General features: G+C 68.8%; 50 protein-coding genes and 2 tRNA genes (1 of these 52 only partly in view). 23 read left to right on the plus strand and 29 right to left on the minus strand.

The genetic code is table 11. From position 1 onward, the window contains the following. A protein-coding gene (locus RB614_RS29730) for an NAD(P)/FAD-dependent oxidoreductase (protein ID WP_308715988.1) crosses the window boundary here: on the plus strand, positions 1-683 show its 3' portion. The gene continues 658 nt to the left of window position 1, outside the view; only the last 683 of its 1,341 coding nucleotides appear in the window; its start codon lies off the left edge, out of view; its stop codon occupies positions 681-683. Between the two features lie 76 nt (positions 684-759). On the opposite strand, the gene RB614_RS29735 is transcribed toward RB614_RS29730, so the two are convergent. Beyond that, a complete protein-coding gene (locus RB614_RS29735; protein WP_308715989.1) occupies positions 760-2,610 on the minus strand; it encodes a hypothetical protein in 1,851 nt (616 codons plus the stop codon). Positions 2,611-2,705: 95 nt separating this feature from the next. Between RB614_RS29735 and RB614_RS29740 the strand changes: the two genes are divergently transcribed. From RB614_RS29740 to RB614_RS29750, 3 genes are all read left to right on the plus strand, one after another. After that, positions 2,706-2,789: transfer RNA gene (locus tag RB614_RS29740), tRNA-Leu, on the plus strand. Positions 2,790-2,901: 112 nt separating this feature from the next. Next, positions 2,902-3,714, plus strand: coding sequence for a Bax inhibitor-1/YccA family protein (locus RB614_RS29745; protein ID WP_308715990.1), 813 nt, complete (start codon positions 2,902-2,904; stop codon positions 3,712-3,714). 57 nt (positions 3,715-3,771) lie between these two features. Next, complete coding sequence (locus RB614_RS29750) at positions 3,772-4,083, plus strand: hypothetical protein (protein WP_308715991.1); 312 nt, start codon at positions 3,772-3,774, stop codon at positions 4,081-4,083. 671 nt (positions 4,084-4,754) lie between these two features. Here RB614_RS29750 and RB614_RS29755 read toward each other — a convergent pair. From RB614_RS29755 to RB614_RS29765, 3 genes are read right to left on the minus strand one after another with little or no spacing between them, the layout of a single operon-like run. Continuing rightward, a complete protein-coding gene (locus RB614_RS29755; RefSeq protein WP_308715992.1) occupies positions 4,755-6,002 on the minus strand; it encodes an acetyl-CoA C-acetyltransferase in 1,248 nt (415 codons plus the stop codon). Positions 6,003-6,027: 25 nt separating this feature from the next. After that, positions 6,028-6,816 (minus strand): SGNH/GDSL hydrolase family protein, encoded by a 789-nt coding sequence (locus RB614_RS29760; RefSeq protein WP_308715993.1) that lies wholly within the window; start codon positions 6,814-6,816, stop codon positions 6,028-6,030. A gap of 50 nt (positions 6,817-6,866) precedes the next feature. Then, on the minus strand, positions 6,867-7,931 hold the full coding sequence (locus tag RB614_RS29765; RefSeq protein WP_308715994.1) for an SGNH/GDSL hydrolase family protein: 1,065 nt from the start codon (positions 7,929-7,931) through the stop codon (positions 6,867-6,869). A 115-nt stretch (positions 7,932-8,046) separates the two neighbouring features. Between RB614_RS29765 and RB614_RS29770 the strand changes: the two genes are divergently transcribed. Both RB614_RS29770 and RB614_RS29775 read left to right on the plus strand, forming a co-directional pair. Then, positions 8,047-8,400: a YkvA family protein gene (locus tag RB614_RS29770; protein WP_308715995.1), complete on the plus strand. Its 354-nt coding sequence runs from the start codon at positions 8,047-8,049 to the stop codon at positions 8,398-8,400. Between the two features lie 4 nt (positions 8,401-8,404). After that, the gene (locus RB614_RS29775; RefSeq protein ID WP_308715996.1) at positions 8,405-9,781 is read left to right on the plus strand and encodes a cystathionine beta-synthase; all 1,377 of its coding nucleotides are present in this window, start codon (positions 8,405-8,407) and stop codon (positions 9,779-9,781) included. 4 nt (positions 9,782-9,785) lie between these two features. On the opposite strand, the gene RB614_RS29780 is transcribed toward RB614_RS29775, so the two are convergent. Beyond that, on the minus strand, positions 9,786-10,730 hold the full coding sequence (locus tag RB614_RS29780) for a S1C family serine protease (RefSeq protein WP_308715997.1): 945 nt from the start codon (positions 10,728-10,730) through the stop codon (positions 9,786-9,788). A gap of 742 nt (positions 10,731-11,472) precedes the next feature. Between RB614_RS29780 and RB614_RS29785 the strand changes: the two genes are divergently transcribed. Next, positions 11,473-12,090 carry a gamma carbonic anhydrase family protein gene (locus tag RB614_RS29785; RefSeq protein ID WP_308715998.1) on the plus strand — a complete coding sequence of 206 codons (618 nt, stop codon included), beginning with the start codon at positions 11,473-11,475 and terminating at the stop codon, positions 12,088-12,090. On the opposite strand, the gene RB614_RS29790 is transcribed toward RB614_RS29785, so the two are convergent. From RB614_RS29790 to RB614_RS29815, 6 genes are all read right to left on the minus strand, one after another. Beyond that, positions 12,087-12,593 (minus strand): GNAT family N-acetyltransferase, encoded by a 507-nt coding sequence (locus RB614_RS29790; protein ID WP_308715999.1) that lies wholly within the window; start codon positions 12,591-12,593, stop codon positions 12,087-12,089. The genes RB614_RS29785 and RB614_RS29790 overlap by 4 nt on opposite strands. After that, positions 12,554-13,531 carry a ribonuclease Z gene (locus tag RB614_RS29795; RefSeq protein ID WP_308716000.1) on the minus strand — a complete coding sequence of 326 codons (978 nt, stop codon included), beginning with the start codon at positions 13,529-13,531 and terminating at the stop codon, positions 12,554-12,556. Before RB614_RS29795 ends, RB614_RS29790 begins: the two co-directional genes overlap by 40 nt. A 382-nt stretch (positions 13,532-13,913) precedes the next feature. Then, the gene (locus RB614_RS29800) at positions 13,914-14,225 is read right to left on the minus strand and encodes a type II toxin-antitoxin system PemK/MazF family toxin (protein WP_308716001.1); all 312 of its coding nucleotides are present in this window, start codon (positions 14,223-14,225) and stop codon (positions 13,914-13,916) included. Further along, on the minus strand, positions 14,215-14,445 hold the full coding sequence (locus RB614_RS29805; RefSeq protein ID WP_308716002.1) for a hypothetical protein: 231 nt from the start codon (positions 14,443-14,445) through the stop codon (positions 14,215-14,217). The genes RB614_RS29800 and RB614_RS29805 overlap by 11 nt, the downstream gene beginning before the upstream one ends. A 191-nt stretch (positions 14,446-14,636) precedes the next feature. Then, a complete protein-coding gene (gene msrA / locus RB614_RS29810; protein ID WP_308716003.1) occupies positions 14,637-15,299 on the minus strand; it encodes a peptide-methionine (S)-S-oxide reductase MsrA in 663 nt (220 codons plus the stop codon). A gap of 198 nt (positions 15,300-15,497) precedes the next feature. Beyond that, on the minus strand, positions 15,498-15,911 hold the full coding sequence (locus tag RB614_RS29815) for an HIT family protein (RefSeq protein WP_308716004.1): 414 nt from the start codon (positions 15,909-15,911) through the stop codon (positions 15,498-15,500). 40 nt (positions 15,912-15,951) lie between these two features. Between RB614_RS29815 and RB614_RS29820 the strand changes: the two genes are divergently transcribed. Next, entirely contained in the window at positions 15,952-16,548 is a 597-nt protein-coding gene (locus RB614_RS29820) for a hypothetical protein (protein WP_308716005.1), read from the plus strand. A 228-nt stretch (positions 16,549-16,776) separates the two neighbouring features. Here RB614_RS29820 and RB614_RS29825 read toward each other — a convergent pair whose 3' ends face one another. Next, positions 16,777-17,988 (minus strand): zinc-dependent metalloprotease, encoded by a 1,212-nt coding sequence (locus tag RB614_RS29825; protein ID WP_308716006.1) that lies wholly within the window; start codon positions 17,986-17,988, stop codon positions 16,777-16,779. 85 nt (positions 17,989-18,073) lie between these two features. Here RB614_RS29825 and RB614_RS29830 point away from each other — a divergent pair, with 85 nt between their 5' ends. The 5 genes from RB614_RS29830 (at position 18,074) to RB614_RS29850 (ending at position 24,542) form a co-directional block, all read left to right on the plus strand. Next, positions 18,074-19,090, plus strand: coding sequence for a YlbL family protein (locus RB614_RS29830; protein WP_308716007.1), 1,017 nt, complete (start codon positions 18,074-18,076; stop codon positions 19,088-19,090). A gap of 156 nt (positions 19,091-19,246) precedes the next feature. Beyond that, positions 19,247-22,258 (plus strand): UPF0182 family membrane protein, encoded by a 3,012-nt coding sequence (locus RB614_RS29835; RefSeq protein ID WP_308716008.1) that lies wholly within the window; start codon positions 19,247-19,249, stop codon positions 22,256-22,258. 82 nt (positions 22,259-22,340) lie between these two features. Then, positions 22,341-22,414 (plus strand) — tRNA-Met (locus tag RB614_RS29840). 201 nt (positions 22,415-22,615) lie between these two features. Next, positions 22,616-23,578, plus strand: a complete 963-nt coding sequence (locus tag RB614_RS29845; RefSeq protein ID WP_308716009.1) for a hypothetical protein — start codon at positions 22,616-22,618, stop codon at positions 23,576-23,578. A gap of 7 nt (positions 23,579-23,585) precedes the next feature. Then, entirely contained in the window at positions 23,586-24,542 is a 957-nt protein-coding gene (locus RB614_RS29850; RefSeq protein ID WP_308716010.1) for a hypothetical protein, read from the plus strand. A gap of 8 nt (positions 24,543-24,550) precedes the next feature. Here RB614_RS29850 and RB614_RS29855 read toward each other — a convergent pair whose 3' ends face one another. From RB614_RS29855 to RB614_RS29930, 16 genes are all read right to left on the minus strand, one after another. Next, positions 24,551-25,843 carry a caspase family protein gene (locus RB614_RS29855; protein WP_428983136.1) on the minus strand — a complete coding sequence of 431 codons (1,293 nt, stop codon included), beginning with the start codon at positions 25,841-25,843 and terminating at the stop codon, positions 24,551-24,553. A gap of 8 nt (positions 25,844-25,851) precedes the next feature. After that, positions 25,852-26,196, minus strand: coding sequence for an effector-associated constant component EACC1 (locus RB614_RS29860; RefSeq protein WP_308716012.1), 345 nt, complete (start codon positions 26,194-26,196; stop codon positions 25,852-25,854). A gap of 473 nt (positions 26,197-26,669) precedes the next feature. Beyond that, positions 26,670-26,867 (minus strand): hypothetical protein, encoded by a 198-nt coding sequence (locus RB614_RS29865; protein ID WP_308716013.1) that lies wholly within the window; start codon positions 26,865-26,867, stop codon positions 26,670-26,672. Positions 26,868-27,175: 308 nt separating this feature from the next. After that, entirely contained in the window at positions 27,176-27,613 is a 438-nt protein-coding gene (locus tag RB614_RS29870; protein WP_308716014.1) for a RidA family protein, read from the minus strand. Between the two features lie 93 nt (positions 27,614-27,706). Beyond that, positions 27,707-28,711, minus strand: a complete 1,005-nt coding sequence (locus RB614_RS29875) for a dipeptidase (protein WP_308716015.1) — start codon at positions 28,709-28,711, stop codon at positions 27,707-27,709. Beyond that, positions 28,689-29,723 carry a threonine ammonia-lyase gene (locus tag RB614_RS29880; RefSeq protein WP_308716016.1) on the minus strand — a complete coding sequence of 345 codons (1,035 nt, stop codon included), beginning with the start codon at positions 29,721-29,723 and terminating at the stop codon, positions 28,689-28,691. The genes RB614_RS29875 and RB614_RS29880 overlap by 23 nt, the downstream gene beginning before the upstream one ends. 5 nt (positions 29,724-29,728) lie before the next feature. Beyond that, a complete protein-coding gene (locus RB614_RS29885; protein WP_308716017.1) occupies positions 29,729-30,874 on the minus strand; it encodes a trans-sulfuration enzyme family protein in 1,146 nt (381 codons plus the stop codon). Positions 30,875-30,900: 26 nt separating this feature from the next. After that, positions 30,901-31,926 carry a phosphotriesterase family protein gene (locus RB614_RS29890; RefSeq protein WP_308716018.1) on the minus strand — a complete coding sequence of 342 codons (1,026 nt, stop codon included), beginning with the start codon at positions 31,924-31,926 and terminating at the stop codon, positions 30,901-30,903. Positions 31,927-31,937: 11 nt separating this feature from the next. Then, entirely contained in the window at positions 31,938-33,065 is a 1,128-nt protein-coding gene (locus RB614_RS29895) for an ABC transporter ATP-binding protein (RefSeq protein ID WP_308716019.1), read from the minus strand. Further along, on the minus strand, positions 33,062-34,381 hold the full coding sequence (locus RB614_RS29900; protein WP_308716020.1) for an extracellular solute-binding protein: 1,320 nt from the start codon (positions 34,379-34,381) through the stop codon (positions 33,062-33,064). Before RB614_RS29900 ends, RB614_RS29895 begins: the two co-directional genes overlap by 4 nt. Before the next feature lie 28 nt (positions 34,382-34,409). Next, positions 34,410-35,144: a carbohydrate ABC transporter permease gene (locus tag RB614_RS29905; RefSeq protein ID WP_308716021.1), complete on the minus strand. Its 735-nt coding sequence runs from the start codon at positions 35,142-35,144 to the stop codon at positions 34,410-34,412. Between the two features lie 85 nt (positions 35,145-35,229). Beyond that, positions 35,230-36,123, minus strand: coding sequence for a carbohydrate ABC transporter permease (locus RB614_RS29910; protein ID WP_308716022.1), 894 nt, complete (start codon positions 36,121-36,123; stop codon positions 35,230-35,232). After that, a complete protein-coding gene (locus RB614_RS29915; RefSeq protein WP_308716023.1) occupies positions 36,120-37,259 on the minus strand; it encodes a pyridoxal phosphate-dependent aminotransferase in 1,140 nt (379 codons plus the stop codon). The genes RB614_RS29910 and RB614_RS29915 overlap by 4 nt, the downstream gene beginning before the upstream one ends. 14 nt (positions 37,260-37,273) lie before the next feature. Continuing rightward, positions 37,274-37,933: an HAD family hydrolase gene (locus RB614_RS29920; RefSeq protein ID WP_308716024.1), complete on the minus strand. Its 660-nt coding sequence runs from the start codon at positions 37,931-37,933 to the stop codon at positions 37,274-37,276. A gap of 100 nt (positions 37,934-38,033) precedes the next feature. Then, positions 38,034-38,906: a MurR/RpiR family transcriptional regulator gene (locus RB614_RS29925; RefSeq protein ID WP_308716025.1), complete on the minus strand. Its 873-nt coding sequence runs from the start codon at positions 38,904-38,906 to the stop codon at positions 38,034-38,036. Between the two features lie 305 nt (positions 38,907-39,211). Then, the gene (locus tag RB614_RS29930; RefSeq protein ID WP_308716026.1) at positions 39,212-39,694 is read right to left on the minus strand and encodes an Lrp/AsnC family transcriptional regulator; all 483 of its coding nucleotides are present in this window, start codon (positions 39,692-39,694) and stop codon (positions 39,212-39,214) included. A 130-nt stretch (positions 39,695-39,824) separates the two neighbouring features. On the opposite strand from RB614_RS29930, the gene RB614_RS29935 reads away from it, so the two are divergent. From RB614_RS29935 to RB614_RS29950, 4 genes are all read left to right on the plus strand, one after another. Beyond that, the gene (locus RB614_RS29935) at positions 39,825-42,170 is read left to right on the plus strand and encodes a transketolase-like TK C-terminal-containing protein (RefSeq protein ID WP_308716027.1); all 2,346 of its coding nucleotides are present in this window, start codon (positions 39,825-39,827) and stop codon (positions 42,168-42,170) included. Positions 42,171-42,174: 4 nt separating this feature from the next. Continuing rightward, entirely contained in the window at positions 42,175-42,864 is a 690-nt protein-coding gene (locus tag RB614_RS29940) for an MgtC/SapB family protein (protein WP_308716028.1), read from the plus strand. 432 nt (positions 42,865-43,296) lie between these two features. Then, positions 43,297-44,079 (plus strand): hypothetical protein, encoded by a 783-nt coding sequence (locus RB614_RS29945; protein ID WP_308716029.1) that lies wholly within the window; start codon positions 43,297-43,299, stop codon positions 44,077-44,079. Further along, positions 44,076-45,830: a glycosyl hydrolase gene (locus RB614_RS29950; RefSeq protein WP_308716030.1), complete on the plus strand. Its 1,755-nt coding sequence runs from the start codon at positions 44,076-44,078 to the stop codon at positions 45,828-45,830. The genes RB614_RS29945 and RB614_RS29950 overlap by 4 nt, the downstream gene beginning before the upstream one ends. 48 nt (positions 45,831-45,878) lie before the next feature. Here RB614_RS29950 and RB614_RS29955 read toward each other — a convergent pair whose 3' ends face one another. Continuing rightward, the gene (locus tag RB614_RS29955) at positions 45,879-46,904 is read right to left on the minus strand and encodes a LacI family DNA-binding transcriptional regulator (RefSeq protein ID WP_308716031.1); all 1,026 of its coding nucleotides are present in this window, start codon (positions 46,902-46,904) and stop codon (positions 45,879-45,881) included. A 331-nt stretch (positions 46,905-47,235) separates the two neighbouring features. On the opposite strand from RB614_RS29955, the gene RB614_RS29960 reads away from it, so the two are divergent. From RB614_RS29960 to RB614_RS29985, 6 genes are all read left to right on the plus strand, one after another. Next, on the plus strand, positions 47,236-48,759 hold the full coding sequence (locus tag RB614_RS29960) for a sugar ABC transporter ATP-binding protein (protein ID WP_308716032.1): 1,524 nt from the start codon (positions 47,236-47,238) through the stop codon (positions 48,757-48,759). Between the two features lie 74 nt (positions 48,760-48,833). Further along, complete coding sequence (locus RB614_RS29965) at positions 48,834-49,799, plus strand: ABC transporter permease (RefSeq protein WP_308716033.1); 966 nt, start codon at positions 48,834-48,836, stop codon at positions 49,797-49,799. Beyond that, entirely contained in the window at positions 49,792-50,778 is a 987-nt protein-coding gene (locus RB614_RS29970; protein WP_308716034.1) for an ABC transporter permease, read from the plus strand. The genes RB614_RS29965 and RB614_RS29970 overlap by 8 nt, the downstream gene beginning before the upstream one ends. A gap of 93 nt (positions 50,779-50,871) precedes the next feature. After that, entirely contained in the window at positions 50,872-51,942 is a 1,071-nt protein-coding gene (gene rhaS / locus RB614_RS29975; RefSeq protein ID WP_308716035.1) for a rhamnose ABC transporter substrate-binding protein, read from the plus strand. A gap of 62 nt (positions 51,943-52,004) precedes the next feature. Beyond that, positions 52,005-53,165 carry an L-rhamnose isomerase gene (rhaI, locus tag RB614_RS29980; protein WP_308716037.1) on the plus strand — a complete coding sequence of 387 codons (1,161 nt, stop codon included), beginning with the start codon at positions 52,005-52,007 and terminating at the stop codon, positions 53,163-53,165. Between the two features lie 3 nt (positions 53,166-53,168). Then, the coding region (locus RB614_RS29985; RefSeq protein WP_308716038.1) for a bifunctional aldolase/short-chain dehydrogenase at positions 53,169-55,168 on the plus strand (2,000 nt) is incomplete at its 3' end.

Consider the following 55,168-nt stretch of genomic DNA (forward strand, 5'->3'; position numbering starts at 1 on the left):
CGTACACGGTGCAGCAGCTGCGGGGGCGCGGCCTGGACATCCGCCTCGACACCCGGCTGGAGTCCTGTGTGGACGGCGTGGCCAAGCTGTCCGATGGAGACAGTTTCCCCTCCGACACCATCGTCTGGACGGCCGGCGTCAAGCCCTCGCCGATGCTCGACGACACCGACCTGCCCCGCGACAACCGGGGCCGGGTCACCTGCCTGCCGACGCTCCAGGTGGTCGACGGCGAAAAGGCTGTCGATGGCGAAAAGGTGGTCGAGGGGGCGTGGAGCGCGGGCGACTGCGCGGCGGTGCCCGACCTCACCGGCCCGCCCGGCACGTTCTGCTCGCCGAGCGCCCAGCACGCGGTGCGCCAGGCGGCCCGGATGGCCGACAACATCCGCGCGGTGATCCGGGGCAAGGAGCCCGTGCCGTACAAGCACAAGCACGCCGGCAGCGTCGCCAGTCTCGGCCTGCACAAGGGCGTGGCCCAGGTGTACGGCATCAAGGTCAAGGGCCCGCTCGCCTGGTTCATGCACCGGACGTACCACGTGAGCCGGATCCCGTCGTTCAACCGCAAGGTGCGCGTGGTGATCGACTGGACGCTGGCCCTCTTCCTGAAGCGCGAGGTGGTCGCGCTCGGCCAGCTGCACGACCCGCGGGAGGAGTTCACCGAGGTCACCCCGAAGGTGAACGCCTAGCCGCGCTTCCGGTGTCAGGGTGATCGAAGCTCCTCTCAAGTCGTTAGAACGACTTCAGAGGAGCTTCGATCACCGGTCAGGCGACCTTCCAGGTCCAGGCGTCGGTGATTTTGGTGCTCGGGCCGAAGAGGGCCTCCAGCGTGGCCACCAGGTCCTCGCGGTGCGGCTGGTCGGAGGCCACCGCCACGCAGGAGGCGCCCCAGAACGCGACGTCCTCGCGGGCCGCCCGGCGCTGCGGCTCGCCGATCTCGGGGCGCCCGCCCTGCTTGGCGACCAGCGCCAGCAGTTGCGAGGTGGGGCGCTTGTAGGTGCCCATCGACGCCCGGCCGCGCTTGCCGTACGGCCCGATGAAGAAGCCCTCGGGAAGGCCGAACTCCGCGTCGGCCGCCGCCGCCCACCGCATCGCCCACGGCTCCGCCGGCGTCGGCAGGGGTACCGGTACGAGCACGCCGCCCGGCTTCACACACTCGCGCCAGTGCCCGCCGGCGATGAACTGGGGCAGCGGCGGGCGGTCGGCCGTGGGCAGCGGCTTGGGGAAGATGGCGAGCAGCGACACGACGACGGCGGCCGGCACGAGCAGCCGTACCGGCCGGGACCGGTGCGCCCGCGCCTTGTCGAACGAGATCACCAGCAGCGTCGCCACCAGCGGCAGCAGCGTCAGCGCGAAGCGCATCGGGAGCGCGCCCTCGACCACCGGCAGACCCACCAGCGCCAGGTACGGCCCCGGGATGCTCGTACGGTCGCCGTCGATCACCATCTTGGGGCCGAGCGACAGCCACGCCATCAGCACGCCGGTCGCGCTGACCGCGCGGACCAGCGGCTCGCGGACCAGCCAGATCACGCAGCCGGTGGCGACGAGGATCAGCGGCCAGCCGAGGAACGTGTTGTACTCCGCCGACCCGGTGGAGAGCCGGGCCGCCTCGGACGAGCCGAGCACCGACAGCGGCGAGATGGCGGTGAAGCTGAGCAGGTCGGCGGAGAAGAAGTACGCGCTGAAGACGCCGTTGGGCACGCTCCCCGGCCCCTTGAACTGGAACCACAGCGGGTAGAGCAGCACGGCGCCGGCCACGCAGACCGCGATGCCCATGCCGGCCGCGAACTTGGGCAGTACGCGGCGGAAGTGGTCGCGCCGCGCCAGCCCGTACCCGATCGCGAGGATCACCATGGTGACCGCGGTGAGGAAGAGGACCTCCTCGCCGATGAAGACCTGGACCGTGACCACGGCGGCCAGCCACAGCGCGGAGGTCACCACCCGCCGGCGGTCGACCCCCTCCGGCCGGGCGGCGGGGTCGGCGGCCCGGGCCAGCCGGATCACCAGCCACACCATCACCGGCACCAGCCACTGGGCGGTCATGTGGAGGTGACTGTTGTTTTGGGAGACGATGCCGGGCCCGAAGCCGCACAGCCCCGCGCCGAGCGCCGACGCCGCCCGGCTGCCGCGCAGCACACGGGAGAAGAAGAGGTACCAGGCGATCGCGGTGCCGGCGAGGTTGGTGCCGGCGATGAGCGCGAACGTCACCGGTACCCCGAAGGCCAGCGTGACCGGTGTGAACAGCGTGCCCAGCGCGATCACGGTGGTGTTGTTGAGCAGGTTGACCCCGTCCGGCGCGTTGAGCCGGTCGGTCAGCAGCCCCCAGTCGCCAAACACGAACTTCGTGTCGGCGGCCAGAAACCACTCGTAGAGCGTCTGGTCCTCGGGGTTGAGCGCGAGCACCCGCCCGTTGGGGTTGGGCCAGAGCCCGTGCGTGATCCACCACGCCAGCGCCGCGAACGCGAGGCACACCGCCACGTCCCGCCCGTGTGACCTGGCCAGCGTGGCCAGCCTGCTCCGCGACGAGGCGCTCGTCTCGGTGGTGGGGGAAGTGGCCGGAGTGCTGGAATCTGCCTGGCCGTTGGCGGACTGCGCGGCGCGGGCTGTGCTGGTCACGGCCTCGACCCTAGTGCCCGTCGGGCCGTACGGGTGCGCCCCGGTGGGCGTGGACCGGCTACCGTGGCATTCTGCGCGACATTTCTCCTACGCCGGCCCGGGTGGTGGAACGGCAGACACGGCCGCCTTAAAAGCGGCTGCCGCGAGGCATGCGGGTTCGAGTCCCGCCCCGGGCACCATCGGCGCGCGGCGTGGCTGGATCGCTACGAGGGATCTCACTGTTTGTCGCGATTGGCGTTTACCCTTGGTGGGGCACGGAGTTGTGCACCAACCCTGTCAGGGAGGCTTGACGTGAAGACTTCCAACCCGGTGCTGGCGCGGCTCGGCCAGGCGGCCGAGCGCGAGCGGGCTGCCGGGTACGCGCCGGTCGGCCAGTATGGGCAGCCCGGTTACGGCGGACCGTACCCGACGACTGACTACCCGGCCGCTCCCCCCACTGTGCGGCCGATGACCGTCGACGACGTTGTCGTCAAGACCGTCGCTCTGCTCGGCATCCTCGGCATCTCGGCGGCGGGCGCGTGGGCTCTGGTGCCCGACTCGCTGACCAGCCTGGCCTGGATCGGCGGCGCGGTGGTCGGTCTCGTTCTCGGCCTGATCATCTCCTTCTCCCGGATGGCCAACCCCGCGCTCGTCGTGGTCTACGCCATCGCCGAGGGCGTCTTCGTCGGCATGGTGAGCAAGGCGTACGAGTCGTTCTACGACGGCATCGTGCTCCAAGCGGTCACCGCGACGTTCGGCGTCTTCTTCCTCATGGCGCTCCTCTACAAGATCCGCGCCATCCGGGCGACCCCCCGGTTCGTCCGCGGCGTCGTGGCGGCGATGGCCGGCCTCTTCGCCGTGATGCTGATCAACCTGGTGCTCGCGCTGTTCGACATCAACACGGGCCTCCGCGACGGCAGCCCGCTGGCGATCGGCTTCAGCCTGGTCTGCATCGTGGTGGCCTCGCTCAGCTTCGTCCTCAGCTTCCACGAGGTCGAAGAGGGCGTGCGGATGGGCCTGCCGCAGCGCTACTCCTGGATCGCCTCGTTCGGCATCCTGGTCAGCCTGGTCTGGCTCTACCTGGAGATGCTGCGTCTCATCAGCTACTTCCAGGGCGACGACTGACGACGTGGAGGGCGTCCCCGATCCGGGGACGCCCTCCACGTCCAGGGAGGAGCGGGCATGGACCTGCGGCGCGCGGTAGACCTCTTCGTCGGCCAGACCAACCACTGGACGGCGGCACGCTGGGCGCAGCCCGCCGGGCCGGCCGGCACCCGCGGCGACCTGACCCACGGGCTGGTCCAGCGCATCGCCGACCGCGCCGCCGACGCCGAGGGCCAGCCCCGCCGGCCCGTGCCGCGGCTGGTCGCCGACACCGCCCTGACCGACCAGCTCCGCGTGGTGGCCGCCGACCTGCTCGCCGCCGCCCCGCCCGCCGCGATCACCGCCGCGGCCGCCACCGACGTCGAGGCCGTCCGGGCCGCACTCGGCTAGAAGACCATTCGGGCTCGTTCTCACTTTTGATCAAAGGGCTTTGATCACACTGCCCCAGGAAGATTCAAAGACAGACATGAGCTACCGCGACGCCCGTCGTGGTCCGGACCGTTGCTCCCGCGGCCTCACCCTCCGCGTCCCGCGATCTCACCCCGGCCCCTGCGGGGAGCCGGCGGCCGTCTGGGTTTTGCGCGTCCACGACACTTCACCACCGCGCCGCCGCCGGGCGGACACGGACGTGTGCGTGCGGGAAGCTCTCGAGCTGCCCCGTCTGTGCTCCCCCTGGGTTGGGCTTGTGGCGCGGAGCCGGCAGCGGAGGTCGGGGATCTCGGCGAGCGCCAGCTCGCCGCCGGCCGCAGCGGTGCCCGTGGGAACAACGCTCCGCTGCGCTCCACGTCTCCCGGGGACCCCGCGCATGCGGTCCACAGCTGAGACGGACCGGGGCAAATCCCGTCGGTAGAACCGCCGGGACGCGCCCGACCTCGCCCTCCGCTGTGGATGTCGACATCGCGTCGCTGAATGAGATCGTGGTACTCGGGTGCCCCAGGAGGGGCACCCGAGTACCACGATCACCAGGCCGGCCCGGTTTGTGTGTCCCGAGCGCTGCGAGATCAGCCCAAGCCCCGACGGCGATCAAGGGGCGCGCGGACCTCGACCCTGGAGGCTGCGCGCTAGCTGAGGCGTTCGAGCACCATGGCCATGCCTTGGCCGCCGCCGACGCACATCGTCTCCAGGCCGATCGTCTTGTCGTGCCAGTCCAGGGCGTTGAGCAGCGTGCCGGTGATCCGGGCACCGGTCATGCCGAACGGGTGGCCGACCGCGATCGCGCCGCCCATCACGTTCAGCTTGTCCAGCGGGATCTCCAGGTCGCGGTACGAGGGGATCACCTGCGCCGCGAACGCCTCGTTGATCTCGACCAGGTCGACGTCGTCGACGGTCATGCCGGCCCGCTTGAGCGCCTGCCTCGACGCCTCCACCGGGCCCAGCCCCATGATCTCGGGGGAGAGTGCGGTGACCCCGGTCGAGACGATCCGGGCCAGCGGCGTGATCCCCAGCTCGCGGGCGCGCGTCTCGCTCATTACGACCACGGCCGCCGCGCCGTCGTTGAGCGGGCAGCAGTTGCCGGCGGTGACGCGGCCGTCCGGGCGGAAGACCGGCTTCAGCCCGGCGACGCCCTCCATGGTCACGCCGGGGCGCGGCCCGTCGTCGGTGCTGACCAGGTCGCCCGAGGGGGTGGTGACCGGCGTGATCTCGCGGGCCCAGAAGCCGTCCGCGATCGCCTTCTCCGCGAGGTTCTGGCTGCGTACCCCGAACTCGTCCATCTCCTCGCGGGTGACGCCCTTGATCTGGGCCAGGTTTTCCGCGGTCTGCCCCATCGCCAGGTAGATGTCGGGCAGGTCGCCGCCGTCTCGCGGGTCCTCCCACTCCGGCGCGCCGCCCTGGGTCCGCTCCGCCGAGCGGGTCCGCGCCCCGTCGAAGCGGGGGTTTTCCCAGCCGCCGCCGACCAGCGCCTGTGCCTCCGGCGGCAGCCCGTCGGAGTTGCCCCGCGCGTACCGGGAGACGCACTCCACGCCCGCCGAAACGAAGACGTCGCCCTCACCGGCCGCGATCGCGTGGAACGCCATCCGCGTGGTCTGCAGCGACGACGCGCAGTACCGGGTCAGCGTGGCGCCGGGCAGCCGGTCGTAGCCGAGCAGGGTGGCCACCACGCGGGCCATGTTGAAGCCCTGCTCGCCGCCGGGCAGGCCGCAGCCGAGGTACAGGTCGTCGATCTCGGCGGGGTCGAGCTGGGGCACCTTGTCGAGCGCGGCGCGCACGATCGTGGCGGCCAGGTCGTCGGGGCGTACCTCGCGCAACGAGCCCTTGTGTGCCCGGCCGATGGGGGAGCGGGCGGTGGCGACGATGACGGCGTTCGGCATGCCGCAACTTTACCCGTGGGTAACTTCAGCGGGAAGTAGGGACCGCGGCCCGGATCACCGCAGGCAGCAGCGCGTGCGCCCAGACCCGGTAGCCGTCGGCGGAGGGGTGGAAGCCGTCGTAGCAGAGCGTGCCGGCGTCGGCCCGAAACACCGCCCCGGTCTCCTCGGCCAGGTCGACGACAGTGCCGCCGGCGGCCCGTACCGCCTTGGCCTGCGCCCGGGCCATCCGCCGCCCCAACCACCCGGTGACCTGGCGCAGGGGCGGCGCGATCGCGCGGACCGCGCCGAGGTCGGGGCAGGTGCCGACGACCACCTGCACACCCGCGTCGCGCAGCCGCCGCACCGCCGCGCCGAGGTAGGCGGCCGACTCGCTGGGGCGGCGCAGCGTGGTCGCGTCGTTGGCGCCGATCAGGATCACCGCCACGTCCGGGCGGTCGCCGAGCAGCGCCCGCGCGACCTGGGTGGCCAGATCCGTGGAACGGGAGCCCGACACGCCCACCGACGAGAGCTGGACGTGCCGCGCGGGCAGGGTCGGCGTGCCCTCGGCGAGCATCGTGGCGAGCTGGCCCCCCACGGTGTCGGCGAGCTGCTCGACGCCCACACCGAGCGAAGACGAGTCGCCCATCAGCACAAGCCGCAGCGGCGGGGCGCCCTCCGGGCCCATCGTGGTGCGCAGCGCCAGACCCATCTCCGGCTGGGCGTACCGCCGGTTGCGGGCCATGACCGCCTCGCCGGTCAGCAGCGCGGCGCCGCCGACCGTACCGGCGATCAGCGTGATCACCGTCGCGCGGCCCAGCTGTCGCGCCGTGGGCATGCCGTCGTCCTTTCGTGTCGCTCAGTGGGTGGTACCCGCTAGCCCGCCGCTCAGTCGCGCTCGAGGCTGCCGGTGACGGACCTTTCCAAGGGTACGGCGGCATCGATCGAGGTCTCGGGCTCGTCCGGCCGAGGGTGACCGAACCACGCCGAGCGCCGCCGCAGCCGGGCCCACCGCCCCTCCGGGCCACGGTCGCGGCCGGCCACCTGCGCGCCGCTGACCTCGGTGCCGGGCTGGCGGGCGGCCTCCTGCGCGGCCTGCGGCAGCGACCGTACGCCCTCGTCGGGCGCGAGCACCAGGCGGCGCTCCTCGGCCGCGCCCAGGGCGGCCAGCACCGTGGGCAGCATCGCGGCGGCGGCCACCGCGTACCCGTCGGCGGACGGGTGGAAGTGGTCCCACGAGAAGAACCGCATCGGCTCGGCCGTGAAGCGCGGGCCGAGCAGGTCGCCCAGGGACACCGTCCAGCCGCCCGCCTCGACCACGGCCATCGTCTGCGCGGCCGCGAGCTGGCGGCTCCAGTGCCGGGTCAGCCAGCGCAGCGGCGGCTTGATCGGCCGGATCGTGCCCAGGTCGGGGCAGGTGCCGACGACCACCTCGGCGCCGGCGGCGCGCAGGTCCCGTACCGCGTTGACCAGATGGCGCACCGCGGTGCTGGTGGGGACGCGGTGGGTGACGTCGTTGCCGCCTACCAGGATGATCGCGAGATCCGGACTGACCTCCAGCGCCGCCTCGACCTGGGGGACGAGCCCGACGGACATCGCGCCCACCACGGCGAACCGGTACAGCCGCACCGGCCGGCGCAGCCGCCGGGAGACACCGGTGGCCAGCACCGCACCGGGCGTCTCGCGCGGGCGGTGCACCCCGTAGCCGGCGGCGGAGGAGTCGCCGAGCACGACCAGCGTGATCGGTTTGCCGGGCAGGCGCGGGCCGTAGACGCCGTCGCCGCGCGGCGGTGGCGCCTCGGCCTGCGGGATCACCCGCCGGGCCGCCCGGGCCTGACCGACGATCACGCCGGCGCCCACCACGAACCCGGCGCCGGCCACGCCCGCACCGACTCCCGCCACCTTCGCCGCCCGCCGCGCGAGCAGCCACGGATCGCCCCGCCTAGGACTCATTCAGCGCCCCCCGCCGCCGTACACCCCTGAGGTTTACGAGGTTATCGCGACGGCGCTGCACGCCCGGGGCTTGCGGGCACGCTTGGGGTTTGTCCCGGGCGGGCACTATGGGCCAATGGGTAGGACCTTGAACCGCACGGCGGCGTTCACCGCGCTGGGCCGGGCGCTGACCGCGGGGGCGCGGGGCGGGCCGTCGCTGGGCGCGCGCCTGGCCGCCCTGCCGCGCATGGTGTGGGCCACGATCACCGGCCGTTACGACGGCGGGGTGCGGCTGGCGATGATGGTGGCCGCGACGGCGTACGTGGCGTCCCCGATCGATCTCGTGCCCGAGGCGTTCCTGCTCCTGGTCGGCCTGATCGACGACGCCGTGGTGATCGCCTGGCTGGCCGGCGCGATCCTGGCCGAGACCGAGCGCTTCATCGAGTGGGACGCCAGGCAACGGAGCGTCATCCCGGGGCACGTAGTCTGACCTGGTGCGCTACTACGACAACGTCGTCGAGTTGATCGGCAACACCCCGCTGGTCAAGCTACGAAACGTCACCGCCGGCATCCAGGCGCTGGTCCTTGCCAAGATCGAGTATCTGAACCCCGGCGGCTCCGTGAAGGACCGCATCGCGCTCAAGATGGTCGAGGAGGCGGAGAAGGCCGGCCTGCTCCAGGCGGGCGGCACGATCGTCGAGCCGACCAGCGGCAACACCGGCGTGGGGCTCGCGCTCGTCGCCCAGCTGCGCGGATACCGCTGCGTGTTCGTCTGCCCCGACAAGGTCAGCCAGGACAAGCAGGACGTGCTCCGGGCGTATGGCGCGGAGGTGGTGGTCTGCCCCACCGCGGTCGCCCCGGAGGACCCCCGGTCGTACTACAACGTCTCCGACCGGCTGGCCCGCGAGATCCCCGGCGCGTGGAAGCCCAACCAGTACGCCAACCTGGCCAACCCCCGCTCGCACTACGAAACCACCGGGCCCGAGCTGTGGGAGCAGACCGAGGGGCGGATCACGCACTTCGTCGCGGGCGTGGGCACCGGCGGCACGATCTCGGGCGCGGGGCGCTACCTCAAGGAGGTCTCCGGCGGCGCGGTGCGGGTCATCGGCGCCGACCCGGAGGGCTCGGTGTACTCCGGCGGCACCGGCCGGCCGTACCTGGTGGAGGGTGTCGGCGAGGACTTCTGGCCGGAGACGTACGACCGCACGATCTGCGACGAGATCGTCAAGGTGTCGGACAAGGCGTCGTTCGACCTCACCCGCCGGCTGGCCCGCGAGGAGGGGCTGCTGGTCGGCGGTTCCTGCGGGATGGCGGCCCAGGCGGCGCTGGAGGTGGCGAGCCGGGCCAAGCCGGACGACGTGGTGGTCGTGCTGCTGCCCGACGGCGGCCGCGGTTACCTCTCCAAGATCTTCAACGACGAGTGGATGGCCCGGTACGGCTTCCTCGACACCGGCAACGAGGAGCCGACCGTGCTGGACGCCCTCACCGCCAAGCCCGGCGGGATGCCGTCGCTGGTGCACGTGCACCCGACCGAGACGGTCCGCGACGCGATCGACTACATGCGCGAGTACGCCGTCTCCCAGCTCCCCGTGCTCAAGGCCGAGCCGCCCGTGGTGACCGGCGAGGTGGCCGGCTCGATCGCGGAAAAGGACCTGCTCGACGCGCTCTTCACCGGCCAGGCCCACCTGCACGACACGATCGAGCGGCACATGGGCCCGGCGCTGCCGATGGTCGGCGGTGGCCAGCCGGTGAGCGAGGCGGTACGCCTGCTGGAGAAGGCGGACGCCGCCCTGGTGCTGGTGGACGGCAAGCCCCAGGGGGTGCTCACCCGCCAGGACCTGCTCGCCCACCTCGGCGCCCGGCACCCGTGACGGCTTAGCGTCCGAGCTCGGCGGGGATCGCCACCACGTCGACCAGCGCGCCCCGCCGGAGCACGGTCATCGGCAGGCGGGTGCCGATCGCCGGGCCGAGCATCAGCTTCAGCAGCGCCTGGACGTTCGACACCGGTCGGCCGCCCGCGGTGAGGATCACGTCACCGAGGTAGATGCCCGCGACCCCGGCGGGGCTGCCCGGCACGACCTCGACCACGCGCAGGCCCATCTTCTGGCCGAGCCGCTCGGCCAGCGCGGGCGGGAGCGGCATCGGCGCACCGGCCACGCCCAGCCAGGCCCGGCGTACCCGGCGGTTGGAGACGAGCTCGCCGATGATCTGGCGGGTGGTCGTGTTGATCGGCACGGCGAGCCCCAGGCCGTACCCGGCGACCGCCGTGTTGACGCCCACCACCCGGCCGGCCGAGTCGGCGAGCGCGCCGCCCGAGTTGCCGGGGTTGAGTGCGGCGTCGGTCTGGATCACGTCGTCGATCAGCCGCACGTTGCGGCCGTCACGGGCCGGGATCGACCGGCCGAGGCCGGAGACCACGCCCGCGGTGACCGAGCCGGCCAGGCCCATCGGGTTGCCCACGGCGACGACGAGCTGCCCGATCCGCAGCCCGTCGGCGTCGCCGAGCTCGGCCGGGGGCGCGCCGGTCGCGTGCGCCCGGAGGACGGCGAGGTCGGAGAGGGGGTCGGCGCCCACCACGTCGAACCGCGTCTCCAGGCCGTCGCCGAAGGTCGCGGTGCCGCCGGTCGCGCCGGCGACCACGTGTGCGCTGGTGAGAAGGAATCCGTCATCGGTGAAGGTGACCGCCGATCCGGCGCCACCACCGCGTGCGGTGCGCACGGCCAGGGCGGCCACGCTCGGCAGCACTCGCTCCGCCACACCGGTGACGACCTGCGAGTACGCGTCGAGCGCCGCCCGCTCGGCTTCACGTTCGGTACTCATGAGTCTGGAAACGCCGGCGGCGGGCGAGCCATGCCTGGACGGCATCCGCTCTCAGCGAACGCCCCCAAAGGGTGCAAGCTGGCCGTGTCGCACAAGCTGTCCGATCAGGACCCTTGCCGACCACGTTGACTAAGCGTGGCTCCCGAAAGGGGGGACGGACGGAAATGGTCAGCACTGACCACACGGAGCCGACCGACGTGGTTGATCGCCTGCTCTGGCGGGACGCGCAAACCATAATCGGGCGGCACGCACAACCCGACCACGACAGCAAGTGCGTCTGGTGCGGCTCGCAGTGGCCGTGTCCACCCAGGCGACTCGCCCAACGCGCCGAGGCGGCATCCCGCCGGCCATGGCGTGAGGCGTGGACGGCACGGCACGACCTGAACGGGCTGCGCGCACTGCCGAGCTGGCGCGACGACCTGGGCGGGCCGGGCCGGTGGGGTCCCACCAACCGCGGCCCCTTCGACTGAACGGCGACATCGCACAGACCTCATAACCCGCGGTCGACGCCGACGGTGCCCCGCCAGCACCCCGGCGCCCCGCAAAGACCCACCCAAGCTTGGAGACCGGCAAGCCTCCGTCGGTCCAGCGCCTCCGGCCAGGCGTTTCCCCCGGTTTGGGTTGGGTACGGCGGGCGAGGGTACGTGATCACCGGTTCCCCCGCATACATCGGTTACGTACCCTCGCCCAGCCGATTGCCCTCGGCTCTTTGCCCGGCCCTCTCCCTGGGCACAGTGTGGGCATGCTGATCAGACATCGCGGCGCCCAGCCCACCGTCGACCCCACCGCCTACGTCGCGCCGAACGCGACTCTCGTGGGCGACGTCCGCGTCGGACCGCGGGCACGCATCATGTACGGCGCCACGCTCGACGCCGAGGGTGCGCACATCGAGATCGGCGAGGCCTGCGTGATCGCCGAGAACGCGGTGCTCCGCGCCACCGCCGTCGCCGACCCACCCCATCCGGTGATCCTCGGCGACCACGTCTTCGTCTCACCCCACGCGACGCTGTTGGGCTGCCAGGTCGGCCGCTGCGCGTACCTGGCCACCGGCATCACCGTCCTCCAGGCCGCCCGGCTGGAGCCCGGCGCCGTGGTCGCGGTCGGCGCGCTGGTGCACGCCCGCACGGTGCTGCCGGCCGAATACTTCGTGCCCCCGATGACGGTCGCCGTGGGCGATCCCGTCCGGGTGATCGGCTCCGACCGCCCGGAGGAACTGACCGCCGCGGTACGCGACGTCAACTTCGCGGCGGCCGCGTTCGGCGTGCAGGCGGAGTGGACCGACCGGATCGCCCGCTACGAGCGGATCACCGAGGTACGGGTGGCGGAGTTCGGCGCGCACGCCGCGGACGAGATGCTCTAGAGCGGCCGGGCGTACCGCACCTGGTGGACCAGCGCGCGGCCGATGAAGTCGTCGCGCCGTACGCCGTCCGGCGCCCAGCCGCCACGCTCGTAGAAGCCGCGGGCGTGGGCGTTGTCGGCGAGCACCCAGAGCACCGCATGGCGCCACCCGGCCGCGGCCAGCTTTTCGAGCGCGTCGGCCATCAGGGCGGCGCCCACGCCTCGCCCCAGCAGGTCCGGGGAGACGTGGATCGCGTGCAGGATGCCGGTGTGCGGCTCCTCGTCCGGCCCCAGGTAGGTGAAGCCGACGACCTCGCCGCCCTCCTCGGTGGCCACGGTCAGCTGGTGGGTGTCGCGCTCGTAGCGCCAGCGCTCGGTCCAGTAGTCGACCATGCTGGACGCGGGCACCGCCTCGAGCGCGTCGGTGGGGACGAAGCCGGAGTACGTGGCGGCCCGTGAACGGTAGTGCAAGGCCCCGACGGCGGTCAGGTCCCCCTCACCCGCGGGCCGGATCGTGAAGGCCATTGCTTCGAGGCTATCGCTTGCGGCTGGCTTCGCGGCGGCACCGGCACCCTCATGAGGTCCTCCGCGATCACCAGGTCGCCGTCGAAGTGCTCGCGCGCCTCGGCCGCGAACCGCCCCGGGTCGTCGTAGCGCTGCGAGAAGTGGGTGAGCACGAGCCGCCGTACCCGGGAGTCGGTGGCCACGCGCGCGGCCTGAGCCGCGGTGAGGTGGCCGACCTGCGCGGCCATCGCCGCGTCCTCGGACAGGAAGGTGGCCTCGATGACGAGCAGGTCGACCCCCTCGGCCAGCGCGAACACGTTGTCGCAGAGCCCGGTGTCCATGACGAAGGCGAACTTCTGCCCCGGCCGCGCCGCGCTCACCTCGTCGAGGCGCACGCGCCGCCCGTTTCGGTCGAGGTGACCGTCCCGGATCAGCGCTGCGACGTCCGGGCCCGCGATGCCGAACGCCGCCAGCCGCTCCGGCAGCATCCGCCGCCCGTCGGGCTCGGTGAGCCGGTACCCGTAGGTCTCGACGGAGTGGTGGAGGCGGCGGGCTTCGAGACTCGCCCCACTCGGGGCGCTCCGCGCGATCGGGCCGTCGCCGGTGATCGGCGCCTCGCGGATGTCGGCGACGTCGTAGAAGCTGGTCGCGTGCCGCAGCCGGGCGAAGAAGTGCGCGCCGCCCGCGGGGAAGTGCGCGGTCACCGGATGCGGCACCCGGTCGAGTGAGATGCGCTGGACGACGCCGGGCAGGCCGAGGCTGTGGTCGCCGTGGAAGTGGGTCACGCAGATCCGCGTGACGTCCGAGGCCGCGACGCCGGCCCGGAGCATCTGGCGCTGGGTCCCCTCGCCGGGGTCGAAGAGGATGCCTTCGCCGTCCCAGCGCAGGAGGTATCCGTTGTGGTTGCGGTGGCGGGTGGGCACCTGGCTGGCGGTGCCGAGGACGACAAGCTCGCGCACGCGTCCTCCGTCCTCCGGCCGTCTTTGCCATGAGACCTTTGCCACGAGATACAGCGACCCCCGGGGCTTCCGAGCGCGCTCGCGCACGGGCCGGCTGGACTGGGCCGGCACCCCGGGGGTCGGGTGGCTGACTTGAATTCGCCGCACCGCTGCCACACGGTCTCGACGACGTGCTGTGTCAAGGACAGCGGCTAGCGGACAGCCACCTCACGAGTCCTATTGCTACACAAAGCCGGACCACCTCCCTTCCCGTGTACCGCAACGCTATCCACCGGGCCGGTTGATCGGCAACGCCTATTTCGCCACACGGGCCGCCCGCCGGGCGGGGCCGCGCCACTGCGGCTGAGGTGCTCGACAGCGGCAGGATTACCTGCGCTTGAGATCAGAGCTGCAGAACGGTGCGGAGCGCATTGTCCACGGTCAACATCTCACGGAGGGATAGGTGACCCACGAGCCGGCCAAGGCGCTCCGGCTGGATAGCGGCGGTCTGCTCCGCGAGGACGCAGGTCGACTTGCCCTCGATCTCGATCTGAGGGCGGAAGCTCGCCGGTCGCGCGCTCGTCGATGTTGGCGCGACGAGCCAGGTTGAGAGCGGCAGGAGGTCGGACTGGACGACCACGGCGTATCGGTTGCCGCGCTGCTCGTGTCCGCGTGCGTCGCGTGGAGCCTTCAGCTCGTACACGTCACCACGCACGGAGGGACTCCATATCAGAGAGCACCGCGCGGGCTTCGGCTACGTCGTCTGGGTCGTTGGCGATGGCCTCGGCTTCGGCGCGAACCTGCTCGGCGCGGCGGGCTCGCCAGGCAGCGAGGATCGCCTCGCGAATGACCTGGGAGCGGTCTCGGTCGCCAGATGTGAGGTCGGCCAGGGCTCGGTCGACATCCTCGTCGGCGCGGAAGGTGATCGTGGACATGTGACAAAGTGTAATACGAGATGTGTCACGCGGCCACCGTTCTCGCGTTGACGTGGTCGCGGGACAACGCACCCTCTCGGGCACATATCGTCTGACGGTAAGCACTCCGAGGTGTCCTCACGGACTCGGTATGAGTGAGGACACCTCGGACCAACTTCTGCGTTCGACCTGGTTACGCCCCAGGCCGGAGCCTAGCCTTCGGTCTTTGCCACGCCGATGGGGCAGGTCATGCCGTTCGGGCCGTGGTTGCAGTAGCCGTTCGGGTTCTTGACGTCCGACAGGTACTGCTGGTGGTAGTCCTCGGCGTAGTAGTAGTCGCCCAGCGGGGCGATCTCCGTGGTGATGTCACCGCGACCGCTGCGCTTTACCACCGGGGCGAAGGCCTCCTTTGACGCCTCGGCCACCACGCGCTGCTCGTCGGTCGTGGTGTAGATGGTCGAGCGGTACTGGGTGCCCACGTCGTTGCCCTGCCGCATGCCCTGGGTCGGGTCGTGGTTCTCCCAGAAGACCTTGAGCAGCTGCTCGTACCCGATCTTGCTGGGGTCGTACACCACCTGGACCACCTCGGCGTGGCCGGTCATGCCGGAGCAGACCTCCTCGTACGTGGGGTTCGGGGTATAGCCGCCGGCGTAGCCGACCGAGGTGGAGATCACACCCGGCAGGCGCCAGAACAGGCGCTCGGCGCCCCAGAAACAGCCCATCCCGAAGACCGCGACCTCGGCGCCGGCCGGCCAGGGGCCGCGCAGCGGGGTGCCGAGGACCGTGTGGCGGTCGGCCACCGGCATCTCGATCGAGCGACCGGGCAGGGCCTGGCCGGGGGTGGGCACCTCAAGCTTCATGCGCCGCAGAAACACTGCATGCTCCTTTCTCCGCTGTCTGCAACACCGGGAGCCCGCCAACCCTTACCCGCGCCGGGCGTGCCGCAGGCGGCGCCGGGCCTGCCGCGGGCGGCCCCGCGTGCCGCGGGCAGCGCCGGGCATGGCGGAGAGCGGCCCGGTCGCGTAGCGGGAGATCATCCCGGGGCGAAGCGGGAGAGCGGGGGTAGCGGGAGGTCAGGAGAGAGCGGCGGAGATCTTCCCGGCGTACTCGCGGGCCTCGTCGTCCGACGCGTACTTGGTGCGCGGCCAGAAGAAGCCGCGCAGGCCGTCGCCCTTGGTCCGGGGCACCACATGAACGTGCAGGTGGGCGACGGACTGCGACACCTTGTTGTTTAGCGCCACGAACGTGCCACCCGCGCCCAGACCCTCCTCGACCGCCACGGAGACGCGCTGCACCAGGCCGAAGTAGGGGGCGAGCTGGTCGGCGGGGAGGTCGGCGAGCACCACCAGGTGCTGGCGGGGAACGACGAGCGTGTGCCCCTTGAACACCGGCCTGGTGTCGAGGAAGGCGAACCCCGCCGGCTCGTCCGCCACCACGAAACCGGGCACCGAACCGGAAACGATGCCACAAAACAAGCAGTCAGCCACCCCGGCAGAGTAGGCCAACGGTCCGACTAGCCTGGTGGGCGTGACGAGGCGAGTGGTGATCGCGGTGCTGGGGCCGGTGGCCTGGAGCCCGCCCGGCGTCGACCTGGCGGCGTGGCGCGCGGCGCTCGCCGAAGACGTCGTCGATCTGCTGGCCACGCTCAACGAGGTGGAGCCGGCCATCGCCGCGCTCAGCGCCGACCGCAGCCTGGCCGAGTCGGTGGCATGGCCTTCCATGCCGGTGTACGAGGTGCCCGACCTCTCCGCCGGCGCGGTCTTCGCGGCGGCCGCCAAGGACGGGTACGACCAGGCGGCCGCGGTCGCCGGCGACGCGCCGGACCTGCCCGGGCTGCTGGTGGGCAAGCTGCTGCGCCCGCTCACCACCCGGCCGATCGCGGTGGCGCCGGCCGACCCGGGGCCGGGACTGCTCGGGGTGGCCTCGCGGCTGCCGGCGCCGGACTGGCTGCCCACCTTCGACCTGGACGGCGGGTCGATCCCGGCGGTGCGGTCGGCGGCCCCTCAGCCGCCGGACGTGGGGTCGAGCCCGGGCTGGCGGCGCCTGCGCGGCCCCGCCGACCTGGCCACGCTCGACCCGGCCGTGGAGGGCTGGGAGACCACGCGAGCGCTGCTCTCCGCCTGACCCTTCCCGGCGGATGAGTGGGCAATGTCGGGGACCTTGCCCACTGAGACCGCCTTCCAGTGGGCAAGTCCCCGACACTGTCTACTTCGGTGGCACGGAAAGAGGGCGACGCCCGAAGGGCGGGCCCGGGGTTGAGTCACAAACGCGGAGGGTGAGGCGGCGGGAGCAACGGTCTGGACCACGACGGACGTCGCGGTAGCTCAGGATCTTTGTCTTGGAACTGGTCGTCTACAGGCCCAGGTCGCCCAGGTCGCCGAGGTCGAGCTGGGAGCGGGCGAACGTCTGCGGGTCGGCGAAGTCTTCCTCCGACGGCAGCAGGTCGGGGTGGCCCCAGAGGGCGTCGCGGCCGGCCGTGCCGCGGTGCTCGGTGAGCGCCGCCCACAGCGCCGCGGCCTCGCGGAGCCGGCGCGGGCGCAGCTCCAGGCCGACCAGCGCGGCGAAGGTCTGCTCCGCCGGGCCGCCCGCCGCGCGCCGGCGGCGGAACGCCTCGCCGAGGCGGGCGACGTTGGGGAGGCGGTCTCCGGCGGCCTGGTCGACGACGTGGCACACCCACCCCTCGACCAGCGCGAGCGCGGTCTCCAGCCGGGCCAGCGCGGCCTTTTGCGCCGGGCTGTCTTCGGGCGTGAAGATGCCTTCGAGCGCGATCGCCTGCATCGACTCCGGGTTGGTGGGGTCGATGCGGCCCATCGCCTCTTCGATGGCCTCGCGGTTGACGGTGATGCCCGCCGCGTACGTCTCGACGGCGGTCAGGACATGCCCGCGCAGCCACGGCACGTGCTGGAAGAGCCGCTGGTGGGCCGCCTCGCGCAGCGCCACGTAGAGGCGCACCTCGTCGAGGGGGAGCTCGAGGCCCTCGCCGTACTCCTTGATGTTGGTGGGGACGAGCGCGGCCGTGCCGGCCGGTCCCAGGGGGAGTCCGATGTCGCCGGCGGAGAGCACCTCGGCGGCGAGCGAGCCGAGCGCCTGCCCGAGCTGGCCCCCGAAGAGCGCGCCACCGAGCGTGGTGACCATCGACTGCATCGGGCCGAGCTGCGCGCGCGCCTCCGGCGGGACCAGGTCGCCCATCGCGGCGACCATGCGGCCGGCGACCGGGTCGCAGAGCTTGCGCCACACGTCGAGCGTGTTGTAGATCCACTCGTTGCGCGTCCAGGCGACCGAGGTGCGGATGCCCGAGGGGAGCGCGGCGGCCGGCTCGAGCCACAGGTCGGCCAGGCGGAGGGCCTCGTCGACCTCGTTGCGCTCGTATATGTTGACCGCTGGATCGGCCGCGCCGAGCTGGCTCACCGCGACCTGGCGGGCGAGGTCCCAGTTGACCGGGCCGCTGCCCGGCGACGCGAGCAGCTGCTGCAGCTGAGCCATGAACTGCTGCATCTGCTGCGGATCGTTGGGATCGGGTGGCTGGGCGCCCGGGAGAGCGAAGCCGAACGGGATATCAGGCACGTCACCAACGGTACGCCCGGCCCTGTGCCCGCGCCCTGCCCGCGCTGTCAGCTCAGGGTGAAACCGGGGTATGTACGCTTCGCGCATGAGACGTCGCGGTGTCACGGTCCTCCTCGGCGCGCTGATCACCGCGTTGCTGAGCGTAGGGGTGCTGGCCGCCCCGATCCCGTACGTGGTGCTCGGTCCCGGTCCCACCGTCGACACGCTGGGTAAAGAGGACGGCAAAGAGGTCATCCAGATCAACGGGACCCAGACCACCACCTCGACCGGGCAGCTGCGACTCACCACCGTTGGCGTGCAGCCGGACGTCAAGCTGCTCTCCGCGATCGCGGGATGGTTCAGCGACGAGGAGGCGGTCGTCCCGCGCGAGCTCATCTACCCGCCGGACCAGACCGAGCAGCAGGTCGAGGAGCGCAACGCGGAAGACTTCAAGGCGTCGCAGAGCAGCGCGGAGACCGCCGCGCTGCGCGAGCTGGGCTATCCGGTACAGGTGACGATCAAGAACGTGACCGCGGGTGCGCCCTCCGACGGCATCCTCAAGCCGGGCGACGTGGTCACCAAGGTCGACGGCCAGGCGGTGACGAGCGCGCCCAAGCTCACCGAGCTGGTCCGGGCCAAGCCGGCCGGGACGGCGCTGACGATCGAGTACACCCGGGCCGGCAAGACCGCCACCGCCAAGATCACTACTCGTGCCGCCGACGGCGAGCCGCCCCGGATCGGCGTGGAGATCGAGCCGAAGCAGCCCCACCCGTTCGAGCTGAAGATCGATCTGGGCGAGATCGGCGGGCCGAGCGCCGGGCTGATGTTCGCGCTGGGCATCATCGACAAGATCGATGCCGACGACCTCACCGGCGGCAAGATCATCGCGGGTACCGGCACCATCGACGACGACGGCAACGTCGGCCCGATCGGCGGTATCGCCCAGAAGCTCGTCGGCGCCAAGGAGGCCGGGGCGGTGTACTTCCTGACCCCGGCCGACAACTGCGCCGAGGCCAAAGACAACGCGCGCCCCGGGCTTCCGCTGATCAAGGTGGGCACGCTCGACGAGGCGCTCGCGGCCCTCGAAACGCTCAGTGACGGCGGCCAGCCGCCGCTCTGCTGACTTTCGGGGTCAGGGACCGGCGCGGCCTGACGTCTGGGCCCGCGCGGCCCGACGAGGATTTTGACACCGGGCCCTAGGGAGAGTGACCTTCAGGAACACCCCGTACTGTAGGTGCCTGATCGGAGCGGATCAGACATCAAGCGTGCGGAGCATACCGTGGTCATGCGTAGCAGTCCTCTGCCGAGAATGAGCCGGCGGGGCCGCGTCACTGTCGGCGTCCTCATCGGAGTCTTCCTGCTCTTCACCTTGATGGGCTGGGCGGTCGAGGTCTGGACCGACTGGCTGTGGTTCGACGAGGTCGACTACACCGAGGTCTACACCGGGGTCCTCACCACCCGGATCCTGCTCTTCTTCGCCATCGGCCTGGCCATGGCGGTGGTGGTCGGCGGCAACCTCTATCTGGCGTACCGGCTGCGCCCGCTGCTGCGCCCCCACTCGGCCGAGCAGGCGACGCTCGAGCGCTACCGGATGGTGCTCAGCCCCCGCATCGGCACCTGGATCGCGATACTCTCCGTGATCATCGGCCTCTTCGCCGGGCTCTCCGGGCAGAGCCGGTGGCGCGACTGGCTGCTCTTCCGCAACTCGACGCCGTTCGGCGTGTCCGACCCCGAGTTCAAGATCGACGTCGGCTTCTACGTCTTCGAGTACCCGTTCTGGCGCTACCTGCTCGGCGTCGGCTTCACCGCGGTCGTGCTCTCGGTGCTCGGCGCGCTGGCCGTCCACTACATCTTCGGCGGCGTGCGGCTGCAGGGCATCGGCGACCGCATGACGGCCGCCGCGCGGGCCCACCTGACCACGCTGGTCGCGGTGTTCGTGCTGCTCAAAGCCATCGCGTACGTCCTGGACCGGCGCGCGCTCCTGCTCGAGCAGGACCCGCCCAACCTCTACGGCGCGGGCTACGCCGACATCAACGCGCTGCTGCCGGCCAAGGAGATCCTCGCGTACATCTCGGTGGTCGTCGCGATCGCGATCATCGTGTTCTCCAACGCGGTCATGCGTAACCTCGTGTGGCCCGGCGTGTCGCTCGCCCTGCTCGCCATCTCCGCGGTGGCGATCGGTGGCATCTACCCGTGGGCGGTGCAGACCTTCGAGGTCAACCCCAGCGTGCGGGACAAGGAGCGGGACTACATCGAGCGAAGCATCAATGCCACGCGAGATGCGTTCGGACTCAAAGACACCGACATGAACGCGTACACCGCCACCAACCTGACTCCGCCGCAGTCGCTGGCCACCGACACCTCCGTCGTGCCCAACATCCGGCTGCTCGACCCCGAGCTCGTCTCCCAGTCGTACACGCAGCTGCAGCAGGTCCGCGGCTTCTACGACTTCGGGCAAAAGCTCGACATCGACCGGTACACGATCAACGGCAAGACCCAGGACTACGTGGTCGGCGTCCGCGAGATCAACTACAGCCGCCTCACCGCCCAGCAGGGCAACTGGCTCAACCGCCACACCGTGTACACGCACGGGTTCGGGCTGGTCGGCGCCCCGGCCAACCAGGTGGTCTGCGGCGGCCAGCCGTACTTCGTCTCCGGCTTCCTCGGCGAGGACGACATCCCCGACCAGTGCGCCTCGCCGACCGAGCAGATCGCCGTCGAGCAGCCGCGCATCTACTACGGCGAGCGGGTCGGCGGTGGCTCGCAGGGCGCCGACTACGCGATCGTGGGGCAGACCGATCCCGAGCGCAACGTCGAGTACGACCGCCCGACCGGCGCCACCGGCGACCAGGGCATCAACTACACGTACACGGGTGAGGGCGGCGTCGAGATCGGCTCGTTCATGCGGCGGCTGCTCTACGGCATCAAGGAGCGGGAGTCCAACTTCCTGCTCTCCGACGCGGTCAACGACAACAGCAAGCTGCTGTACGTGCGCAACCCGCGCGACCGCGTGGAGAAGGTGGCGCCGTTCCTCACCATGGACGGCGACCCCTACCCGGCGATGGTCAACGGCCGCATCGTGTGGATCCTCGACGGCTACACGACGGCCGGCACCTACCCGTACTCCCAGCGGGTCAACCTCCAGTCGGAGACGACCGACGAGCTGACGAACGTGGGCACGTTCCAGCTCGCCCGGGAAAACGTGAACTACATCCGCAACTCCGTCAAGGCCACTGTGGACGCGTACGACGGCACGGTGCAGCTGTACGAGTTCGACGACACCGACCCGGTGCTCAAGGCCTGGAACAAGGCCTTCGGCGGCGACCTCGTCACGCCGAAGTCGGAGATCCCGCCGGAGCTGGCCGCGCACTTCCGCTACCCGGCCGACCTCTTCAAGGTGCAGCGCAACCTGCTGGCCCGCTTCCACGTGACCGACCCGGGCGAGTTCTTCAACGGCTCGGACTTCTGGGAGGTGCCCAACACGCCGGACGCGCCGGACACCGGCGTGAAGCAGCCGCCGTACTACCTGCTCACCCAGTTTCCCGAGCAGGACCAGCCGCGCTTCCAGCTGACCTCCGCGGTCACCCCGCTGGGCCGGCAAAACCTGGCCGCGATCATCTCCGGCTCCTATGTGGACGGCAAACCCCAGCTCCAGGTCTGGGAACTGCCCGACCAGACCGCCGTACAGGGTCCGGTGCAGGTCCATCAACGGATGACCAACACCAACGCACAGATCAGACAGGACCTCAACCTGCTCTCGTCCAACCAGGCCCAAGTCCTGTACGGCAACCTGCTGTCCCTACCCTTCGGCGGCGGCATGCTGTACGTCGAACCGGTGTACGTGAAGAGCAACCAGGAAAACGCGTACCCCGTGCTGCAGAAGGTCCTGATGTCCTACGGCGACGGCGGCTCGTACGTCGTGCTCGCCAACTCCCTCCAGGAGGGCATCAAGGAGCTGGTCGACCAGGGCAAGCAGGGGACACCCCCATCGCAGCAGGGCGGGGAGCAGCCACCCCAGCAGCCACCCGCCGGCACCGGCCAGCAGCTGACACCGGAGCTCGCGGCCGCGGCCGACAAGGTCGAGTCCGCCTGGGCCGAGGTCAAGGCCGCACGGGCCGCCGGCGACTGGGAGCGCGAGGGGAGGGCGCTGAAGGCCTTCGACGACGCGATGGCCGAGTTCCAGGCCGCCCTGAACGCCGCCAACAGCCCGGCCGCCGGCCCCACGCCGGCCCCGTCGGCCACCGGGACCCCGGCACCCGCGTCGCCCTCACCCACCGCAGGGGGCGGCTGAGCTGCGAAAACCCCGCGCCCGCCACGCGGCGGCGCCCCGTTTTGCAGGTACGGCGGCGGGTGCGCTAATGTTGGTGAGCCGACGCGGGGTGGAGCAGCTCGGTAGCTCGCTGGGCTCATAACCCAGAGGTCGCAGGTTCAAATCCTGTCCCCGCTACAAAGGAGTTGCAGGTCAAGGGCCGTCTTCCCGATTCGGGGAGGCGGCCTTTGATCGTTTGGACCGTCATTGGACCGTGAAACTGGACGTCATCCGCTGTCCGCAGGCGACACTGTGCGAGGCCCATCTCGGGACGCCTGTCTGCTGGGAGATGGTCGCGAGATCTCGACATCGCCGCCGCGCGGTATACGATTGCTGTCTATGTTTGAGGCGTCGCTCGGCGTGCTCTTGGTGCTGACGCTGCTCGCCTTTGTCGGGTGGACCGGATATCGGGCGGCCCTTGTCGGCGGTGCGTGTCTGGTTCTTGCCGGCGGGGGACTTGCTCTTCAGGAGATGGTCCGGTGGATGCCCGCCGATCAGGCGGAGCTGCTGACGTATCAGTTCGGGACCGTGGCCGTGGCGGCGGTGGTCGCCATTCCGTTCGGCATGCGCCGCTTCATCATTCACGGCTACGCCAGCGTGTTCACGGCGGGGGTCTTCGCCGCGGTCTCATTCGGGATTTTGCTGTTTGCCGAACTCTCCCCGTTCACGCGAGTCGTCGTGGAGGCGTCGATGACGATCCTGGTGCTGATCGCGGCGGACATCGTCGGGTCGGTCTGGCTTTCGCGGAGGGCGGCCGACGGGACGCACATCCCGATCCGGCGGTTGTGGCGCTCGTGCATGCTGATCGCGCTGGCGGGGATCCTGGCAAACGCCGTCGGTGGCACGACACCGTGGCTCTGGCTGGCACTCGGCTCGTTGTTTCTCTCCATCGTCTGCTTCGCGACCGCGGTACAGCTTGCGATCTTTACGGTCATCCTGGTCCGCAACGGCCCATATGCGCGGGCCTGGGCCGTACGGTCGTCGCGCACGCGGCGGGCCACCACCGTCGACCTGCTCGTGTGCGTCGCTGCGGCCGCCGGAGCGTTGACGCTGGTGTGCGTCGCGCTGGCCCTTCCGGAGGTTGTCCAGCCACCCGCGCCGGTGGTGATCGCCCTCCTGGTCGGGGGCGTGGCTTGCATCATCGCGGGCGGCCAGACCCTGGTGAGGGTGCTGGACCGCGCCGCTTACCACAAATTCCACCCCGAAGCGCCGGCGAGCCCGCGGGTCGCGTCGGCGCTGCGGGGACTCGCGCGCTCGGAGCCGGTGTACCGCCTGCTACCCGGCATCGCCGAGAGGTCGTGAGCGAGCCGTGGACATCAACGTGATCGAGACCGGCACCTTTGTGGTGGCGGCGTGGCTCTTCTGGGGCGCCATGTTCCGCGGCGATGCCGTCCAGCCGGCCGGACTGGTTCTGGCTCTTGTGACGGGCGGGCTGCTATGGGAGTCCTATGACCCTTGGATGCCGCCGGACATGCGGCCCGCGCTGCTGAAGTCGGCCGCGACGGTGGTGGCGTTCGCGACGATAGCGACCGTGACGAGCGTGCGCAGCGCCGACCGGTTGCGGGCCGCCGTCGCGTTCGCCGGCGCGGCGGGGGTCACCGGTGTGGTGCTGCGCAGCGACGTCGGCCAGTACCGCCCCATGATGATCCAGTGCGCGATGGTCCTCGCTGTCGTGGCGGCCGGCGTAGGCGCGCACATCCCGCTCGTGCGGCACGTCCTCCGCCGGGAGGAGCGGGAAGTTGCCGCGGCTGTCCATCGCCTGTGGCTGACCGGGATGGTATGGGCGGTGCTGGTCACGGTTGGACTCGGCGCGTTGTGGCTCCAGCCGATGCCGAGCTGGGCCGCGGGGCTGGTCGCGACGGCGACCGCGGCGCTCGCGAACACCGTGGTTACGATCGGTCAGACGATCGCGTTGATGTGGCGCCACCGCGGGTTCGCCGCGGCGTACGCGACCGAGATGTCACAGACCCGGATCGGCGTGCGCTCCGCGATGGTCGGCAGCTTCCTGCTGGTGTTCATGGGCGCCGCCGTGCCCTGGATCGCTCACGCCGCGGGCGGCAACCCAGAGTGGGTCACGGCGATGACTTGGTTCGCCGCCGGGTACGTCGCGCTGGTCATGTCGAACGCGATGCGCCTCGTCCGGCGTGAGGCCCTTCGCCAGCGCCGCAACACGATGACAGCTCCGGCTTCCGCAGCGGTGCGAAACCTGGCGCTGGACGACCCCGTCTACCGTCTGCTGCCAGGGGTTGCGGAGAAACGCGACTGACGGACCGGTCAGAGTTCCTTCAGCGCGCTCTGGATCACCTTGCGGTCGGTCCTCGGCAGGCCCCGCTTGCGCAGCATTCCATTGAGGACACTACGTGCCTGGTCGTCGTGTCCATGCCGAACGAGCTCGCCGACGGCGGCAGTCTGCTTGTGCACCGGCAACCCACTGGCGGACAGCCAGATCGCCATCATTAGTCCCCATAGGACATCCGGGTCGTCCGCGGTGCCCACCTCCCAGGAGTCGACGAGCTCCGCCTCCCAGAGCCGGTCCCCCTCGACCAGCGAACCGAACGCGCGCATCTCCCTCAGCGCCTGGTGCACGTCGCCATCGACGCCGAGGGTGCGGAGCGTCTCCACGGCGGTGCTGGTCTCGCCAAGGCGGTCGAGCTCGGCCGCCATGCGCAGCCGCGCCAATGCCGGCCAGGCGCCGTCCCGGGCTTCGTTGCGAAGCACGAGCCGGTCCCGGGCGTCCTCACCGGCCCGCCGTACCAGCAGGTCGACGTGCCGGAACGGATTGCCTTGCGGACCCGTGCTCCGCGAGACCGGGGTGGCGCCCACGTAGGCCGCGTTGTGCACCAACGCGAGGTCGCTGGCCGTGTCGCTGTGCACCTGCTTGGGCTCCGGCAGGTTGCTGCCGCGCAATTCGCGGCGCAGGTGCCGGTACACGGCGTCCACCGACAACAGGGAAGCCTCGCCGGTGATACCCTTGCGAAGGGTATCGATCAGTTTGCCGGTGAAGACGGTGTAGCGCTCGCCCTCGTCGAACAGCGCCTGAAGGTCGCCGGGCGCGGAGGCGAGGGTGTAGGTGCCCGACAGCTCCACCTGGCCCAGCAGGTCAGCTTCGGCGTTGCCCAGAGCCCGGATCGCGCGTCCCGAGTAGCAGCAGTCGAGGATGAGCACTCTGATCCGCGCGGGACTGGCTTGGATCGCCTTGCGCAGCAGGCTGATCGGCAACGCAGTGTACTCGGCCATGTCCGGGTCGGTGTCCGCACAGGCGAGCAGCAACTCGCCGTCCTCACCGATCAGCCCGTGACCGGAGAAGTACACGACGAGGACGTCTTCGGGCTCCCGGCACCACACGGCGATCTGCCGGATCGCGAGATCCTTGGCGGGGTCGACGAGCGTGTGGCAGGTATCCCCGCCGAGTCCGCCCAGACCGGGATCGCGGAAGACCCGGGCCAGACCGTCCACATTGCCCGCCACCGGCGGGATGTCCGGCAACCCGAACCTGTATTTCGCGGTGCCCACAAGTATCACCCGCGACTGGTCCGGGTCGGCGAGTCGCAGATGCCTTGTCGCCATGGGCCGACTCAGCCCTCGTCCAGAGCGCGGGAGAACTCCGCGACCATCTCCCGCAACTGGGTCATCTCCGCCGCCCGGACCCGGTCCGCTGAGATCGTGACGCACCGGTTGCCCTTCTTGACGGTCGCGGTGACCTTCGCGCCTCGGTTACGCATCCACACCGACAACGCGCCGACCAGTGCGGTCACCGTGCCGCCACCGCCCGCCGCAACCGCGATCGTATCGAGCACCGCCCCCATCCGCCCCGGCCCAGGCCCAGGCCGCAACAACCGCGTCCGCCCGGCGAAGTCGTCCTGTCCACTGAGCCACCGCTGCAGCGACAGCACCTCGTCGAGTCCACCGTCGACCGTCACCAAGAGGTCGCCCGGGTGCCCATTTATCACGGTAATTGACGCTAGCAGCTGATCAGCGGCAGAGTCACGGTCACTTTTCCGCCACGATCGGGTAGCCACCATCGACGTCAACGGTCTATGGACTCGCTCATATAGAGGATGCAGTGCGCTGTTCTGCCGCGATCTGAGCGCTGGTCGGGCTCTCCTGATGACTCAGCGTGAGCAAGTGAAGGGAGACCGCCGGTCGTCACCGGCGTCGTCCTCGACATCGACGGGGGCATCAGCATCGGCTCGTCCATCCGCTGACGCACCCCGAGGACCAAGACTTGCCGGCGATGGTCCCCTCGATCCGCAGACCACTCCGGCCTGCTCCGCGAGGTGTCCGATGTGGACGCCGACGTCACACCGCACCCGGCGGCCGGGCGCCCTACCATCACGTGCCGCCTGCCGACCCGCATTACGGCAGGCGGGCAATCACCGGCGCGCAGCATGCGTCAGGCCGCCAGTTTGGTCAGGCCGGCCTCCAACTCGTCGAGGACCGCGAGCGCGCCGTAGCCGCCCGGCAGGAAGTCGGGGATGGGCACCAGGCGCGACGCCTGGACCGCGGCGAGGCGGGTGAAGCCCTTCTGGGCAAACAGCTGCGGGCCTTGGTTGTTGGGCTTGCCGTCGTAGCCGGCGTAGAAGCCGATCACGTCGGCGTCGGCGAGGATCTCGATCTGCTCGTACGAGACCTTGGTGATGGTGTCCCCCGCGGTCTTCGCGCTCGCCGTCGCGAACTGGACGCCCGCCGCCGCGAGGATCGTGCCGGCCTCGGAGTCCGGGCCGTAGACCCAGAACTGGCCGGCGTCGAAGCCGCCCTGCAGGATGTTCCAGCGGTAGCGGGCCAGGACGGCGGCGTGCCTGGTCTTGACCTCCTCGGTCCGGTCGGCGACCCGCTTCGATTGAGGCGCTTCCAGACCTCAAAGAACGAGGTTGGGCTGGACCACTACCAGATCAGCCTCTACGACGCCGGTATAGGCACGTAACTCTCGTTATGGTCGCCCACGCGTTCCTGCAATGAGGGAACGACCGCCACAGTTTCGATGGAGATTCGCCGGCCGCCAGGCAATCCGACGATCGCGGCGGTTCGGGCGGGGGGATCGGTGGGGAAGATCGTTGCAAAGACCTTATTGATGATCGGAAGGTCGACAATGTCGGTATATAGCACGGTGGCTTTTACGACGCAGGCGAGGCTGGAGTTCGACGCTTTCAACACGCTTTCGATGTTTGCAAAGGCCTGTCGGCACTCGGCCTCGAATCCGCCGTCCGGGACGGTGCCGCTCGCTGGGTCGATGCCATTTTGGGCGGACACGAAGAGGGTGTTTCCGACTCTCACTGCCGGTGAATAGTGGCCGGCCGGTCTAGGCATCCCGTCTGCTTTGATCACTTCGTGAGTCATCAGTCTCCTGTGCGTTTCGATGTCGGCTCGAACGGCTGTTACAGATAGCATCTCTCAGGAAATCGGGGTCTGACAGGCGGATCGAGAGCGTACCTATTTTCGCCAGGTTAGATCGAGGATACGGATCCAGTTGTCGATGCCGAGCGCCGACAAGTCGGGTTCGGACCATCCACGGGCGCGTAGGGTTTCGAACAGAGTCGGGACTTGCGAGACTTCGTGTATCTCGCTGGAGCATGTGGCGGTGCCGAAGTCCGTGCCTAGGCCGACGTGACGCAGACCGAGGCGCTCCGCGATGTGCTCGATGTGTTTGACGGCGATGTCTAGGGGTGTGTTCGGGTCAGCGCGTCCGTCTGGGCGGAGCATGCCGGCGTAGAAGCTGACACCGACGAGTCCATCGCTGTCGCGTATCGCGTCGAGTTGGGAGTCGGTGAGGTTGCGGGCAACCGGCGCTATCGCCTGTGCGTTGGAGTGTGTGGCCACGACGGGACTGTCCGAGGTCCGGGCGACATCCCAGAATCCGTCTTCGTTCATGTGGGAGACATCGATCATGATGCCGAGTCTATTGCAGGCTCTGACGAGGTTGAGCCCCGACGCTGTCAGGCCAAGCCGGCCTGCCTTGACGGAGTTCGGCGGTTCTGTTTGGACGCCGTATCCGAACGCGTTCGGCCGGCTCCACAGCGGGCCGATGGACCGTAGCCCGAGCTCGTAAAACAGGTCGAGGGTATGGAGGTCCGGATCTACGGCTTCCGCGCCTTCGAGATGCTGAATGGCCGCTATGGTGCCCGTTTGCACGCAACGCCGAAGATCATCGGTGCTCCGGACGATCTCAAGCGCTCCGTTGGAGTGTGCCTCGATGCGGATCAGGTCTGACATCATGGCGATCGCGCCTTGCCGGGCTGGCGCTTGGTCCAGTGCGACGCCGGGTTCCGAGCGCTGATAGCTCGCGAAAAAGCCGCCGGCATAACCGAACGACAAGCCGTCGCGGAGATTGATCGGAAATGAGCTGTCGCTGGTGCCGAACATCTGCCAGCCGTTCGGTCGCGATGCCGTCAGGCTGAGAATGTCGTTGTGCCCGTCAAAGAACGAGATCGCGCTCATTCCTCGCCTCCTCCCGCTTGGCGCCGTCAGCGGGCGCAGCGCTTACGGCTGGTGTTTGGCCAGCTCCGTGGTGAATGACCTCCATGAACGATCTCGCCGAGATGTTGCCGCCGCTCACGACAGTGCAGACTTTCTTACCCGCGGTGTCGATCTTGCCTTCCTGGATCGCGGCCAGACCTACCGCGCCGCCGGGTTCGGCGACGATGTGGCAGACGTTGAACAGGTCGGTCATCGCGCTCAGCACAGTGGAGTCTTCTACGGTGACGATGTCGTCGACGAGATTTTGAACGATGGGGAAGGTCAGTCGACCTGGAGTCGGCGTGCGGAGGCTGTCGACGACGGTGGTCGGGTGGTTGATCCGCACCCGTTTGCCGGAGCTCCGGGATTGGCGGGTGTCATCTGCGCCGGCGGGCTCGACTCCGATCACTGTCACGCCGGGCAGCATGGCTTTGACGGCGACAGCGATGCCCGCTATGAGGCCGCCGCCACCGACCGGGACGAGTACGACGTCGGCATCGGCCGCCTGGGTCGCGATCTCCAGCCCGACGGTGCCTTGTCCCGCGATGGCGTTGGCGTTGTCGTAGGGAGGCACCGGTGTGCGCCCCACCGCCGCGGGTTCCAGCAGGAGCTCGTCACGATCCCGGGTCCTTGGGTCATATTCCACTATCGTCGCGCCGAGACTTTCGATCCCCTGGCGCTTGGTCGGCGAGACGTCATCCGGAAGGAATACAACTACATCGATGCCGAGTAGGTGGCCGGCCAGTGCTACGCCGATTCCGTGGTTGCCGGATGAGTAGGTGACCACACCCTTCCGGCGCTCCGCTTCGGTTAACCTCGCCATCTGGGTGTACGCACCGCGGAGTTTGAACGATCCGCCGTGCTGCAAGTTTTCGCACTTCACGTACAGTTCAGTGCCGACGATCTCGTCCAGCCCTGTTTTCGACAGCATCGGCGTGCGTGCCGCGACGCCCTCGATGATCGAGGCGGCTGTTCTGATCGACTCGATGTCCATGGTGGTCAACTGTGTGCCTCCGGTGTCGGGCGGGCCGCGGTGCGATGCCGTTTGGTGAGGCCGATCAGGTTGAACGCGCGATCGAGGTCGCGGACGAGGTCGTCGGGATCCTCGATTCCGCAGGAGAGGCGGACGGTGTCTGCCGGGTATGCCTTGAACGCGGCACCCATCATGTTTCCGCTCATCGACCAGGGAACCTTGACCAGCGACTCGACGCCGCCGAGGGAGGTGGCCGACCGAAACAACGTCAGCGCATCCGCCAGCGCGTCGGCGGAAGGGCAGCGGAAGCTGACCATGCCGCTGAAGCCCGGCCAGTTCACGTCGGAGATACCTTCTACCGATTCGAGGAAGGCGGTGACGGCGGCTGCGGACCTGGTGTGCGCGGACATCCGCAGGTGGAGTGTCTTCAGCCCGCGGCCGGTGAGGAAGCAGTCGACCGGACTTGGCACCGAGCCGAACGAGTTCTGGATGACGTGGAGCCTTGCGTTCAGTTCGGAACTGGATGTGACGACGCACCCGCCGATGACGTCGGAGTGGCCCGAGAGGTATTTCGACGTCGAGTGGACGACGAGGTCCGCACCGAGTTCAAGCGGTCGTTGATAGACGGGGGTCGCGATGGTGTTGTCGACAGCGAGCACGGCGCCCTTCTTGATGCCCGCGATGCTGCGGACGTCGACCGATCGCAGGCCAGGGTTGGTCGGGTGTTCCACCCAGATCAAGGTGGTCGCGTTGGTGACCTCGCGCTCGACCAAGGCGACATCGCTCATGTCGATGAGCGAGTGCGTGACCCCGAAACGCGCGAGCTCTTCGAGGACGAGCCGCAGGGTGCCCGAGTAGGCATCGTGGGGCAGCACGACATGCGAGGCGTTCGTACACACCGCTTGGAAAGCCGCGTGCACAGCCGCCATGCCACTGGAGTACAAGCAGGCCATACCACCTTCGAGGCGGCCGAGGATGTCTTCCAGGTCGACCCGGTTGGGGTTGGACGTGCGGGAGTAGTCGAACGGCCGCGCCCCGTCGGCGGGCTGCCGCGACTGATCGTAGGTGGTGGTCAGGTAGATCGGGTTCACCACGGAGCCGTAGTCGTGGTCGCGGTGCCCGTCCCACTGAGCGACGGTGGTGGCGAGACTTTGGGGTTCCTTGGCTTGCACGCTGCGCCTTTCGGTGTCGGGTTGACTCAGGCCGCTATGGAGAGCACCCGCTGTGGATTGGATATCGTGATTCGATGGACGTCGTCTTCGGTCAGGCCGGCAGCGAGAAGTCGCGGAATGAACGAATCAGTGAGGTATGTGTATCCACCCCCGCCGTAAGTGCTGAGGTGCTCGTTTCGGACGATGTCGTGTGAGAGGCAGATCTGGTCGATGTGGCCTTCCCGGACCAGTCGGACGATCCAGTCGGCACGACGATTCAGGTCGAATTCGTGGCCAGCCCGGATATTGTCGAACTGGACATAGGCGCCACGGCGTGCGATCGCGAGGTGGTATTCGGGAAGGAATACGGTGTCGCAGTGTCCGATGACGACCCGATCGGGCGCCACGCCTTCGGCCTCGAGGATGTCGAGTTGGTCGATGCCGACGGGAAATCGGCAGGCGTGGGTACTGATGGCCGCGCCGGTGCGCAGGGAGGCTCTTGCGGCGGCACGAAACGAGCGCTCCTCCATCGCGGTGAGGTGCCAGGTGTCCGCGCCGATCTCGCCGATGATTCCCGCCCTGACGTCGGTTCCCGGGAATCCTTCGGTGAGGTCGAGGACCATGCGGTCGGCGATCTGGTCGACGGTGTGCCGGTCGAAGTAGTTGTCGTCGTAATACGGCTGCCGATAGTGCCCGGTACCCAGGACCAGGTGGACGCCGGTCGCTTCCGAGAGTGCACGCAGCGCCAGGACGTTGTTGACCGGTCGTGTGCCGTGTTCGGAGTAGCCGGAGTCCGGCACCCCGTGGAATCTGCCGGTTGGATCGGGTGAGCCGCCCACAGCGAGCTCGCCGCAGGAAAGCTCGACTATGGTCCCGCCACCGGCTGCCCGGTAGCGTGCGACCTCGGTTGTCATGAGTTCCGCGTCGATGAGCAGGCCAGTCATCCGGTTGGTTACCAGCGTGCTCGCGTAGATGTGCTCGTGCATAAGGGTCAGACCGAGACGTGTCGGTTCGATCGGTCCGCTCACGGTCATTGCCGTTACGATGCCTGGGTTGGGCGTTTTTTCAGTCATGGATGCCATGCTCACGTGGTGTTGAGAGTTGTCCGCTGCCCGGCGCTGTCGAAGGCGTGGACATCGTTCAGGGAAATGTGTCCGGTGAATCGGCCGTCGTGGACGGGCACGTCCGCCCGGACGCGTACGCGAAGCTTCGTGTCGCCGACTTCGAGATGGATGAGGCGTTCGCGGCCCAGCAGCTCGGTCAGCAGGACCGTGCCTTCGAAGGTGAGGTCCTGGGGCGTGCCTGGTCCGGGCTTGAAGTCCTCGGCGCGTATGCCGACTTGTGTGACTCTGGACGGGTCGAGGCGGCTGATTCCTGACGTCGCCGTGGCCGGGAGCGAGCCGATGCCGACGATGTTCATGCCGCCGAGGAAGCCGGCCACGAAGGTCGAGGCTGGTCTGTCGTAGACCTCGTCCGGGCTGCCGAGCTGCTCGATCTGCCCGTCCTTCATCACGACGAGGTCGTCAGCGAGGGCGAGTGCGTCCGACTGGTCGTGTGTCACGAAGACCAGGGTCATCCCCAGCAGGCGTTGTAGTGTCTTGATCTCACTCCGCATCTGGACTCTAAGGTCCGCGTCGAGATTGGACAGCGGCTCGTCCATGAGGACGAGGCTGGGGTTTCGTACGAGGGCGCGACCGATGCCGATTCGCTGTCGTTGTCCGCCGGACAGCTCGTGCATGTGGCGGCTCAGCAGTTTCTCGATATGCAGGATCCGGGCGATCTCGTTGACCCTCGCGGCTCGCTCGGCGCGCGGGACTCGGGCCATTCGCAACGGAAACTCGATGTTTTGGAATCCGGTCTTGTTCGGATAGAGGGCGTAGTTCTGGAACACCATCGCGACGTTGGGCGACGCGCGGTGGCCGGCCTGGACAGGTCGACCGGCCACGGTCGTGCCGCCGCTGGTCGGCACCGTGAGTCCCGCCATCGCGCGCAGGAGTGTCGTCTTGCCGCAGCCAGAGGGGCCGAGCAGCACGGCGATCCGGCCAGCGTCGACGTGCAGGTCGAGGTCGTTGAGCGCGACCGTCCCGTCGGGAAAGACCTTGCGGAGCTTGACGCATGCGACGGTGGCGCCGACCGGTTGGTCGCGCGTCGCGTGCTGGTCGGGTGAGCCGGGTGGGGGCATCGCGGTCACGATGGTCGGCCGCGGCGTCACTTGATCACTCTCGCGGCTTGGGTTTGCGCTTCGCGTAGGGCGTCAGCTGGACTGGACTTGCCGGCGATCGCCTGACCGACGGCGAGGTCGAGCTTGGACCAGGCCTCCTGGGCGTTGCGCCCACGCAGTTGCTGCATTGGCGTGACGTACTGAGGCCAGTCGAGGGTCACCTGGCGGCGGGGATCGGTGGCCAGAACCGTGGCCAGCTCACCGCTCTGCGCCTCGGACTCGTTGACCGGCAGGTAGCCGCTGAGGCGGGCCTGTTCGACCTGTCCGGGTCCGCTGGCCAGCACCTTCATCACCTCGACGGCGGCCGCGAGCTTGTGCGGGTCCGGATTGGTCGAGATCATGAATCCGCCCTGCGGGATCAGCCGCGGCGCCTGAGCGGTCGCACCGGGCAGAGCCGAGAGCCGCAGGTCGAACTTGGCGCCCTTGGACAGGATCGGCAGGTAGGAGCTCGTGTTCGCGGTCATCGCGGCCTCGCCGCTCAGAAATTGCTGCTCCACGACCGCGCCGGTGCTGCCGACGGCCAGGCCGTCCTTCTGCATATCGGACCAGTAGGTCAGTGCGGAGAGGGCGTTGGCGTTCTGGAAATCGGGCGCGCCATCTGGGGTCGCGAGCGAGCCCCCGTAGGACGCGACGAAGTTCTGGAACGGCCACGACGCGGTGGAGTCGGCGGAGCGCCAGGCCACACCCACTTTGGCGGCGCCCGATTTCACGATCTTCTCCGACGCCGATCGGAGCTGCTCGTAGGTCGTCGGGGGCTTGTCAGGGTCGAGACCCGCCCTGCGGAAGGCATCGGCGTTGTACCACAGATTGAGCAGCGTGATGCTCTGCGGGACGGCGACGGTCTTGCCCTCGTGCTGGCCGAGTGCGAGGAACTGGTCGTAGATGTGGTCGGTCGGGAACTGTGCGTTTGCCAATGCCGTGTCAAGCGGCTTGGCGACACCGCTGTCGGCGTAGGTCTTGACCGACGAGTACGACACGATGGCCATGTCAGGCGGACGCCCGGTGGCGATATCGGCGAACAGCCGCTGGTCGACCTCGCTGTAGCTGTTCGCCCCTGTCTGGACATCCACGGTGATCCCGGTCCGAGCGGTGAAGTCCTGGCCCAGGACCGCCGCGAGGGTTTCCTTGAGACCCGGGTTGCTGACCGGAAACAGGAGCGAGAGCTCCTTGCTGGGTGTCGCGGGGCCGGATCCGGTGGCGCCTGAGTCTTGTGTGCCTTTACCGCATGCTGCGATAGTGGCTACGAGGCCCGCGATGACGACAAATGCTGCGGCACGTCGGGTCCGCGACCGTTCTACGTGTGGCATGGGAGCTTCTTTCTCGGGTAAATGGGTATCAGATGGTTCGGCTTGCGGATACGCCTTCGATCATGTAACGCTGAAGCACGATGAAGAGCACCACGAGGGGTGCGATGGACAACACGGCGGCGGCCATCAATGGTCCGTACCGGATGCCGGTCTCGGCACTGGCGAGGTACGAAATCGCGTATGGTACGGTCGCTGAGGCGTCGGACCGGACGGTAAGGCTGGGCCAAAATAGGTCGTTCCAATGCTCGACCATGGAAAACGCCGCGCCGGCGGCGATCGCAGGTTTGACCGCCGGCACCACGACATGCCACAGCACGCCGATCCGACCGACACCGTCCATCCACGCCGCGTCGAAGGTCTCCTGCGGAATTGAAACGATGAACTGCCGGAATAGAAAGACCATGAAGGCCGACCCGAGGAACGGGATCACGAGCGCGGCGATCGTATCGATCAACCCGACCTGAGAGATCATGAAGTATGTTGGGATCGCACGGACCTGCTGCGGTATGAGCAATATGATCAGCAGCGCGCCCATCAAGACGGCGGAGCCACGAATCCGCGACCGCGCCAGGACGTATCCGGCCGGTAGGCATATCAGCAGCTGCCCGACGAACGTCAGGGTGACGGCCAGCGTTCCGTTGATATAGTACGTGAGCCAAGGCGACGCCTCGAGCGAGTACCGGAAATTGTCCAGTGTCAGGCTGGCCCACGGTATCGTGAGCGAAAACGCCTGGTCATCCGGCTTGAACGCCACGATGAGCATGAGGACGAATGGTCCGATCATGAAGCACCCGCCGATAGCGAGTCCCAGGTGAAGGAGGAGTCGTCTCAGACGGTTCGGTGCCATCTCACTTCCTTCCCTCGACGTTGACGCGCCGCTGGGTCAGCACGAACTGTGCCGACACGACGGCCAGCGTGAGGATCAGCAGGATCATCGTCAGGACGGACGCGCCGCCGATGTCGAGATAGGTGATGCCTCGCCGAAACAGCGCGAATGCGAGGGTTTCTGTCGCGGTATCCGGGCCGCCCTGTGTGATGACCTTGATCTGGTCGAAAACAGATAGTGCGTTACGAGTCGTCAGGACTGTCACGAACAGCAGCGTCGGGGTCAGGGCCGGCAAGGTGACGGTGCGGAAGGTCGCGAACGGCCCGGCACCGTCAAGGAAGGCTGCCTCGTACAGATGGCGGGGAACAGACGCCAGCCCGGCCAGCAGGATGATCGTCGCCATCCCGATGGCCTGCCAGCTCCCGATGACGGCCATGGCCGGCATCGCCCAGGTGTCCGATTCGAGCCATGCGCGGACCCCGGTCACCTGACCGAACGTCCGATCGACCAGGCCTGAGTCGGGATAGTAGAGCCATTGCCACACCACGGCCATCGCCGCCAACGTCGCCGCGGACGGCAGGAAGTAGACAGACCTCCACAATGTCGAGCCACGGCCGAGGCGATTCATCGCCAAAGCGGCGAGAAGGCCCGCGATGAGCGTTACGGGAACAGTGAGTACCGCGTACAACAGCGTGTTGAGGGTCGCGTTGGTCGCCTCACCCGATTCGCCTGCCGCCACGAAGTTGTCGACACCTGCCCACGTGATGGTGCCGGCAAGGGGATCGTAATTGAAGAACGCCAGTGCGAAGACGAGCAGTGTTGGTACGACTGCGAAGATGGCCATGAGAACGTACGCGGGTGCGACCATCGCGTAAGAGGCCCACTGCACGTTGGCCCGCAGTGGCGAAGCGCTCATAGCCGCTGCCCTCGTCCGACCGTCAGGTGCGAGTTGATCAGGCGAACGCCTCTTTCGAGATCGTCGTCGTTGACGGCGACACTGATTCGGAGATAGCCGGGGCGGCCGAACGCGGATCCCGGCATGGTGATGACCCCGGCAGTCTCGAGGATCTGGCCGGCCGTTACTACATCGTCGAAGCCTGCCGGGAGTCGCAGGAAAAGGTAAAACGTGCCGCTGACCACCGAGCAGGTGTCGCGGAGAGGTGCGAGGATTTCCTCAGTCTTGCGATGTCTCGCCTTCAGACGGTCGCGGAACTGGGCACTCACGTCCGGCCCTTCGAGCGCAGCGAGGGCGGCATATTGGGCGACCTGGTTGACGTTGGACGTCGTGTGAGACTGAATCGCCACTATTCGCTTCGCTGTGCTCACTGGACTGATCGCCCAGCCGACTCGCCACCCGGTCATCGCGTACGCTTTACTGACGCTGCCGATAGATACCAACCGGGGCAGGATCGGTGGATACACGGCCGCCGGCGACATGGACGGCCCATCCAATCTCAACCGTTCATAGGTTTCGTCGTAGATGAGCCAGATTCCTCGGTCGGCGCACCATCGCGCTATTGCCGCGAGCGTCTCCGCGTCATACGCGGTCCCGGTCGGGTTGTGTGGCGACGCGAGGATCAGCGCGGCGGTTTTCGCCGTTGCCGCGTCGTCCAGCTCCGCAGGCGTGACCTGAAGTGAATCCGATGCGGGCTCCACGATCCGAGGCGTTGCGCCGGCTATCCGCACGGCGCTGGGAAAGGTTACCCAGTACGGCGCAGGTATAAGGACGTCGTCGGATGCCGAGGCAACGGAGAGGATCGTATTGAAGATGCCTTGTTTGGCTCCATTGGTGACGGTGACGTTCGCTCGGCCAATCTCACATCGGAACCGATCCGACGCGTCCGCGGCGATCGCATCGCGCAATGCTGGCAGCCCGGCCGACGGGCCATAGTGGTGGTTGGCCGGATCGGTCATGGCGCTAGCGGCGCGTTCGACGATGTGGCCCGGCGTCGGGAAGTCCAGCTCGCCGGCCGACAGGTCGATGACCGCTCGGCCCGATGATCGGAGTTCGGCTGCTCGTTCGCGCATCACCGCCGTGGGCGAGAGCGTCACCGCGGGCCCAACCATTACGCGCTGCCCGGGTGCTGGAGTAGGGCATCGGGCAGGGCGCTGACGGAGTCGAGGAGCGCGGTGTTGTTCGCGGTCTCGAGGCGGTCCCTGCTGTGGGCACCGTTCAGCACCCCCGCGACGAACCCGGCGCCGGACCGGTTGCCCGCCTCCAGGTCGCTGACGGTATCCCCGCAGACGGCGACCCTGCGCACGTCGCTGGCGTGCGTCCGCATGAGCGCCGTCAAGATCATGTCCGGGTACGGGCGGCCGCGCACGTCTACGCCAGGGGTGACCACCGCATCGACTAGGTCCGTCCATCCCTCGGTGCGCACGAGCGCGCGGGCGATGGCGTCGTTGAAGCCTGTGGTGAGCACGACCTTGCTCCCGCGTAACTTCAGGTCTCGAATGGCGTCTTCGGCACCGGCTACCGCGCGAGCTGGTCCACGGGTGGCCGCGTCGAGCATGGCGCCCTCGAAGAATTCGAGAGCGGCTGCCGAGGCAGCTTCGTCGTTGGGGAAGAGAACGTCGAACAGGTCGCGCTTGGGCTTGCCGCGGGCCTGCACGAAATCGGCTTCGGAGACGACACGCCCCGGTTCGACCCTGTCGACGGCGATTGACACTGCCGCTTCGACCAGACCGTCGTCGCGAATGGTAGTTCCGGCCATGTCGAGGACCACGAGTTCACACCACCATGACGATCCCATTTGCATATTCCTTTGCATCCTTGTCGGTTGCCGCGAGGTAGTAGGTTGCGGCGTTGGCGATCGTGGACAGTCTCTAGATGCTGTGCAACACTGTGACCTCTGCCGCGCGGTCGAGGGTTTCGGACGCCAGCTTCGGGTTTGCGTATGCGAGTGCGACGTACAGCGCGTCGGCGAGGGCGAGATGCGCGAGTCGGCTCGTCGCCGCCTCCAACCGAAAGCCCGCCTCAGGCGCACCGGCGACGAGTGTGACGTCCGCTCGCTCGGTGAGAGCAGAACGGAGATGACTCGTCAGCGCGACGACGGCCGCGCCGCCCATCCGCGCCAGTCGCACGCCTTCGATCGTGCCCCTGCTCGAGCCCGTCTGGCTCACCGCGAGAACAGCGTCGGCTGGTCCCAGCCGACGCGCCGCGTTGTGCTGCGCCATCCCGTCAGCTGGTGCGATCGCGTCAAGCCCGAGCATCGTGAGCCTGTAGCTGATGTCGTCGGCCGGGGCACGCGATGTGCCCGAACCCAGGACGAGGATCCGCTTGGCCTGGCGGAGCGCGCGCACCGCCGCCGAGAATGCCGTACGGTCGATCGTCTGGAGACTGGCCATTATGGTCTGAGCAGACGTCGACAAAATCTTTGTCAATATCTCCTCGTCATTCGGCGACTCCGACAGCGCTCCATGGTGGACGCCTTGCGCCCCTCCCAGATCCTTGGCCAACGTCAGCTTGAGGTCTTGGAAACCTTGGAATCCGAGCGCTTTACTGGCATGCACGACAGTCGACGGAGCGGTCCGTGCTATCTCGGCGAGTTCGGACGCGGAGCAGCTGAGGACTCTTTCCGGATTGTCGAGAATCGCCTGGGCCACTCGCGCGTCACTTGGTACCAGGGTAGGCATCGCGACGATGATCGCGGAGACGACGCGACCGGCAACGGGCACATCGGTTTGCGGCTGAGACATACAACCCCACCCTTCCAGCGAACGACGATCGCTGTTGAGGCACGTTAGGGCGAACGCAGATCGTTGGTCAAGGGGCTGAAGGTTAAGCGCGCGTGACGGGTTGCCGTCGAGCCTGTTCCCGAGCCGTAAGGGAACCGGACGCCCACCGTCCATGTCGACGAACATGGTGAGGACGAGGGCGACGCGTTCGGGTCGACCCGAGTCAGCTGCCGCTCGCCGCCCCGTGACCGACCGCGCAGAACGACGCCGGCGAACGAACTACGGGTGTCGCGCCCGGGCATTCGGCCGGATCGGCGCTCCCGGGGTCAGCGTGGCTGGCCCGGTTGGTTGGCGCGGTCGAGGAGTGGCCGGAGTCGGTGGGTGACCAGGTTGCGCATGACCAGGGCGGTGCTTGTGCGTTCGATCCCGGGGGTGGCGAGGATGATCCCGGCGACCCGGTAGAGGTCTTCGGCGTCGCGGGCGACCACCCGGATGAGCAGGTCGAGGTTGCCGGAGATGCCGTGCACCTCGATGACCTCGGGGATCTCGGCCAGTGCGTCGGCGACCTCGGCGAGGCGTCGCTGGGTGACCGCGGCGGTGATGTGGGCGGTGAGGGGGTAGCCGAGCGCGGCCGGGTCGACGCAACGTTCGAGCGACGTGAGCGCGCCGCGCTGCTCGAGCCGGGCCAGGCGGGCCTGCACGGTGTTGCGGGCCACACCGAGCCGCTGGGACAGCGCGAGCACGGTGGCCCGGGGCTCGTCGATGAGCACGAGCAGCAACCGCGCGTCGAGTGCGTCCAGGGGTGTCATATCGCTCAGTCTGCCACGGCCTTTGATCGTGGATCTTGCGCACTTTGCTCAAGCCGTACCCCGGATGTTGCGCATTGCTCATCGTGTTGTTGTTCTTCTGGGGCAGATCGACACGATGGCGGTGATCCGAATGACACTGGCCGACTCCGCGCCGGCCCTCGCCGCGCCTGCCGGCGGCGCCGGGTTCGACGTGCTGCGGCAGGTGCAGGACCGGGTGCTGTGGCTGTCCACGGCGATGATCCACCACGCCAACCGGGTACGCCCGAACCGCTCGGGTCTGAAGGTGGGCGGCCACCAGGCCTCCAGCGCGTCGATCGCATCGATCATGACGGCGCTGTGGTTCACCGCGCTGCGGGCCGAGGACCGGGTGTCGGTCAAGCCCCACGCCTCGCCCGCGTTGCACGCCGTCAACTACCTGCTCGGCCGGCTCGACGAGGCCAAGCTGACCACGTTGCGGGCGTTCGGTGGGCTCCAGAGCTACCCGAGCCGCGCCAAGGACCCGGATCCCGTCGACTACTCGACCGGGTCGGTCGGGATCGGCGCGACCGCCCCAGTGTGGGGCGCGATCGCGCGCCGCTACGTCGCCGACCGCACCTCACACGTCGGCACCGGACGCCAGTGGTCACTGCTCGGCGACGCCGAGCTCGACGAAGGGGCCTGCTGGGAGGCGGTGCTGGACCCGACCGTGGCCGACCTGGGCGAGCTGGTGTGGGTGGTCGACCTCAACCGCCAGTCGCTGGACCGGGTGGTGCCGAACCTCGCCGCGACCCGGTTGGCGGGCATGTTCGGCGCGGCCGGCTGGCAGGTGGTCACCGTCAAGTACGGGCAACTGCTCACCGAACTGTTCGCTCGGCCCGGTGGCGAGGCGCTGCGCCGGCGGATGGACGAGATGACCAACCCCGAGTACCAGCGGCTGCTGCGCTGCCCGCCCGACGAGCTCCGCCGGCGGCTGCCCGGCGCGGGCGGGTCCGCTGCCGGGATCGCCGCGCTGCTGGCCGACCTCGACGACGCCGCGGTGACCGCCGCGCTGCGCAACCTCGGCGGGCACGACCTGCCGGCGCTGGCACAGGCGTACGCGTCCATCGACGACACACGGCCGACCGTCATCTTCGCCTACACCATCAAGGGGTACGGGCTGCCCACCGCCGGGCACCCGCAGAACCACTCGGCGCTGCTCACCGACGCGCAGCTACGCGAGCTGGCCGACCGGCTCGGTATCGACCCCGACCGCGCGTGGGACCGCTTCCCGGCGGGCAGCGAGGCCGGCCGGCTGTGCGAAGCCGTCGCCGCCCGGCTCGACCGGGCCCCGGTCGCGGTCACCGAACCACCCGCCGTGCCGGCCGACATCGGGCGTACTCCCACCGGCGTGGCCTCCACGCAGCAGGCGCTGGGTCGCGCCCTGCTCGACCTGACCCGGGAGGCTCCGGCCGCCGCCGCGCGGGTGGTCACCGTCAGCCCCGACGTGGCCTCCAGCACCAACATCGGCGGCTGGCTCAACAAGGTCGGCACCTGGTCGCGCCGTCAAGGACAGGACTGGTTCGCCGACGACGCGGAGACCATCCTGCATTGGCGGGAAGCGCCCACCGGGCAACACATCGAGCTCGGCATCGCCGAGACCAACCTGGTCGGACTCCTGGGCGAACTCGGGGCCACCTGGAGCCGCTGGGGCCACCCGCTGCTCCCAATCGGTGTGCTCTACGACCCGTTCGTGGGACGGGCGCTGGAGCCCTGGTCGTTCGGCATCTACGCCGGCGGCCAGTCGATCCTGGTCGGCACCCCGTCCGGGGTCACCCTCGCCCCGGAAGGCGGGGCACACCAGTCCATCACCACGCCGTCGATCGGGCTGGAACAGCCATCCTGCACCGCGTACGAGCCCGCCTTCGTCCTCGACACCGAGTGGTGCCTGCTGGCCGGGCTGTCCCGGCTGGGCCGCCCGGACGGGGAGTCCACCTACTTGCGGCTGTCGTCCCGCCCGGTCGACCAAGACCTGGCCGCCGTCCCACCCGACCCGGCCGCCCGCGAACGCCGCCGCCGGCAGACGGTCGCCGGCGCCTACCTCCTCCGCAGCGATGCCAATCCCATGGCCACAATCGCCGCGATGGGAGCCATGGTCCCCAACGCGCTCGAAGCCGCCACCCGCCTAGCCACACAGGGCATCGGCACCGACGTCGTCGTGGTCACCAGCGCCGACCTGCTCTTCCGCGCGCTACGCGCCCGACAAGGCCACCACGACGGTCCAACCTGGATCCTCGACCAGGTCTTCCCGGCCAACCGCGCCCGACCACTCATCACCGTCCTCGACGGACACCCCCACACCCTGGCGTTTCTCGCGACCGTCAACGGCGTCCGCGCCAGCAACCTCGGCGTGACCCGGTTCGGCCAGTCCGGCGACATCCCCGACGTTCACCGACACCACCAGATCGACACCGACAGCATCGTCAGCGCCGCACTCGACCTCACCGTCCACCCGAGCTAGCCCGATGGACTGGACAGAACTGGTCCTCCGATTGGGCATCGCCGCCGTCGGAGGCGCGGCACTGGGCCTGGAACGCCAAATCGGCGGCCACCACGCCGGATTCCGCACCCACACGCTCGTCGCCCTCGGCGCTTGCCTGTTCACCCTCGCCGGCGCCTACGGCTTCACAGACCTGCACCCCGGCCCCACCATCGATCCCGCCCGCATCGCCGCCCAAGTCGTCTCCGGCATCGGCTTCCTCGGCGCCGGAGCGATCCTGCGCGACGGCGCGTCCGTGCGGGGGCTCACGACCGCCGCCACTCTCTGGATCTCCGCCGCACTCGGCCTGGCCGCCGCCGCCGGCGCATACACCGCGGCCGCGGCCACCGCCGTGCTCGTCCTCGCGGTCCTTTCCGTCCTGCGCACAGTCCGGGCACTCGCCCGGCGCATCTCAGGCAGCCGCGACACGCTCACCATCGAATACCAACGCGGCCACGGCACCCTCGGACCACTCATCCGCGCACTCGACGAAGCACAAGCACGAGTGAGAACCATCCAGATCCACGACACCGGCCTCGACGACCCAGACCCTGTCGCAGGGATACGACGCGTCGAAATCCGCCTCCACGCACGCCACCAACCCTCCCTGGCCACGATCGTCGACGTCATCGGCCAACGCCCCGAGGTGCTCACCGTGCAGGTCCAGCCCGACTAACCAGACCCAGCCACCACCAGCCCGCAAGCGACCACCGACGCCGGTCCCTGACATCGACATACGGCACCCGCTTCCACGGTCATACCCTTCTGCCGAATGCGCCGACCGGAGCCTTGGGGCCGTGGACAACAATGAGCACGGCATGGCGGTTCGGTTGCTGCTGACACAGGCCACAAAGCCACCGTCCAGGCCGACGCGGCGGCCCGGCGGCTTGTCCACTGTGCGCCGTCCTCGACTCCGCAAGACGTCGATGACGCACCCCAGGTGCTGCAGCCGCTCCGCTTCCCGATGCCGGCGCCCCGTAGAGATACTGGGCTCGACCGTCTCCGTGCCAACGGCGACCAACTACCTCCGCGGGTGTCGCCTGGTCAGTGTGCGCCCCAGACCACGGCGCTACGTGGGTATCAGCCCAGCGCCGGCGACGACCTCGCGGTGGGGGACTACGTGCTGTTCGGCACGTACCACCGCAGCACCGGCCAGGTCATGTCCGGCGGCGCTGCGGTGACCATCTACAACCGCTCATACGTCACCGACTACTTCAGCGCCGCCGGCGTGCGGGCGGTCTTCGACTTCTGGGACGAGCACATCCTCGACAAGGAGATGCTCAAGCTGCTGAAGCAGAACGGCAAGCTCGGCACCAGCATCTTCGAAGACTCCATCGAGATCTCCCGCAGCGGCCCACTGTGGACACCGGACCTGCTACGGGAGTTCTCCCGGACCAGCGGCTCCGGCACCGCGCGGTACGCGCCCGTGCTCGCGCTGGCGGACGCCGACCGGTTCGACGACGGTGATCTGGCCGCGCGCATCGTGGAGGACTACAACCTGACCCTGGGCGCGCTCTACGAGGACCGGCACGCGGCCAGGATCAGCGACTGGGCGGCGGCGTTCGGCTACACCTACCGTGCCCAGGCGTACCGGTTGCCCGGGCTCGACTTCGCCGGCGCCGCCGCGGCCGTCGACATCCCCGAGGGGGACAACTCCACCTCCGGCGACGGGCTGCGCAACCTCGCCGCGGCCGTCAACCTCACCGGCGGGAAACTGCTGTCGATGGAGACCACCACCTTCGCCGCCGACATGCACTCCACCTGGAAACACATCGCCAAGGAGGTGAACGGCGACCTGTCACACGGCGTGAACCGGTCGATCTCCATGGTTCGGCGTTCACCCGTACCTTCAACGGACACCAGAGCCAGTGGCCGGGCTGGAACTTCATGAAGGAGATAAGTCCCGGCTTCTCCTCGTACAACGCCCGACAGATCTGGTGGGCCGACGTGGCCACCTTCAGCGGCTACGTAGCCCGCAGCCAAGCCGTCAAACAGGCCGGACAGGCCAAGGTCGACCTCGCCGTCCTGCTCGGCAGCGACGCCGGGTTCACCGTCCAAAGTGGCAACTCGCTGCAGGGGTTACTCAACCACGGCTACTCCTACAACCTGCTCAGCGAGGCGCTGCTCCAGCAACCCTCCGCGGTCGTCAGCGACGGCGTACTTGCCGCCGACGGGCCAAATTACCGGGCGCTGATCCTCCGCCAGGTGACGCAACTGTCCGTCGCCGCGGTACAGAAGATCACCGACTACGCTAGGCGCGGCCTCCCGGTGATCCTCTACGACTGCGACGTTACCCGCGTCTACGGAACGAACCAGCCCGGCAACAACGACACGCTGCTGGCCGCCGCGGTCGCCAAGCTGACCAAGCTGAGCACCGTCTCGACCGCGACCCCCGAAGCCGAGGTGCTCGCCGCGCTCGACCGCCGGAGGATCAGCCCGGCGGCCAGCTACCACGTACCCAACCTCGAGGCCACACGCCGTCAGACCCGTGACGCGTCCTACTACTACCTGTTCAACGCGGGCACCACACTCGCCGCGCCGGCCGAGGCCGGGGCCACGGGCATCCGCCTGGTCAGCACGGCCGGGCTGAGCCCGGGAGACACACTGCTCGTCGACGTCGCGGACGATCAGGAGACCGTGACGGTGGCGGCGATCCCGACGCCCGCACCAGCCGCGCCGGCCGCGAACGTCGCCCTAGTCGCGCCCCTGTCCAAGGCACACGCCGGACCGGCGGCGGCGCTCGGGCCGTGGGGCGTGCCGAAGGGCGCGGTGGTGTCGTCGCTGGCCGGGCAGAAGGTGACGTTGCGGGGCGACGGCGTGCCGTACCTGCTCGACGCCTGGACCGGGCAGATCACCGCGATCGCCGAGTACACCACCGGGCCCGGCACGGTCACCGTCGGTCTCGACCTGGAGCCGCGCGACGCAGTCATCGTCGCGCTGGTAACCAACGCGCCAAAGCGGGCTCACGTCACCGCCCTGGCCGGCGGCGAGGCCGTCTACACCCGCAAGGGCGGGCTGCTGCACCGGGCCTACGTCCCGGGCAGCTACACCGCCTCGCTGTCGAACGGTCGCCGCCGGACGGTGACCGTCCGGTCCGTGCCGGACGTCCTCTCACTGCCCGACGGGTGGAGCCTCGAACTGCAAAGCTGGGGCCCCGACCCGGCGGCGAACGCCGTCGACCCGACCGCGTCGGCGAAGACCACCGTCACCTTCGCGGGCGTCACGCTGGGGGTCTGGGACGACCTTCCAGCGACCTCCGCCCATCTCGCCAAGCTGGGCGTGGACGGCATGGGCCAAGTCTCCGGCGTCGGCCGCTACTCCCGCTCGTTTCACCTGCCCACGGCGTGGGCTCGCGCGGGCGCGATCCTGTACCTGCGGCACCGCGACGACATGGTCGTCCGTGTCCGGCTCAACGGCGCCGTCATCGAGGACGTTGACCAGTTCACCGACCGGGTCGACGTGGGCGACCACCTGCGCATCGGCGCCAACACCGTCGAGGTCACCACCGATACGACGCTCAACAACCGGATGGGCGACTTCGACAACCCGGACAAGATCTGGGCCGGCGGCGCGTCCGGCGCCCAGACCTACGGGCTCACCGGGGTCAGGCTCATCCCGTACGTCACGTCCGAGGTTCTGTAGACGGTTTACCCCGGTTCGGCCTGTCAGCGGCGGGTCGAACCGGGCCCGTCATCCGGCTGCGTGACCGGCTGGGCGGTCGCTGGACTCGCGCACGATGAGCTCTGGTTCGAAGACAACCTGCCGGTGTCTGTGGTGGTCCGGGTCGTTGGCCTCCTCCAGCAGCAGCGTGGCGGCGGTCTGACCGAGGCTTGCGCGGGGCTGGCGGACCGAGGTGAGCGGAACGGCGGCCGCGGCGGCGAAGTCGATGTCGTCGTAGCCGACCAGCGCGATGTCGTCGGGAACCCGAACGTGTTGGCGGGTCAGGCCCTGCAGGACGCCGAGCGCGAGCAGGTCGTTGGCACAGAACACGGCCGTGGCGCGCCCTTCGCGGGGCGTCCCGACAATACGGGCGGCGGCGTCCCGGCCGGCGGCGACAGTGAGCGCCGGTGTCTCCAGCCGGCGCAGGTGCTGGCCTTCGGAAAGCCCGAAGGTGGCCAGGGCCTGGACCACGCCGTCGTAGCGGTCGCGGACCTGTTCCAGGTCGTGCGGGCCGCCGACGAACGCGACGCGACGATGCCCCTTCTCGATCAGGTGGCGCATCGCCAGCTCGCCGCCGAGCCGGTCATCGACGGACACCGAGCACAAATCCGACTGGGTCGACCTGCGGTCCAGTAGAACCACACGGACGCCACGGTTCCGCAGCCGGTGCAGACGATTATCGAGCCCATTAATAGGCGTATTAACGGGAGTGATAAGCACGCCCTGGACGCGTTGTTCTTCGAGTAGGTCGAGGTAGGCATTCTCTTTGGCGGGATCGCCGTCGGAGTTGCAGAAGATGACGGCCATGCCCGCCTGCCCGGTGGCGTACTCGACGCCTTTGGCGACATCGGTGAAGAAGGGGTTGGCGACATCCAGGACGACCAGGCCGAGCGTCCGGCTGCGACCGCGGCGCAGCTGCCGGGCGGCGTCGTTGGGCACGAAACCGAGCTCGCTGATGGCTGCGAGCACCCGAACACGGGTCGCAGCCGCGACCACTTCAGGCTGGTTTAAGACGTTTGACACCGTTCCCACGGAGACGCCGGCGCGGACGGCCACGTCACGGATGCTTACCGCCGGCGTACCTCGCACAGTGGCCCTCCTGGATCTTCGTGGAGCCTGAACCGTGACCAGGATGCCGCGTGGGCCGGGTCAAGAATGAAACACTGACCGGATGTGGCCATGCTTTCTGCTCGTGCCGGGATCCGGAAAGACCAGGCCCGCCTACAATGGCTCGTCGTCCGGAATCGACCTCATTGCACCAGGATTCGGAAAGCGCTTGCCCGCCTAACGATCCGGTAACCGCGTCGAAACTCTTGACCGGACCCGAAACCTGCGCTTAACGTCTCTCCCACGAAGCAATGAATCGTTTCATGGAACTGGGGGCGTGGTGCCCGAACAACCAAGCAATGGTGCGACGCTGCTGGCCCTGTCCGGGGTGAGCAAGTCGTTCGGCGCGGTGCGCGCGTTGGTGGACGGCCAGCTCGAACTGCGCGCGGGCGAGGTACACGCCCTGGTCGGGGAGAACGGGGCGGGCAAGTCGACATTGGTGAAGATCCTGGCCGGCGTACACAGCCCGGACGGGGGTGTACTCACCCTCGACGGCGAGCCGTCCACCTTCACCGGCCCGGCGGACGCCCGGGGGGCTGGCATCGCGGTGATCTACCAGGAGCCGACGCTGTTCCCAGACCTGTCGGTGACGGAGAACATCTTCATGGGCCGCCAACCCCTGCGCGGCCTGCGTCGCATCGACGCGGCGTCCATGCGACGGCGCACTGCGGAGCTGTTCGCCCGGTTGGGGGTGCACCTGGACCCGGACCGTCCCGCGCGAGGGCTGTCGATCGCCGACCAGCAGCTTGTGGAGATCGCCAAGGCGCTGTCGTTCGACGCGCGGGTGCTGGTGATGGACGAGCCGACTGCGGCGCTGTCCGGTGTGGAGGTGGAGCGGCTCTTCGCGGTGGTGCGGTCGCTGCGGGAATCCGGCGCGGCGATCCTGTTCATCTCGCACCGGTTCGACGAGGTCTTCGCGCTGTGCCAGCGCATCACGGTGATGCGGGACGGGCGCTGGGTGTCCACGGACCGCGTCGAGGACCTGGACGTCGGCCAGGTGGTGCGGCGGATGGTCGGACGGGAGATCTCCCAGCTGTACCCGAAGCAGCAGACGCAGGCCGGTGACGTCGCCCTGGAGGTTCGTGACCTGACCCGGCAAGGCGTCTTCGAGAACGTCAGCTTCACCCTGCGGCGCGGCGAGATCGTGGCGCTCGCCGGGTTGGTCGGGGCGGGGCGCAGCGAGGTCGTGCGGGCGGTGTTCGGCGTCGACCGGTATGACTCCGGCGAGATCCTGGTCGACGGGGTACGGCTGCCGCGGGGAAAGCCGGCGGCAGCGATCTCGGCCGGGGTCGCGTTGGTACCGGAGGACCGCCGTCAGCAGGGCCTGGTCATGGAGCTGTCCATCGAACGCAACGCGACGCTGCCGCGCCGCTGGTCGCTGGCCCGGCTCGGTCTGCTGGGCCCGCGGGTGGAGCGGGAAGACGCTTTTGGCTGGACGCAACGCCTTCAGGTCAAGGCCGGCGCGCTGTCCGATCCAGTGTCCACATTGTCTGGCGGCAACCAGCAGAAGGTGGTCCTGGCGAAGTGGCTGTCCACGTCGCCGAAGGTGTTGATCGTGGACGAGCCGACCCGGGGCATCGACGTCGGCACCAAGGCGGAGGTGCACCGGCTGATGTCGCAGCTGGCCGCCGATGGCGTGGCGGTCCTGATGGTCTCCAGCGAACTGCCCGAGGTGCTGGGCATGGCCGACCGGGTACTGGTGATGCACGAGGGCCGGCTGGTGGAGGAGATCGCCCGGGAGCGGGCGGACGAGGAGTCGGTGATGCTCGCTGCCACCGGCCAGAGCAGCGGCGGTGCGGCGTGACGACAGCGACCCGGGCAGCCGCACCGCCGCCCACGAGAACGCGCGGTGACGTGCGGGGTGCGCGGAGGTTGTTCGTGGTCCGCGAGCTGGGCATCGGCCTCGCGCTGGTGCTGCTGGTCGCGGTGACCACCATCTACAACCCGCGGTTCCTGAACGCCCAGTCCCGCAAGGACCTGATGCTCGGCGCCACCATCCTTGTCGTGCTGGCGGTGGGGCAGGCGATCGTGGTGATCACCCGCAACGTCGACCTCTCCGTCGGTTCGGTGCTGGGGCTGTCCGCGTTCGCGACGGGCAAGCTGTTTCTGGCCATGTCCGAGACGCCGATCGTCTTGGCGGTGTTGGCGGGCGTTGGTCTGGGCCTGCTGTGCGGAATCGTCAACGGGGCGCTGATCGCCGTGGCGCGAGTGCCCGCGTTGGTGGTCACGCTCGGCACGCTGTACGTCTTCCGCGGCGTCGACTACTCGTGGGCGGCCGGGCAGCAGATCAACGCGGCCGACATGCCCAGCGGTTTCAAGCGGATGGGCACCGCCACTCTGCTCGGCATCCCCGTCCTGGCCCTGTTCGCGATCGCCGTGCTGGTTTTCGCCGGCTACTACCTGCGTAACTACCGCTCGGGTCGGGAGATGTACGCGATTGGCTCGGACCCGGAGGCCGCCCGCCTGTCCGGCATCCCGGTCGGCTGGCGGGTGTTCACCGCCATGGCCATCTCTGGCGCCCTCGCCGGCCTGGCCGGTGTGCTGCACGCGGCCCGGTTCGGCACGCTGGACGCCGCCGCCGGCAACGGGATCGAGCTACAGGTCGTCGCCGCCGTCGTGGTGGGCGGGGTGGCGATCTTCGGCGGCAGCGGCTCGGTCTACGGCGCGGCCCTCGGCGCGCTGCTGCTGTCGACGATCGGGTCCGCGTTGCCGGTGCTGCGGATCGACCCGTTCTGGCAGCAGGCCGTCGTCGGCGCGTTGATTCTCGCCGCGATCGGACTGGACCGGGCGCTGACCGCGCGCATCGCCGACCGCCTACGAGGAAGGAGGGCCCGCGGTGCTTAAACGACTGGGCACGTGGGACATACTGGTCATCGGCGTCCTCGCCCTCGTGGTGATCGCCTCCTCGATCGCGGTCGACGGGTTCGCGACATCCCGCTTCTGGGGCTTCCTGCTGCTGGACGTCATCCCGATCGCGTTGATCGCGCTGCCGATGACCCTGGTGATCGTCACCGGCGAGATCGACCTGTCCGTGGCCAGCGTGCTCGGTCTGTCCAGCGCGGTGATGGGCCAGCTGTGGCTCTCCGGTGTGCCGCTGCCGGTGATCCTGCCGCTCGTCCTCGTACTGGGGATGGTGTTGGGCGCGGTGAACGGGCTGTTCGTTACCGGGTTTGGGCTGCCGTCCCTGGCGGTGACGATCGGTACCCTCGCGCTCTACAGAGGACTCGCCTACGTGGTGCTGGGTGACAAGGCGGTCGCCGACTTCCCGTTCTCCTGGACCGGCAACACGATCGAGGCGCTGCCCGGCACCACCATCCCGTGGATGGCGCTGCTCGTCGCCGGCCTCGCGGTCACCTTCGGGGTGGTGCTGCACGCCACCCCGGTCGGTCGGGCGCTGTTCGCGATGGGCAACAACGAGCAGGCCGCCACGTTTTCCGGGATTTCGGTGGCGAGGACGAAGTTCTGGCTGTTCGTGTTGACGGGTGCGGTGGCGGCGTTGGCCGGGTTCTTCTGGACCATGCGGTACGCGTCCGCCCGTGCGGACAACGGCGCCGGTCTGGAACTGTCCGTGGTCGCCGCGGTCCTGCTCGGTGGGGTCTCGATCTTCGGCGGTCGCGGTTCCCTAATCGGGGTCATGGCTGGTGTGCTGCTGCTGATCAGCCTGCGTAACGCGCTGCAACTCGCCGATGTACCCGCCGACACGCTCACCGTCGTCACCGGCGCCCTGCTGATCGTCTCCGTCGTCGGCCCCAACGCCGCGAGCATGCTCCGCGCCCGCCTGCGTCGCCGACGACCCGCCGTGACACCAGTGGCCGGTGCCTGAGCACCCGACCACAACCACCAACCAACACCTCTCCCACCGAATTCACCACCGGGCCGGCCCATCGGTGCCCGGAATGCCAGGAAAGGACGAGTTATGAAAGCCATGCGGACCAGACATGTGCGCCTCGGCGCGTCCCTCATCGCCCTGTCGGCGCTGCTGATGACCACAGCCTGCGCGAGCGACGACGAGGGTGACACGCCGGCCGGCGGTGGCAACGCCAGCGGGGGCGCGTCGGGGCAGATCAAGGAGGGGCTGTCGGTGGCCTTCCTGCCCAAGCAGGTCAACAATCCGTACTTCACCGTCTCGGATAACGGGGGTAAGTCGGCGGTGGAGGAGTTCAAGGGTGAGTACAAGGAGGTCGGCCCCTCCGAGGCGAGTGCCTCGTCCCAGGTGTCGTACATCAACACGTTGACCCAGCAGGGTTCGGACGTGATCGTCATCTCGGCGAATGATCCGAATGCGATCTGTGGTGCGGTCAACCAGGCTCGGCAGGGTGGGGCGAAGGTGGTGACGTTCGACTCGGATACCAACAAGGACTGCCGGGATCTGTTCGTCAACCAGGTGACCGCGCAGGGTATCGCGGAGAACCAGGTCAAGTTGATCTCGGATCAGATCGGTGGGGCGGGGAAGATTGCGATCTTGTCGGCGACGGCGAACGCGACGAATCAGAACGCGTGGATCGAGTTGATGAAGACCGAGTTGAAGAAGCCGGAGTATTCCAAGATCGAGTTGGTTACGGTGGCGTACGGCAATGACGAGGATCAGAAGTCGTTCCAGGAGACCCAGGGGCTGCTGTCTTCCTACCCGGACTTGAAGGGGATCATCTCGCCGACCACGGTGGGTGTGGCGGCGGCGGCGCGGTATCTGTCCGGTTCGCAGTACAAGGGGAAGGTGGCGTTGACCGGGTTGGGGACGCCGAACCAGATGCGTGAGTTTGTCAAGGACGGCACGGTGAAGAACTTCGCGTTGTGGAGCCCGGCCGACCTGGGTTACCTGGCGGCTTACGCCGGCGCCGCGTTGGCCTCCGGTGTGATCACCGGCAAGGAGGGCGAGAAGTTCACGGCTGGCAAGCTCGGCGAGTACACCATCGCCGCAGACGGCATCGTGGTCCTCGGCCCGCCGACGGTGTTCGACTCGTCGAACATCGACCAGTTCGACTTCTAGCCGCACCGGTCCCGGTGCCGGTCGACGAAGCCGGCGCCGGGACGTCCACAGTGGAGGATGATATGTCCGATGCCGTGAGGGCGGCCCTGCGAGTGCAGCGGATCGAGTTGCCGTCGTGGGCGTTCGGTAACTCGGGTACGCGGTTCAAGGTGTTTGGGCAGGCGGGTGTGCCGCGTACGCCGTTCGAGAAGGTTGAGGACGCGGCGCAGGTGCATCGGTTTACCGGGGTGGCGCCGACGGTGGCGTTGCACATTCCGTGGGACAGGGTGGATGACTACACGCATCTGGCGGGGTTCGCGAAGGAGCATGGGGTCGGGTTGGGGACGATCAACGCGAATGTGTTCCAGGACGACGACTACATGCTCGGGTCGGTGACGAATCCGGATCCGGCGGTGCGGCGTAAGGCCATCGACCACCTCCTTGAGTGTGTGGACATCGCGGCTCAGGTCGGTGTCCGCGACGTGAAGTTGTGGTTCTCGGATGGCACGAATTATCCGGGTCAGGACTCGATCCGGGTCCGGCAGGACCGGCTGGCGCAGGCGTTGCGGGAAACCTACGCGCGTCTCAATCCCGACCAGCGTCTGTTGTTGGAGTACAAGTTGTTTGAGCCGGCGTTCTACACTACGGACGTCCCGGATTGGGGTACCGCCTACGCGCACTGCCTACGGCTGGGTGAGAAGGCGCAGGTGGTGATCGATACCGGGCATCACGCGCCGGGTACGAATATCGAGTTCATCGTGGCGTTCCTGCTACGCGAGCAGAAGTTGGGGGCGTTCGATTTCAACTCGCGGTTCTACGCCGACGACGACCTGATGGTGGGGTCAGCGGATCCGTTCCAGTTGTTTCGGATCATGCATGAGATCGTGTCGGCGGACGCGCTCAAGTCGGGGGCGGGGATCGCGTTCATGCTTGATCAGTGTCACAACATCGAGCCGAAGATCCCGGCGCAGATCCGTTCGGTGATGAATGTGCAGGAGGCGACGGCGAAGGCGTTGCTGGTCGACCACGACGCCCTGGCCGAAGCTCAGCGGGCCGGTGACGTGTTGGGTGCGAACGCGGTCTTCATGGACGCCTACAACACCGACGTGCGTCCCCTGCTCGCGGATGTCAGGCGGGAGATGGGTTTGGACCCCGACCCGGTCGCGGCGTATCAGCGGTCGGGTTATGGGGACAAGATCGTCGCCGAGCGGGTCGGCGGCCAGCAAGCCGGATGGGGAGCCTGAAAAGTGTCCACCGTTGACGACTCGCCGGTTGAGGATCTGATCGGCCGCTCGAACCGGCTCGGCGCCGACCGCCGCAACACCAACTACGCCGGCGGTAACACCTCGGCCAAGGGCACCGGCATCGACCCGGTCACCGGGCAGCCGGTCGACCTGGTGTGGGTCAAAGGGTCGGGCGGCGACCTGGGCACGCTCACACCGGCCGGGTTGGCGGTGCTGCGGCTGGACCGGCTACGCGCCCTCGCGCAGGTGTATCCGGGGGTGGAGCGCGAGGACGAGATGGTGGCCGCGTTCGACTACTGCCTGCACGGGCGGGGCGGGGCCGCACCCTCGATCGACACCGCGATGCACGGCCTGGTCGACGCGGCACATGTGGACCATCTGCACCCCGACGCCGGTATCGCGTTCGCTACCGCGGCCGACGGTGAAGCCCTCACCAAACAGTGTTTCGGGGACCGGGTGGTGTGGCTGGGCTGGCGGCGTCCCGGCTTCCAACTCGGCCTGGACATCGCCGCCGCCAAGCAGGCTCATCCGCGGGCGATCGGGGTCATCCTGGGCGGGCACGGCATCACCGCCTGGGGCAACAGCAGCGCCGAGTGTGAGGCCAACTCGCGGGAGATCATCCGGACCGCGCAGGCGTTCATCGACGAACGCGGCCGCCCCGACCCGTTCGGCCCGATCATCGACGGCTACACCGCCCTACCGCAGCCGCAGCGGCACGCCCGGGCCGCCGCCCTCGCCCCGCTCCTGCGCGGGCTGGCGTCCACCGACCGGCGGCAGGTCGGCCACTACACCGACACCGCCCCGGTGCTGGACTTCCTGGCCCGCACGCAACACCCCCGGCTGGCCGCGCTCGGCACCTCCTGCCCCGACCACTTCCTACGCACCAAGGTCCGCCCGCTCCTGCTCGACCTACCCCCCACCGCACCCCTGGATGAGGTCAAGCAGCGCCTCAAAGACCTGCACGAACAGTACCGGGCCGACTACGCCGCCTACTACCAGCAGCACGCCACCCCCGACAGCCCGCCGATGCGGGGCGCCGACCCGGCGATCGTGCTCATCCCCGGCATCGGCATGTTCTCCTACGGCACCAACAAACAAACCGCCCGCGTGGCCGGCGAGTTCTACCTCAACGCCATCAACGTCATGGCCGGCGCCCAAGCCATCTCCACCTACCAGCCGATCAGCGAAGCCGAAAAGTTCCGGATCGAATACTGGGCCCTGGAAGAAGCCAAACTCCAGCGCATGCCCCAACCCAAACCCCTGACCACCCGCATCGCCCTGGTCACCGGCGCCGGCTCCGGCATCGGCCGAGCGATCGCGCACCGCCTCGCCGCCGAAGGCGCCTGCGTCGTCGTCGCCGACCGCAACCCCCACACCGCCGCCACCGTCGCCGCCGAAATCGGCGACACCGACACCGCCATACCCCTCACCGTCGACGTCACCGACACCACCGCCATCCAACACGCCATCCAAACCACCCTGCTCACCTACGGCGGACTCGACCTCGTCATCAACAACGCCGGCCTATCCATCTCCAAACCCCTCCTCGAAACCACCGACACCGACTGGGACACCCAACACTCCGTCATGGCCCGCGGCTCCTTCCTGATCTCCCGCGAAGCCGCACCCACCCTCATCGACCAACACATGGGCGGCGACATCATCTACATCACCAGCAAAAACTCGGTGTTCGCCGGACCCAACAACCTCGCCTACAGCGCCGCCAAAGCAGACCAAGCCCACCAAGTACGCCTCCTCGCCACCGAACTCGGCCCCCACGGCATCCGCGTCAACGGCATCAACCCCGACGGCGTCGTCCAAGGCTCCGGCATCTTCGCCGCCGGCTGGGGCGCCCAACGCGCCGCCACCTACAACATCCCCGAACACCAACTCGGCGCCTTCTACGCCCAACGCACCCTCCTCAAACGGGAAGTACTCCCCGAACACGTCGCCAACGCCGTCTACGCCCTCACCGCCGGCAACCTGACCCACACCACCGGACT

Source organism: Phytohabitans maris (genome assembly GCF_031085175.1).
Classification (GTDB): domain Bacteria; phylum Actinomycetota; class Actinomycetes; order Mycobacteriales; family Micromonosporaceae; genus Phytohabitans; species Phytohabitans maris.

Coding starts and splice junctions, on each gene's coding strand:
- RB614_RS29910 (WP_308716022.1), bottom strand. CDS start 36,123: ATGAGCGCTTCGCCACTGCGGGCCAACGTGCAGTGGGCCTCTTACGCG.
- RB614_RS29870 (WP_308716014.1), bottom strand. CDS start 27,613: ATGACTCACGAAGTGATCAAAGCAGACGGGATGCCTAGACCGGCCGGC.
- rhaI (WP_308716037.1), top strand. CDS start 52,005: ATGTCCGATGCCGTGAGGGCGGCCCTGCGAGTGCAGCGGATCGAGTTG.
- RB614_RS29830 (WP_308716007.1), top strand. CDS start 18,074: ATGAGACGTCGCGGTGTCACGGTCCTCCTCGGCGCGCTGATCACCGCG.
- RB614_RS29930 (WP_308716026.1), bottom strand. CDS start 39,694: ATGACACCCCTGGACGCACTCGACGCGCGGTTGCTGCTCGTGCTCATC.
- RB614_RS29905 (WP_308716021.1), bottom strand. CDS start 35,144: ATGCTCATCGTGGCGTTCAAGCCGGATGACCAGGCGTTTTCGCTCACG.
- RB614_RS29790 (WP_308715999.1), bottom strand. CDS start 12,593: ATGGCCTTCACGATCCGGCCCGCGGGTGAGGGGGACCTGACCGCCGTC.
- RB614_RS29880 (WP_308716016.1), bottom strand. CDS start 29,723: ATGGACATCGAGTCGATCAGAACAGCCGCCTCGATCATCGAGGGCGTC.
- RB614_RS29845 (WP_308716009.1), top strand. CDS start 22,616: ATGTTTGAGGCGTCGCTCGGCGTGCTCTTGGTGCTGACGCTGCTCGCC.
- RB614_RS29940 (WP_308716028.1), top strand. CDS start 42,175: ATGGACTGGACAGAACTGGTCCTCCGATTGGGCATCGCCGCCGTCGGA.
- RB614_RS29950 (WP_308716030.1), top strand. CDS start 44,076: ATGAAGGAGATAAGTCCCGGCTTCTCCTCGTACAACGCCCGACAGATC.
- RB614_RS29770 (WP_308715995.1), top strand. CDS start 8,047: ATGGGTAGGACCTTGAACCGCACGGCGGCGTTCACCGCGCTGGGCCGG.
- RB614_RS29785 (WP_308715998.1), top strand. CDS start 11,473: ATGCTGATCAGACATCGCGGCGCCCAGCCCACCGTCGACCCCACCGCC.
- RB614_RS29805 (WP_308716002.1), bottom strand. CDS start 14,445: ATGTCCACGATCACCTTCCGCGCCGACGAGGATGTCGACCGAGCCCTG.
- RB614_RS29925 (WP_308716025.1), bottom strand. CDS start 38,906: ATGTCTCAGCCGCAAACCGATGTGCCCGTTGCCGGTCGCGTCGTCTCC.
- RB614_RS29750 (WP_308715991.1), top strand. CDS start 3,772: ATGGACCTGCGGCGCGCGGTAGACCTCTTCGTCGGCCAGACCAACCAC.
- RB614_RS29755 (WP_308715992.1), bottom strand. CDS start 6,002: ATGCCGAACGCCGTCATCGTCGCCACCGCCCGCTCCCCCATCGGCCGG.
- RB614_RS29935 (WP_308716027.1), top strand. CDS start 39,825: ATGACACTGGCCGACTCCGCGCCGGCCCTCGCCGCGCCTGCCGGCGGC.
- RB614_RS29875 (WP_308716015.1), bottom strand. CDS start 28,711: ATGAGCGCGATCTCGTTCTTTGACGGGCACAACGACATTCTCAGCCTG.
- RB614_RS29765 (WP_308715994.1), bottom strand. CDS start 7,931: ATGAGTCCTAGGCGGGGCGATCCGTGGCTGCTCGCGCGGCGGGCGGCG.
- rhaS (WP_308716035.1), top strand. CDS start 50,872: ATGAAAGCCATGCGGACCAGACATGTGCGCCTCGGCGCGTCCCTCATC.
- RB614_RS29780 (WP_308715997.1), bottom strand. CDS start 10,730: ATGAGTACCGAACGTGAAGCCGAGCGGGCGGCGCTCGACGCGTACTCG.
- RB614_RS29890 (WP_308716018.1), bottom strand. CDS start 31,926: ATGACTGAAAAAACGCCCAACCCAGGCATCGTAACGGCAATGACCGTG.
- RB614_RS29855 (WP_428983136.1), bottom strand. CDS start 25,843: ATGGCGACAAGGCATCTGCGACTCGCCGACCCGGACCAGTCGCGGGTG.
- RB614_RS29900 (WP_308716020.1), bottom strand. CDS start 34,381: ATGCCACACGTAGAACGGTCGCGGACCCGACGTGCCGCAGCATTTGTC.
- RB614_RS29760 (WP_308715993.1), bottom strand. CDS start 6,816: ATGCCCACGGCGCGACAGCTGGGCCGCGCGACGGTGATCACGCTGATC.